55 protein-coding genes and 1 riboswitch are annotated in these 54,954 nt (G+C 67.8%); of the genes, 19 read left to right on the top strand and 36 right to left on the bottom strand.

The window, feature by feature from the left end; all coding sequences use genetic code 11:
• Positions 1-56 precede the first annotated feature (56 nt).
• Positions 57-944, bottom strand: a complete 888-nt coding sequence (locus IM708_RS05760) for an IS1 family transposase (RefSeq protein ID WP_209425380.1) — start codon at positions 942-944, stop codon at positions 57-59.
• 307 nt (positions 945-1,251) lie between these two features.
• On the opposite strand from IM708_RS05760, the gene IM708_RS05755 reads away from it, so the two are divergent.
• Positions 1,252-1,770 carry a winged helix-turn-helix domain-containing protein gene (locus IM708_RS05755; protein ID WP_209425379.1) on the top strand — a complete coding sequence of 173 codons (519 nt, stop codon included), beginning with the start codon at positions 1,252-1,254 and terminating at the stop codon, positions 1,768-1,770.
• Between the two features lie 449 nt (positions 1,771-2,219).
• Entirely contained in the window at positions 2,220-2,810 is a 591-nt protein-coding gene (locus tag IM708_RS05750) for a TetR/AcrR family transcriptional regulator (protein ID WP_209425378.1), read from the top strand.
• Between the two features lie 41 nt (positions 2,811-2,851).
• On the opposite strand, the gene IM708_RS05745 is transcribed toward IM708_RS05750, so the two are convergent.
• Both IM708_RS05745 and IM708_RS05740 read right to left on the bottom strand, forming a co-directional pair.
• Positions 2,852-3,451, bottom strand: a complete 600-nt coding sequence (locus tag IM708_RS05745) for a glutathione S-transferase family protein (RefSeq protein ID WP_209425377.1) — start codon at positions 3,449-3,451, stop codon at positions 2,852-2,854.
• Between the two features lie 137 nt (positions 3,452-3,588).
• Entirely contained in the window at positions 3,589-4,035 is a 447-nt protein-coding gene (locus IM708_RS05740; RefSeq protein WP_209425376.1) for a GNAT family N-acetyltransferase, read from the bottom strand.
• Between the two features lie 202 nt (positions 4,036-4,237).
• Here IM708_RS05740 and IM708_RS05735 point away from each other — a divergent pair, with 202 nt between their 5' ends.
• Both IM708_RS05735 and IM708_RS05730 read left to right on the top strand, forming a co-directional pair.
• Positions 4,238-5,665 carry a Glu/Leu/Phe/Val dehydrogenase gene (locus IM708_RS05735; RefSeq protein ID WP_209425466.1) on the top strand — a complete coding sequence of 476 codons (1,428 nt, stop codon included), beginning with the start codon at positions 4,238-4,240 and terminating at the stop codon, positions 5,663-5,665.
• Positions 5,666-5,875: 210 nt separating this feature from the next.
• The gene (locus IM708_RS05730) at positions 5,876-7,918 is read left to right on the top strand and encodes an FAD-dependent oxidoreductase (RefSeq protein ID WP_209425375.1); all 2,043 of its coding nucleotides are present in this window, start codon (positions 5,876-5,878) and stop codon (positions 7,916-7,918) included.
• A 48-nt stretch (positions 7,919-7,966) separates the two neighbouring features.
• Here IM708_RS05730 and IM708_RS05725 read toward each other — a convergent pair whose 3' ends face one another.
• From IM708_RS05725 to miaB, 14 genes are all read right to left on the bottom strand, one after another.
• Positions 7,967-8,161 (bottom strand): hypothetical protein, encoded by a 195-nt coding sequence (locus IM708_RS05725; RefSeq protein ID WP_209425374.1) that lies wholly within the window; start codon positions 8,159-8,161, stop codon positions 7,967-7,969.
• A 106-nt stretch (positions 8,162-8,267) separates the two neighbouring features.
• Positions 8,268-8,897 carry a glycerol-3-phosphate 1-O-acyltransferase PlsY gene (plsY, locus tag IM708_RS05720; RefSeq protein WP_209425373.1) on the bottom strand — a complete coding sequence of 210 codons (630 nt, stop codon included), beginning with the start codon at positions 8,895-8,897 and terminating at the stop codon, positions 8,268-8,270.
• Positions 8,897-10,174, bottom strand: coding sequence for a dihydroorotase (pyrC, locus tag IM708_RS05715; RefSeq protein WP_209425372.1), 1,278 nt, complete (start codon positions 10,172-10,174; stop codon positions 8,897-8,899). Before pyrC ends, plsY begins: the two co-directional genes overlap by 1 nt.
• 270 nt (positions 10,175-10,444) lie before the next feature.
• The gene (locus IM708_RS05710) at positions 10,445-12,124 is read right to left on the bottom strand and encodes a hypothetical protein (protein WP_209425371.1); all 1,680 of its coding nucleotides are present in this window, start codon (positions 12,122-12,124) and stop codon (positions 10,445-10,447) included.
• The gene (locus IM708_RS05705; RefSeq protein ID WP_209425370.1) at positions 12,121-12,720 is read right to left on the bottom strand and encodes a superoxide dismutase; all 600 of its coding nucleotides are present in this window, start codon (positions 12,718-12,720) and stop codon (positions 12,121-12,123) included. Before IM708_RS05705 ends, IM708_RS05710 begins: the two co-directional genes overlap by 4 nt.
• A 103-nt stretch (positions 12,721-12,823) precedes the next feature.
• Positions 12,824-13,651 carry a CDP-diacylglycerol--serine O-phosphatidyltransferase gene (gene pssA / locus IM708_RS05700; protein WP_209425369.1) on the bottom strand — a complete coding sequence of 276 codons (828 nt, stop codon included), beginning with the start codon at positions 13,649-13,651 and terminating at the stop codon, positions 12,824-12,826.
• Positions 13,652-13,655: 4 nt separating this feature from the next.
• Positions 13,656-14,354: a phosphatidylserine decarboxylase gene (locus tag IM708_RS05695; protein ID WP_209425368.1), complete on the bottom strand. Its 699-nt coding sequence runs from the start codon at positions 14,352-14,354 to the stop codon at positions 13,656-13,658.
• A 63-nt stretch (positions 14,355-14,417) separates the two neighbouring features.
• A complete protein-coding gene (locus tag IM708_RS05690) occupies positions 14,418-15,101 on the bottom strand; it encodes a tRNA (guanine(46)-N(7))-methyltransferase TrmB (protein WP_245243027.1) in 684 nt (227 codons plus the stop codon).
• 107 nt (positions 15,102-15,208) lie between these two features.
• Positions 15,209-16,393, bottom strand: a complete 1,185-nt coding sequence (metK, locus tag IM708_RS05685; RefSeq protein WP_209425366.1) for a methionine adenosyltransferase — start codon at positions 16,391-16,393, stop codon at positions 15,209-15,211.
• Positions 16,394-16,400: 7 nt separating this feature from the next.
• A riboswitch (SAM-SAH riboswitch) is annotated at positions 16,401-16,448 on the bottom strand.
• A 30-nt stretch (positions 16,449-16,478) separates the two neighbouring features.
• Positions 16,479-18,044, bottom strand: coding sequence for an apolipoprotein N-acyltransferase (gene lnt, locus IM708_RS05680; RefSeq protein ID WP_348524944.1), 1,566 nt, complete (start codon positions 18,042-18,044; stop codon positions 16,479-16,481).
• A 4-nt stretch (positions 18,045-18,048) separates the two neighbouring features.
• Positions 18,049-18,957, bottom strand: coding sequence for a hemolysin family protein (locus IM708_RS05675; protein WP_209425365.1), 909 nt, complete (start codon positions 18,955-18,957; stop codon positions 18,049-18,051).
• Positions 18,958-18,978: 21 nt separating this feature from the next.
• Positions 18,979-19,512, bottom strand: a complete 534-nt coding sequence (gene ybeY / locus IM708_RS05670; protein WP_209425464.1) for an rRNA maturation RNase YbeY — start codon at positions 19,510-19,512, stop codon at positions 18,979-18,981.
• On the bottom strand, positions 19,509-20,525 hold the full coding sequence (locus tag IM708_RS05665) for a PhoH family protein (RefSeq protein WP_209425364.1): 1,017 nt from the start codon (positions 20,523-20,525) through the stop codon (positions 19,509-19,511). Before IM708_RS05665 ends, ybeY begins: the two co-directional genes overlap by 4 nt.
• A gap of 283 nt (positions 20,526-20,808) precedes the next feature.
• Entirely contained in the window at positions 20,809-22,125 is a 1,317-nt protein-coding gene (gene miaB, locus IM708_RS05660; protein WP_209425363.1) for a tRNA (N6-isopentenyl adenosine(37)-C2)-methylthiotransferase MiaB, read from the bottom strand.
• Positions 22,126-22,373: 248 nt separating this feature from the next.
• Between miaB and IM708_RS05655 the strand changes: the two genes are divergently transcribed.
• Positions 22,374-24,002, top strand: a complete 1,629-nt coding sequence (locus IM708_RS05655; protein ID WP_209425362.1) for a thiamine pyrophosphate-binding protein — start codon at positions 22,374-22,376, stop codon at positions 24,000-24,002.
• 200 nt (positions 24,003-24,202) lie between these two features.
• Here IM708_RS05655 and IM708_RS05650 read toward each other — a convergent pair whose 3' ends face one another.
• The gene (locus IM708_RS05650) at positions 24,203-24,919 is read right to left on the bottom strand and encodes a ribonuclease activity regulator RraA (RefSeq protein ID WP_209425361.1); all 717 of its coding nucleotides are present in this window, start codon (positions 24,917-24,919) and stop codon (positions 24,203-24,205) included.
• 221 nt (positions 24,920-25,140) lie between these two features.
• Between IM708_RS05650 and IM708_RS05645 the strand changes: the two genes are divergently transcribed.
• Positions 25,141-26,793 (top strand): Ppx/GppA family phosphatase, encoded by a 1,653-nt coding sequence (locus IM708_RS05645; protein WP_209425360.1) that lies wholly within the window; start codon positions 25,141-25,143, stop codon positions 26,791-26,793.
• Here IM708_RS05645 and IM708_RS05640 read toward each other — a convergent pair.
• The 5 genes from IM708_RS05640 to scpA form a co-directional block, all read right to left on the bottom strand.
• Positions 26,730-27,080, bottom strand: a complete 351-nt coding sequence (locus IM708_RS05640) for a hypothetical protein (protein WP_209425359.1) — start codon at positions 27,078-27,080, stop codon at positions 26,730-26,732. The genes IM708_RS05645 and IM708_RS05640 overlap by 64 nt on opposite strands.
• Positions 27,081-27,126: 46 nt before the next feature.
• Positions 27,127-27,810, bottom strand: a complete 684-nt coding sequence (locus tag IM708_RS05635) for a TerB family tellurite resistance protein (RefSeq protein WP_209425358.1) — start codon at positions 27,808-27,810, stop codon at positions 27,127-27,129.
• 4 nt (positions 27,811-27,814) lie between these two features.
• The gene (locus IM708_RS05630) at positions 27,815-28,339 is read right to left on the bottom strand and encodes a GNAT family N-acetyltransferase (protein WP_209425357.1); all 525 of its coding nucleotides are present in this window, start codon (positions 28,337-28,339) and stop codon (positions 27,815-27,817) included.
• Complete coding sequence (locus IM708_RS05625) at positions 28,336-28,953, bottom strand: VOC family protein (RefSeq protein ID WP_209425356.1); 618 nt, start codon at positions 28,951-28,953, stop codon at positions 28,336-28,338. Before IM708_RS05625 ends, IM708_RS05630 begins: the two co-directional genes overlap by 4 nt.
• Before the next feature lie 184 nt (positions 28,954-29,137).
• Positions 29,138-31,288: a methylmalonyl-CoA mutase gene (scpA, locus tag IM708_RS05620; protein ID WP_209425355.1), complete on the bottom strand. Its 2,151-nt coding sequence runs from the start codon at positions 31,286-31,288 to the stop codon at positions 29,138-29,140.
• A 111-nt stretch (positions 31,289-31,399) separates the two neighbouring features.
• Between scpA and IM708_RS05615 the strand changes: the two genes are divergently transcribed.
• Complete coding sequence (locus tag IM708_RS05615) at positions 31,400-31,909, top strand: DUF4174 domain-containing protein (protein ID WP_209425354.1); 510 nt, start codon at positions 31,400-31,402, stop codon at positions 31,907-31,909.
• Positions 31,910-31,934: 25 nt separating this feature from the next.
• Here IM708_RS05615 and IM708_RS05610 read toward each other — a convergent pair whose 3' ends face one another.
• From IM708_RS05610 to IM708_RS05600, 4 genes are all read right to left on the bottom strand, one after another.
• Positions 31,935-33,938, bottom strand: coding sequence for an acetyl/propionyl/methylcrotonyl-CoA carboxylase subunit alpha (locus tag IM708_RS05610; protein ID WP_209425353.1), 2,004 nt, complete (start codon positions 33,936-33,938; stop codon positions 31,935-31,937).
• Between the two features lie 439 nt (positions 33,939-34,377).
• Entirely contained in the window at positions 34,378-34,764 is a 387-nt protein-coding gene (locus IM708_RS05605; protein ID WP_209425352.1) for a hypothetical protein, read from the bottom strand.
• A gap of 81 nt (positions 34,765-34,845) precedes the next feature.
• Positions 34,846-34,980: a hypothetical protein gene (locus IM708_RS21555; protein WP_280859779.1), complete on the bottom strand. Its 135-nt coding sequence runs from the start codon at positions 34,978-34,980 to the stop codon at positions 34,846-34,848.
• A gap of 190 nt (positions 34,981-35,170) precedes the next feature.
• Positions 35,171-36,703: an acyl-CoA carboxylase subunit beta gene (locus IM708_RS05600; RefSeq protein ID WP_209425351.1), complete on the bottom strand. Its 1,533-nt coding sequence runs from the start codon at positions 36,701-36,703 to the stop codon at positions 35,171-35,173.
• 301 nt (positions 36,704-37,004) lie between these two features.
• On the opposite strand from IM708_RS05600, the gene IM708_RS05595 reads away from it, so the two are divergent.
• Entirely contained in the window at positions 37,005-38,219 is a 1,215-nt protein-coding gene (locus IM708_RS05595; protein ID WP_209425350.1) for a multidrug effflux MFS transporter, read from the top strand.
• 74 nt (positions 38,220-38,293) lie between these two features.
• Positions 38,294-39,700, top strand: a complete 1,407-nt coding sequence (locus tag IM708_RS05590; protein ID WP_209425349.1) for a helix-turn-helix transcriptional regulator — start codon at positions 38,294-38,296, stop codon at positions 39,698-39,700.
• A gap of 407 nt (positions 39,701-40,107) precedes the next feature.
• On the opposite strand, the gene lexA is transcribed toward IM708_RS05590, so the two are convergent.
• The 5 genes from lexA to dut all read right to left on the bottom strand — a co-directional run bounded on the left by lexA (position 40,108) and on the right by dut (position 43,953).
• Positions 40,108-40,800, bottom strand: a complete 693-nt coding sequence (lexA, locus tag IM708_RS05585; RefSeq protein ID WP_209425348.1) for a transcriptional repressor LexA — start codon at positions 40,798-40,800, stop codon at positions 40,108-40,110.
• An 86-nt stretch (positions 40,801-40,886) separates the two neighbouring features.
• A complete protein-coding gene (gene glp, locus IM708_RS05580; protein ID WP_209425347.1) occupies positions 40,887-42,059 on the bottom strand; it encodes a gephyrin-like molybdotransferase Glp in 1,173 nt (390 codons plus the stop codon).
• The gene (gene moaC, locus IM708_RS05575; RefSeq protein WP_209425346.1) at positions 42,056-42,541 is read right to left on the bottom strand and encodes a cyclic pyranopterin monophosphate synthase MoaC; all 486 of its coding nucleotides are present in this window, start codon (positions 42,539-42,541) and stop codon (positions 42,056-42,058) included. Before moaC ends, glp begins: the two co-directional genes overlap by 4 nt.
• 3 nt (positions 42,542-42,544) lie before the next feature.
• A complete protein-coding gene (gene trpC, locus IM708_RS05570; RefSeq protein WP_209425345.1) occupies positions 42,545-43,354 on the bottom strand; it encodes an indole-3-glycerol phosphate synthase TrpC in 810 nt (269 codons plus the stop codon).
• A 149-nt stretch (positions 43,355-43,503) separates the two neighbouring features.
• Positions 43,504-43,953, bottom strand: coding sequence for a dUTP diphosphatase (dut, locus tag IM708_RS05565; RefSeq protein WP_209425344.1), 450 nt, complete (start codon positions 43,951-43,953; stop codon positions 43,504-43,506).
• 137 nt (positions 43,954-44,090) lie between these two features.
• Here dut and IM708_RS05560 point away from each other — a divergent pair, with 137 nt between their 5' ends.
• The 4 genes from IM708_RS05560 to IM708_RS05545 all read left to right on the top strand — a co-directional run bounded on the left by IM708_RS05560 (position 44,091) and on the right by IM708_RS05545 (position 46,915).
• On the top strand, positions 44,091-44,555 hold the full coding sequence (locus IM708_RS05560; protein WP_209425343.1) for a RidA family protein: 465 nt from the start codon (positions 44,091-44,093) through the stop codon (positions 44,553-44,555).
• Positions 44,555-45,361 (top strand): glycerophosphodiester phosphodiesterase family protein, encoded by an 807-nt coding sequence (locus IM708_RS05555; protein WP_209425342.1) that lies wholly within the window; start codon positions 44,555-44,557, stop codon positions 45,359-45,361. Before IM708_RS05560 ends, IM708_RS05555 begins: the two co-directional genes overlap by 1 nt.
• A 68-nt stretch (positions 45,362-45,429) precedes the next feature.
• A complete protein-coding gene (locus tag IM708_RS05550) occupies positions 45,430-46,599 on the top strand; it encodes a GNAT family N-acetyltransferase (protein ID WP_209425341.1) in 1,170 nt (389 codons plus the stop codon).
• Between the two features lie 16 nt (positions 46,600-46,615).
• Positions 46,616-46,915 carry a 4a-hydroxytetrahydrobiopterin dehydratase gene (locus IM708_RS05545; protein WP_209425340.1) on the top strand — a complete coding sequence of 100 codons (300 nt, stop codon included), beginning with the start codon at positions 46,616-46,618 and terminating at the stop codon, positions 46,913-46,915.
• A gap of 335 nt (positions 46,916-47,250) precedes the next feature.
• Here IM708_RS05545 and IM708_RS05540 read toward each other — a convergent pair whose 3' ends face one another.
• Positions 47,251-48,096: an isocitrate lyase/PEP mutase family protein gene (locus IM708_RS05540; protein ID WP_209425339.1), complete on the bottom strand. Its 846-nt coding sequence runs from the start codon at positions 48,094-48,096 to the stop codon at positions 47,251-47,253.
• A gap of 163 nt (positions 48,097-48,259) precedes the next feature.
• Here IM708_RS05540 and IM708_RS05535 point away from each other — a divergent pair, with 163 nt between their 5' ends.
• Genes IM708_RS05535 through IM708_RS05520 form a run of 4 tightly spaced genes read left to right on the top strand, consistent with a single transcriptional unit; the run spans position 48,260 to position 51,601 of the window.
• Positions 48,260-49,252: a TRAP transporter substrate-binding protein gene (locus IM708_RS05535; RefSeq protein ID WP_209425338.1), complete on the top strand. Its 993-nt coding sequence runs from the start codon at positions 48,260-48,262 to the stop codon at positions 49,250-49,252.
• A gap of 49 nt (positions 49,253-49,301) precedes the next feature.
• Entirely contained in the window at positions 49,302-49,817 is a 516-nt protein-coding gene (locus tag IM708_RS05530) for a TRAP transporter small permease (RefSeq protein WP_209425337.1), read from the top strand.
• On the top strand, positions 49,787-51,076 hold the full coding sequence (locus IM708_RS05525; RefSeq protein WP_209425336.1) for a TRAP transporter large permease: 1,290 nt from the start codon (positions 49,787-49,789) through the stop codon (positions 51,074-51,076). The genes IM708_RS05530 and IM708_RS05525 overlap by 31 nt, the downstream gene beginning before the upstream one ends.
• Before the next feature lie 12 nt (positions 51,077-51,088).
• Positions 51,089-51,601, top strand: coding sequence for a YetF domain-containing protein (locus IM708_RS05520; protein ID WP_209425335.1), 513 nt, complete (start codon positions 51,089-51,091; stop codon positions 51,599-51,601).
• A 16-nt stretch (positions 51,602-51,617) separates the two neighbouring features.
• On the opposite strand, the gene IM708_RS05515 is transcribed toward IM708_RS05520, so the two are convergent.
• Positions 51,618-52,115, bottom strand: coding sequence for a peroxiredoxin (locus IM708_RS05515; RefSeq protein WP_209425334.1), 498 nt, complete (start codon positions 52,113-52,115; stop codon positions 51,618-51,620).
• A gap of 87 nt (positions 52,116-52,202) precedes the next feature.
• The gene (locus IM708_RS05510; protein WP_209425333.1) at positions 52,203-52,688 is read right to left on the bottom strand and encodes a peroxiredoxin; all 486 of its coding nucleotides are present in this window, start codon (positions 52,686-52,688) and stop codon (positions 52,203-52,205) included.
• An 82-nt stretch (positions 52,689-52,770) separates the two neighbouring features.
• Between IM708_RS05510 and IM708_RS05505 the strand changes: the two genes are divergently transcribed.
• Together IM708_RS05505 and rsmD are read left to right on the top strand one after the other, a co-directional pair.
• The gene (locus tag IM708_RS05505) at positions 52,771-53,973 is read left to right on the top strand and encodes an FAD-dependent oxidoreductase (RefSeq protein ID WP_209425332.1); all 1,203 of its coding nucleotides are present in this window, start codon (positions 52,771-52,773) and stop codon (positions 53,971-53,973) included.
• A gap of 1 nt (position 53,974) precedes the next feature.
• Entirely contained in the window at positions 53,975-54,547 is a 573-nt protein-coding gene (gene rsmD / locus IM708_RS05500) for a 16S rRNA (guanine(966)-N(2))-methyltransferase RsmD (protein WP_209425331.1), read from the top strand.
• An 8-nt stretch (positions 54,548-54,555) separates the two neighbouring features.
• Here rsmD and IM708_RS05495 read toward each other — a convergent pair whose 3' ends face one another.
• Positions 54,556-54,855 (bottom strand): hypothetical protein, encoded by a 300-nt coding sequence (locus IM708_RS05495; protein ID WP_209425330.1) that lies wholly within the window; start codon positions 54,853-54,855, stop codon positions 54,556-54,558.
• Positions 54,856-54,954 lie beyond the last annotated feature (99 nt).

Raw genomic sequence — 54,954 nt, 5'->3', positions numbered from 1 at the left:
ATCGCTCCCTTCCCTGCATCTGACACCAGATCGGCATAAACAGAGATGACATAAAGTCAAGCAGGCAGCCGCTTCTTGTACGGCCCGCGCTTAGCCGGGGAAGGCTCGGCAGCTTCGACCAGCGCCACCAGATCAGCGATATCCCAAAGCCGATCAGTCAGCCCGGAAGCCATAGCAGGCGTGACGCGTAGCGTTTGGTGGATGCGACAGAAGTTGTAGAACATGAAGTGAAGCGCCACGGCGTGCGCGTGGTTTTCAACCTTCTTGGAAAAGGCGTTAGTCAACCTGGTGAAGCGGCGCATGTGCATCCGCATCGTCAGGTTTTGCCGCTCGACATGCGACGTGCTGACCAGTTCCTTGACCGGCTGGCCTTCGATCAGACGCTTTTTAGTTCCGGTGCATTCCGAAGGCGAATACTTGCGCTCGTGCCCCTTCTGGCCTGTGGGTTCGCCGTACAATTTCACCAACTGCGCATAGTCCACGTCAGCACCGAACGCGCCCTCGACGGCTTCGAGGTATGCCTTGTGCCCGTCTGTGGTCAACTGGACGCGGTTCGCAAGACGGTCACGCAGATCGTCCATGAAGGCCGTCGCGTACTCGCTGTCACGGCCGCCGACCAGATATGACACGATCAGCTTGCTTTCGCTGTCCAGCGCGGTCCAGGTCCAAGTATCGCCAGCATCCTCGGGCGCGGCCTTCGCCTTAGCCACGTTCTTTTCCTTGGCGTAAGTGAACGACCAAATCTCATCGCACTGAACCAGCGAAGCGCGAACGTTACGAACGTTAGCGTCGTGATAGTCCGCACACGCCTTACCCGCGTCGATCAGCAGCTTGTTTACGGTGTTCTTGCTTACATCAGCGATTCGCGAAGTGGCTCGGATGCTGTTCCCCTCGCAAAGCAAGCGCAAGATCAATGTGCGGGTTTTGTTATCTAGCTTGTTCATGACCCAACATTAGCCTACGCATTCGGTCAGTTTCAAGAGAAAAATGCGCCAATAACGCAGAATATTTGCAGAACCTGCTTGCTTTGTAGTTTTTCTGCTTGAACGCGGCGAGGGGATCAGGCAACAAGAGACCCGCAGCGCTAGGAACGCTGCGGGTTGAAATGCCTTACCGGGCCAGATCGCGAGAGGTTTAGAAAGATGGGTCCGCCAAGAAAGTGAACCGCTCCAAAACCTAAGCGATTGGGGCATGTCGCATGCGGGCTGCATAAGCGTCCGCATGCGGCTCTTATACTTGAGGAGGGCCACCATGACAAGCCAAATCGATGAAAATCACTACGCTGCGGTCATCGCCGACCTAGAGGCCAAGCGGGATGAGCTGGATAGGACAATCCGAAACCTTCGGCACATGGCGGGGCTTTCCGTCGCCAACGAAGCTCAGGATCGCGAACCTCAGCCCCGTCGCGACGCGCACGAGCCGAACGGGGAAAACCCTTTTCTCGGCATGAAGGTTCACGACGCTGCAAAGATTATCCTCGCAAACAAGCGCAAGCCCATGTCACCTGCTGATCTAGTCGAGGCTATGGAAGCCGGGGGGCTGCTGCTGACGGGAAACAAAACAAACAGCGTAGGGTCAATTCTCAACCGCCGACAAAAGCAAGTGGGGGATATCGTAAGCCTTCAGCGCGGCAAGTGGGCGCTCAGGGAGTGGTATCCGGGGCGCAGTTTCGGAAAAAAGCAGGATGAAAAAGATGCGGCTATCGAGACCAGCGAGATTGAGCAGCCCGGCGTGACGCCTCTGATCTTTCCTCAGCGGTCATGCGACTAGCCCGCGCTTTCCCGCCCTTTGATCCGCCTTTAAGACCCCTTTCGACAGCGGAGGGGTCTTTTTCTTTTTCTGGCAGCACATCCCCTGTCGCCAGGTCCACAATGTGCTTGGCCAACTGGTTCGCGTCGCGGGGTCTCTTGGGCTTGTCTGTCATGCCCTCAATATGGGGCCTGGCGGGGCGCAGCGCAAACGGAACCTTACAATGCACTGTAACCGTCACATTTCAAACTGACCCACTACCCAAACGTATGGCACTTTGGCCCGAAAACGACGTTTGGCGGGCCTTGGCCGCACCCTTCGCCCGCCCGCGCGCGGGGCGGTTGCGGGGGGCATGTGGCAGGATTGGGGAATATGCTTAAGCATAATATTGCCCGAAAGCGCCCGCTCGCGGGGTGGACTCGGGCCTGACGCGGGGTTGAATTGAACGCCCGTTCAGTCGAAACTGCGGCATGGCCCGCAAACCCGGTTCCCGTGCCGAGATCACCGGCCCGCGCCTGCGCGCGGCGGCGCTGCGGCTGTTCGCGCGTCACGGCTATGCGGCGGTGTCGATGCGCCAGATCGCCGCCGAGGTGGGCGTGCAGGCCGGCGCGCTTTACCAGTACATCAGCGACAAGCAGGGGCTGCTGTTCGAGCTGATGCGCGGCCATATGGAGGACCTGCTGACCGCCTGGGCCGAAAGCCGCCCGCCGGCCGGCGACGCGCTGTCGCGGCTGGAGCATTTCGCGCGCTTCCACATCCGCTTTCACGCCGCGCGCGCCGACGCGGTCTTCGTATCCTACATGGAGTTGCGCAACCTCACCCCCGGCAACTTCGCCGCGCTGGAAGCCCTGCGCCGCCGCTACGAGGGCGAATTGGAGGCGATCCTGCGCCAGGGCCAGGCCGAGGGCGCGATGCGCCTGCCCGACACGCGGCTGGCGACGATGGCCCTGATCGCGATGCTGACCGGCGTCAACACCTGGTTCCGCGAGGGCGGACGCCTGAGCCGCGATCAGGTCGAGGACATCTATGTCGACATGGTCCGCAAGGCGGTGGGGGCCTGAGCGGACCGCCTGAAGCGGCCCGCCGGCGCCGGGTCGCGGGCCTAGGCCGCGCCCTGCTTCTCGCGTGCGATGATCCGTTGCTGCGACGGCCGCTCGCTGCAGCGCTTCACCCAGTCCTTCAGAAGCGGGTTGTCGGGCAGCAGATCCGGAAACCACAGGAACGGGCTGGTGCAGAGCAGGTCCGCCGCGCTGAACCGCTCACCCAGCAGATACGGCCCCCGTTGCAGCGCCTCGGTCAGCTGCGCGATCATCGTGTCGAAATCGCGCAGCGTCGCGGTCAGCGCCGGGTGGCTGATCTCTGCCCAGTGCAGGATGATCACCGGCTCCATCACCGACTGGTAGTAGAAAAGCCACGACAGGTAGGCGCCGCGACCCGGTTCGCCGGGCAGCGGGCCGAGCCTTGCGTCGGGATACCTGTCCGTCAGGTAGAGGATGATCGCGCCCCGCTCGCGGATATGTTCGTCGCCGTCGACAAGGTAGGGGACCTTCTTTTCGGGATGCGGATTGCGCGGGTCGGGACCGCCCGAGCCGTCCTGGCGCGGGATCGTCACCTCGCGGATCTCGATATCGGCGGCCAGTTCTTCGACGAGGGCCGCCAGCGTGGACGAACGCGACTGCGGCGCGTGGTAGAGGATGGGCATCGGATCTCTCCTTCTTGTCTCGGTACGGGCTGTAAGGCTGGGACTGCTGACAGAAGAGGGCAGTAACCTTCATCGCGCGCGCGGCAAAGCCCCCCGACCGGCTGACCCCACGGGTCTGCGACCCGGCGCGGCGGGGTTCACAGCGTCAGCTTCAGCCCCTCGTGGCTGGCGGTGAAGCCCAGTGCGGCGTAGAAGGCGTGCGCCTCGGCGCGGGACTTGTCGGTGGTCAGCTGCACCAGCCCGCAGCGGCGCGCGCGGCAGGCGGCGATCGCCCAGTCGAAGATCTTGCGCCCCAGCCCGCGCCCGCGGTGCGATCGCGCGACGCGCACGCTTTCGATCTGCCCGCGCCACATGCCCTGCCGCGACAGGCCCGGGATGAAGGTCAGTTGCAGGCAGCCGACGATCAGGCCGTCCTCCTCGACCACGGCGAGCAACTGGTTGGAGTCGCGGTCGATCGCCTCGAACGCCGCGAGATAGGCGGGCGGCACCGGGTCGCGCGCATCCTCGCGCAGGCGGCCCAGCGGGTCGTCGGCCAGAAGCCGGATGATTGCCGCCAGATCGCCCCGTTCCGCCCGCCTGATCATCGCCGCCTGCCCCCCGCTGCCTGCCCGCGCAATAGCGCAGTTCGGCGCCGCGGTCATCCGCCCGCAAGCCGGAAGGCGAGCGCTTTTTTGAAACAAACCGCAGAAAAAAGAAGCGTTTTGAAAAGTGCGGCGGGACCGGCTAGGGTGAGGTGCGACATGCGGCCGCAGAGTCGGCCAGGAAACAGGGCGGGACGATACCATGCTGCAACAGAACGAACCGAGCTTCCGCGAGAGCGTCGACATCATGTTCAACCGCGCCGTGGCGCTGATGGACCTGTCGCCCGGCCTGGCCGAAAAGATCCGGGTCTGCAACGCCACCTACACGGTGCGCTTCGGCGTGCGGCTGCGCGGCCGGATCGAGACCTTCACCGGCTATCGTTCGGTTCATTCCGAACATATGGAACCGGTCAAGGGCGGCATCCGCTACGCCCCCGAGGTTCACCAGGACGAGGTCGAGGCGCTGGCGGCGCTGATGACCTACAAATGCGCGCTGGTCGAAACGCCGTTCGGCGGATCGAAGGGCGGCTTGCGGATCGACCCGCGCAAGTACGAGGAGCACGAGCTGGAGCAGATAACCCGCCGCTTCGCCTACGAGCTGGCCAAGCGCGACCTGATCCACCCCGCCCAGAACGTCCCCGCCCCCGACATGGGCACCGGCGAGCGCGAGATGGCCTGGATCGCCGACCAGTACGCGCGGATGAACACCACCGACATCAACGCCCGCGCCTGCGTCACCGGCAAGCCGCTGAATGCCGGCGGCATCAAGGGCCGGGTGGAGGCCACGGGCCGCGGCGTGCAATACGCGCTGCGCGAATTCTTCCGCCACCCCGACGACGTGAAGGTGGCGAAGCTGACGGGATCGCTGGACGGCAAGCGGGTCATCGTGCAGGGCCTGGGCAACGTCGGCTTCCACGCCGCCAAGTTCCTGTCCGAGGAGGACGGCTCGAAGATCATCGCGGTGATCGAGCGTGACGGCGCGGTGACCAACGACGACGGGCTGGATATCGAGGCCCTGCGCCAGCACATCGTGCAGACCGGCGGCGTGCGCGACTTCGCCGGCGCCAGCTATCACGAGGAGGGCGGTGCGCTGCTGGAGGCCGAGTGCGACATCCTGATCCCCGCCGCGCTGGAGGGCGTGATCCATCTGGGCAACGCCGCGCGCATCCAGGCGCCGCTGATCATCGAGGCCGCCAACGGTCCGATCACCGCCGGCGCCGACGAGATCCTGAAGGACAAGGGCGTGGTGATCATCCCCGACATGTACGCCAATGCCGGCGGCGTCACGGTCAGCTATTTCGAATGGGTCAAGAACCTGAGCCATATCCGCTTCGGCCGGATGCAGCGCCGCAACGAGGAAGCGCATGCGCTGGCGCTGATCGAGGAGTTGGAGCGGCTGTCGGCCGACAAGGGCCTAGGCTGGGAACTGGCCCCGGATTTCAAGAAGCGCTACCTGCAGGGCGCGGACGAGTTGGCGCTGGTGCGCTCGGGCCTCGATGACACGATGCGCACGGCCTACCAGTCGATGCGCGAGGTCTGGCATGGCCGCGACGACGTCCACGACCTGCGCACCGCCGCCTATATCGTGGCGATCGACAAGGTGGCGGCCAGCTACCGTGCCAAGGGCCTCTGACGCCGATCCGGGGTGGGCGGCTGGCCGGCGGCGCCCGCGGAAAGAGTTAAGATTGGATTTTCATCACGACTTTATTGGCGTGATTTCAGCGCATTGATCGATTGCGCGCATGCGCGCACCGGGCCCGAGGACGGGTCAGGGGCGGCTTGACACCGACCCGGCCGGTGCCGAGAATCGTCCGTCCCACCCCCCTGTTCCCGAGCCTGCCCCATGAGCCACGACCCGCTGCTGCAACCCTACCGGCTGAAGCACCTGGTGCTGAAGAATCGGGTGATGTCGACCGCGCACGAGCCCGCCTATGCCGAGGACGGGCTGGCCGGCGAGCGCTACCGGCTCTACCACCGCGAGAAGGCGCGCGGCGGGATGGCGCTGACCATGACCGCCGGCTCGGCGCTGGTCGCGCCCGACAGTCCCGCCGCCTTCGGCAACCTGCAGGCCTACCGGGACGAGATCGTGCCCGGGCTGGCGCGGCTGGCCGAGGATTGCCACGCCGAAGGCTGCGCGGTGATGATCCAGCTGACGCATCTGGGCCGACGAACGGGCTGGAACCGGGGCGACTGGCTGCCGGTCCTGTCGGCGAGCCCGGTGCGCGAACCCGCCCACCGCGCCTTCCCCAAGGAGGCCGAGGATTGGGACATCGCGCGGATCGTCGCGGATTATGCCGCGGCCGCGCAACGCATGCAGGAAGCCGGCCTCGACGGGATCGAGTTCGAGGCCTACGGGCACCTGATGGACAGCTTCTGGTCGCCCGCGACCAACCACCGCGACGATAACTGGGGCGGCAGCCTGGAGAACCGCCTGCGCTTCACCTGGGCGGTGATCGACGCGGTGCGCGCGGCGGTGGGGCCGGATTTCATCGTCGGCATCCGCATGGTCGCGGACGAGGACTGGGAGAAGGGCCTGAGCCGCGAGGAGGGGGTGGAGATCGCGCGGCGCATCGCCGCCAGCGGCAAGTTCGACTTCATCAACCTGATCCGCGGGCATATCGAGACCGACGCGGCGCTGGCGCAGGTGATTCCGATCCACGGCATGCCCTCGGCCCCGCATCTGGATTTCGCGGGCGAGGTGCGCGCGGCGACGAAGTTCCCGGTCTTTCACGCCGCCCGGATCAGCGACGTCGCCACCGCCCGCCACGCCATCGCCGCGGGCAAGCTGGACATGGTCGGCATGACCCGCGCGCATCTGGCGGACCCGCATATCGTGGCGCAGGTCGCCCGTGGGGCCGAGCACCGCATCCGCCCCTGCGTCGGCGCGACATATTGCCTGGACCGCATCTACGAAGGGGGCGAGGCGCTCTGCATCCACAACGCCGCAACCGGCCGCGAGGCGACGATCCCGCATGTCATCCCGAAAGCCGCCAAGCCGTGCCGCGTGGTCGTCGTGGGGGCCGGGCCGGCGGGGCTGGAGGCCGCGCGCGTCGCCGCCGAGCGCGGACACGAAGTGCAGGTGTTGGAGGCGGGAGCGCAGGCCGGCGGGCAGATCAACCTGCTGGTCAAGAACCCGCGCCGGCGCGAATTGAGCGGGATCGTCGACTGGCGGCTGGCCGAACTGGACCGTCTGGGCGTGGCGATCCGCTACGACATCTGGGCCGAGGAAGCGGAGGTTCTGGACCTGGACCCCGAGGTGGTCATCATCGCCACCGGCGGGCTGCCGCAGAACCCGCCGCTGGAGGCCGGCGACGATCTGGCGACGTCAAGCTGGGACGTGCTGTCCGGCGGCGTGCGGCCGGGGGCCGAGGTGCTGGTCTACGACGACGGCGGCGGGCATGCGGGCATGAGCGCGGCCGAGGTGCTGGCGCGCGGCGGCGCAAGGGTGGAACTGGTCAGCCCCGAGCGCTTCTTCGCGCCCGATATCGGCGGGCTGAACCACGCGCCCTACATGGCGGCGTTCCAGGCCCACGGCGTGCGCGTGACGATCAACACCCGCGTCGTGGCGCTGGAACGGGCGGGCAACCGGATCCGCGCGCGCCTGGGATCGGACTTCCTGCCCGGCTGGAACGAAACGCGCGAGGTCGACCAGGTCGTCACCGAACACGGGACGGCGCCGAACGACACGCTCTACTTCGCGCTGAAGACGCAATCGCGCAATCTGGGCCAGGTCGATTACGCCGCGCTGATCCGCACCGAGGGACCGATCCTGCCCGAAGTGAATGCCGAGGGTAGGTTCATGCTCTACCGGATCGGCGACGCGGTGGCGTCACGCAATGTCCATGCCGGGATCTACGACGCGCTGCGCATGGGACTGCGCTGGTAGGGTTTCACGCTGTCGGATTTACGGGGTCGGCAGGAAAGGCAGCGCGGCTCAGGACGGCTTTGCCGTCGCGCCCTCGGCGCGTGCGCGGCAGAGGGCGATCGCGGTGCCCGCCAGCAGGCAGCCCAGCATGCCTCCCAGCGGGTAGGCGATGACCGTCAGCAGCAGCGACGCGGTGACCAGCCAGGCCACGACCGCCAGGGTCACACCCGCGCCAAAACCAAGCATCACGATAGCCGCTGCCATGTCCGCTCCTTACCGAATCGACGGAGCCGCAGAGAGACTGGGCGCCGTCCGACCCGAGCGTGCTGCCCGACCGTTAATTTCAGGTTAACGCATTGCGTGTGGCTTTTCAACTCTTGCGTGTATCGGGCTTGCGCGCACCGATGCGTGGCTCGGTCCCGGCGCGCAGGCGGGCGATATTCTCGCCGTGGCGAACGAATACCAGCGCGGCCAGTGCCACGCAGAGCGCCACGGCCTCGGCCCGGTCGAGGAGGAGGAGCCAGAGCGGTGTGGCGGCGGCGGCGACCAGTGCCGAGAGCGACGAGATCCGGCTGATCGCGGCCACCGCCGCCCAGGTCGCGCAGGCCAGAAGGCCAACCGGCCAGGCCAGCGCCAGAAGCGTGCCGAGGAAGGTCGCAACCCCCTTGCCGCCGCGAAAGCCCAGCCAGACCGGGAAGAGGTGACCAAGGAACGACGCCAGCGCGGCCAGTTGCGCCGCATCCTCGCCCGCCACGGCGCGCGCGATCAGGACCGCGATGCCGCCCTTGCCGGCATCGAGCAACAAGGTCGCCAGCGCCGCGCCCTTGTTGCCGGTGCGCAGGACGTTCGTGGCGCCGATGTTGCCCGATCCGATCGCCCGCAGGTCGCCCAGCCCCAGCATACGGGTGATGACCACGCCAAATGGGACCGACCCGAGCAGGTAGGCGGCGACCGCGATCAGCATCAGGATCAGCGGCGCGGTTTCCAGCGCGGGGAGCATCAGGCATCCTCCCGCGCGTGGATGGGTTGGCCGGCGACCCAGGTGCCCAGCACCCGCCCCTCCATCCGCGCGCCGTCGAATGGGGTGTTGCGGGACTTCGAGCGCAGCGTGAAGCGGTCGAGGATGAAGGGCGCGTCAGGGTCGAAGAGCACGAGGTCGGCGGGCGCGCCGGGGGCGAGGCGCCCGCAGTCCAGCCCCAGCCGCTGCGCGGGGTTCAGCGACATGGCGCGCCAGAGTTGCGGCAGGCTGAGCGCGTCGGCGTGGTAGAGCCGCATCGCCGCGGGCAGGAGCGTCTGCAGGCCGACGGCGCCGGGGGCGGCTTCCTCGAACGGCAGGCGCTTCGATTCCTCGTCCTGCGGGGTGTGGAAGGAGGCGATGACGTCGATCACCCCGTCGGCCACCGCCTGCACCACGGCCAGGCGGTCATCCTCGGACCGCAGGGGCGGGGTCAACTTGAAGAAGGTGCGGTAGTCGCCGACGTCGAATTCGTTCAGCGTCAGGTGGTGGATCGAGACGCCGGCGGTGACGTCGAAGCCGTTGGCCTTGGCGCGTTCCAGCGCCGGCAGGGTGCGCGCGCAGGTGATCTGGTCGGCGTGGTAGCGCGCACCGGTCATCTCGACCAAGCCGATGTCGCGGTCGAAGCCCATGCGCTCGGCCATGGGCGAGACGCCGGGCAGGCCGCGGAGGCTGGCGAACTTGCCCGAGGTGGCGGCCGACCCGGCGCTGAGGCCCGGGTCCTGCGGGTGGCCGACGACCAGCGCGCCGAGGCCGCGGGCATAGGTCAGGCAGCGCGACAGGACGCGGGTGTCGCGCACGACGCGGTCGCCATCGGTGAAGGCCAGCGCGCAGGCGTCGAGCAGGAAGCCCAGCTCGACCATCTCGCGTCCCTCGCGGGCGCGGGTCAGGGTGGCCATGTGGCGGATGTTGACGGGGGTTTCGGCGGCGGCGCGGCGGCGGACGAATTCCAGCACCTCGGGCGTGTCGATGGCGGGGGTGGTGTCGGGGCGGGCGATCAGCGTGGTGACGCCGCCGGCGGCCGCCGCCCGCCCGGCCGAGCGGAAGCTTTCCTTGTGGCGCGCGCCGGGCTCGCCGACCTGCACGCCCCAGTCGACGAGGCCGGGGGCCAGGCACTTGCCGGCGCAGTCGATGACCTCGGCCCCGTCGGGCGGCGCGGTGTCGCGGGCCATGATGCGGCACTTTTCGACCGTCAGGGTGCCGGGGGCGTCGGTCTGCGCCTCGGGGTCGATCAGCCTTGCGTTCACGAAATGAAGCGTCATGCAGGTCCCGCCGCTTGTCCGTTGCCGGCGGGTTATAGCGGGCGGTGGGGGCGCGCGCCACTCCCCAAGCGGGCCGGATTTTGCGTGGGGACAACCGGGGCGGAAGGCGCCGGAAGGGCGGAACGGGGCGGCTGCGCAAATTGCGCAGAGGGGTCAAGTGGCTGAATCGGAACGGCTTCGTATTTTTTGTTAACCTGATTTAAACCACCTTCGCGGGCGCGCCGGAGCTGTATGCGGATGCGCGGGGTGTCCTGTCGCCAGCGGAAGGGATCAGTCGAGAAGGCCGTGCAACTCGGCGCGCTGCGCGTCGAGCGCGGCTTCGATCTCCGCGCGGAACCCGGCGCGGTTGCGGCGCTCCTCGGCCATAAGCAGGGCCTGGTCGGCGCCGATCGCCGCCGCGGCACCGGCCAGCGGGACCGTGGCGAGCAGGCCGCGCGCGGCGAGGCGGAGCGCCCCGCGCGCGGCCAGACGGCGCATGATGCGGTGGGTGATCCAGCCCGCGACGGCGCCGGTCGCCGCGCTGGCCCCAAGGCGGGTCTGCAGCGTCGTGCTGAGCCCGTCCGAGGGGAGAGCCGGGCGCGGCGGGAAATCGGCATGCGCGCCCTCGATCCGCAGAAGGCCGGGATTGACGCCGGAGAGGCGGCGCGCGTCGATCAGCGCCGCCACCTGCCGGTCGCTTTCGGCCATCTGGTGCCCAAGAAGGACGACGCTGTCCAGGACCGGGGCCAGATGGGTGTCGGCGTCGAGCGCCGAGATCAGGCGCGCGTCGAGGCGGCGTTGCAACCGCTCTGCCCCCTGTCCCGAGGCCCAGCCGAGGCCCAGATCGACGAGGCGCAGGTATTCGGCGGGCAGGCTGTAATAGGCATCGAGAAAGGTATCGACATTGCCGTGCATCGCATCGAAGCCGGCGTCAATCTGCGCAGCGATCCGCGCCCGGCCCGAGGCATCGAGGGCGCGCGTGCGATCCCGGGCCGCGACGACCTCGGCGTAGGTTCCGGGGACGAAGGCCCGATCCCCGATGATCTCGGCGGCGGTCTGCAGGCGCGAGACGGGGCGATCCGGGACAGGCAGCGCGCCGAGGCGCGACTCGGCCCAATGGGCGCCTGCGACGACCGCGATGGCCAGCAGCGCCGCGGCGCCGAGGGCCGCGCGCGACGCGGCTGGCGGCGCCGGGGCATCCGACGCCGTTGCAAGGGCGCGGAGGCGGTCGTCCGGGGGCAGGCGTACGGCAAGGGTCAGCGCCGCCGCCGCCCAGCCGGTCGCGCCGGTCGCCGCGGCGGCAAGGCCGGCGGCCAGCCAGGGCGGCAGCAGACCCAGCGCCGCGGCCTCGGACCAGAGCCAGGCCTCGACCCCCGCCCAGAGGCGATGCAGGGCGAAAAGTTGCTGGATCAGGGCGCTGTCGGCGGTCGGCGCTGTGGGATCGGACAGCCCCTGTCCCATGCCGAGGAGTATCGACAGGACCAGGACCACGACGGACGCCACGAGTTGCGCCACATGGCGCTGCGTTGCGCCGCGATGCACGCCCGCCATTTCGCGCGCGGCGATCGCCTGCAGCGCGGCCATCGGCAGAAGTGCCGCGGGCACCGCGGCCAGCGTCGTCAGCCACACCCACGGCCCGCCCGCAGCCAGCCGCACGAGGAGCAGGGCAGCCAGCCCGGTTCCCAGAGCGCTGGGCCAGAGCACGCGCCAGACGCCCCCTTGGCGAAGCCGGCGCAGCAGGCTTGCATCGGTGTAACGCCGCAGGTCATGGCCGCGCCGGACCGCCGCGTCCGCCGCACCGGGCAGCGCCATGAGGAAACCCAGGGCGAGGCAGAGCAGCGCCGCCGCAGGGGCCGGGAGGAAACGAAAAACGGCGGCCGCCAGAGCGACCGCCGCAATGAGTGCAGGTAGCGAAGTCCAGACCGGCGCGGCGCCCTGGCCCCGCGCCACGATGTCCGGCGTCGTCGTCACAGACGCGCGGCGACGGCTTCCCAGTTGACCAGCTTGTCGAGGAAATTCGACAGATACGCCGGCCGCTTGTTACGGAAGTCGATGTAGTAGCTGTGCTCCCACACGTCGCAGCCCAGAAGTGCTGTCTGGCCGAAGCAGAGCGGGTTGACGCCGTTCTCGGTCTTGGTGACCTTCAGGCTGCCGTCGGTATCCTTGACCAGCCACGCCCAGCCCGAGCCGAACTGGCCGGCGCCGGCGGCGGAAAACTCTTCCTTGAACTTGTCGACCGACCCGAACGCCTCGGTCAGGGCCTTTTCCAGCGCGCCGGGCATCGCCTTGTCGCCGGGGGCCATCCATTGCCAGAACTGGCTGTGGTTCCAGTGCTGGCTGGCGTTGTTGAAGATCCCCGACTGCGCCACGGCGCCGGCCTTGTAGGTCCCCTTGACGATCTCCTCGACCGACTTGCCGTCCCACTCGGTCCCGGAAATCGCCTTGTTGCCGTTGTCGACATAGGCCTTGTGGTGGATGTCGTGGTGGTATTCCAGCGTCTCGCGGCTCATGCCGAGGTCGGCGAGTGCATCGTGCGCATAGGGCAGGTCAGGAAGCGTGAAAGACATGGTTTCCCCCGTTGTTGGTTTCGCTTTCAGTGAAAGATAAGGGGTCGCCGGGCGCAAAGGTCAAGGGCGGGGGCCGGTTTCTGCCGGGCCGGCGGCGCCGCGGTCAGGCCAGGCGGCGGCGGTGGACCCAGGCGGCCTGCGCGATCACCGCCAGATAGGCAAGGTCGGCCAGCGCCAGAAGCGCCCAGGGCCGCACCACCGCGAAGCCGGCGAAGACCGCGACGCCCAGCATGACGAAGACCGCACGGTTGCGCGGCACCCGCAACCCCTTGAGCGCGAGCGTCGGCAGGCGCGAGATCATCAGCAGCCCGACGATGGCCAGGTAGACGGCAATCGGCGCCGAAAAGGCGCGCAGGTCGACCCAGCCGGCCAGCGTCATGTAGACCGGCAGAAGCGCCAGCATCGCCCCGGCCGGCGCCGGGACGCCGACGAAATGCGCCCGGCCCGGCGGTGGCGGCGCGTTGCGCATCACGTTGAACCGGGCCAGCCGCAGGCAGGCGCAGAGGATGTAGAGCAGCACCGCCAGCCAGCCCATGCCCGGCAGGTCGGTCAGCGCGAAATGGTAGATGAAGACCCCCGGCGCCACCCCGAAGCAGACGAAATCCGAGAGCGAATCAAGCTCGGCCCCGAAGTGGCTGGCGGCATTGAGCCGCCGAGCCACCAGCCCGTCCATCCCGTCCATGATGGCGGCCAGCACGATCAGGCCCGCCGCGATCTCGTATCGTCCGTCGAGGACATAGCGGATCGAGGTCAGCCCGGCGCAGAGGCCCAGCAGCGTGACGAGGTTGGGCAGAAGATGCAGAAGCGGCAGGCTGCGCCGGTCCGCCGCGGCCTCGCCCGTATCGTCCGGGGGCGGGTCGGCGGGCCCGGCTGCCGGCGTCGCGGTCGTCCGCGGGTCGCTGGTGTCGTCGTCGGGGCCGGAACCGGACATCGCGTCAGCGTACCACGCCCAGGCGTGGATCCTCGGACGCGGAGAGATCGGCGAGAACGGTCTCGCCCGCGATCGTCCCCTGGCCGGCGGCGACCAGCGGCGCGATCCCGTCGGGCAGGTAGACATCGACGCGCGAGCCGAAGCGGATCATGCCGAAGCGCTGGCCGGTCTCCATCTCGTCGCCCGGCTGCACGTCGCACAGGATGCGGCGCGCGACCAGACCCGCGATCTGCACCACGGCGATCCGGCGGCCATCGGGCAGTTCCACCGCCAGTGCGTTGCGCTCGTTGTCCTCGCTCGCCTTGTCGAGCGAGGCGTTGAGAAACTTGCCCGGCCGATAGGCGACCGCCAGGATCGTCCCGCCGATCGGCAGGCGGTTCACATGGCAGTCGAAGACGTTCATGAAGACGCTGATGCGCGTCAGCGGGACGGGGTCGAGGCCCAGTTCGGCCGGCGGCAGCGCCGGTTCGATGGCCGAGACGATGCCGTCGGCGGGGCTGACGAACAGCCCGTCGCGGATCGGGGTCACGCGATCGGGGTCGCGGAAGAAGTAGTAGCACCAGACCGTCAGGCCCAGCCCGATCCAGCCCAGCGGCTGCCAGATCAGGAACAGCACCAGCGTCGCCGCGGCGAAGATCGCCAGGAACTTGTATCCCTCGCGATGCAGCGGCTTGATCACGGTCGAGGCAAGATCGGCGGCCATTTCCAGGCTCCAGCAGGATGCGTGCGCCCGTATAACGGGTTTCGCTGCAAAGGCAAAGCCGCCTCAACCGGTGCGGCGAAAGGTCAGGTAATGCGGCGTGCGGTCTTCGCGCAGGGCCTTGGCCTCGTAGCGGGTGGTGATCCAGTCGTCCCAGCCGCGCGGCTCCTGCGCCACCAGGTCGAACCCGGCGCGCAGGACCTCTTCCAGCGCCTGGCGGACATAGTCGGGAATGTCGGTCGCCAGGCGGAACTCGGCGCCCGCTGCGCAGGCGCGGGCCAGCGGGCGCAGATGTTCGGGCGTCACGAACCGGCGGCGGTGATGGCGCGCCTTGGGCCAGGGGTCGGGATAGAGCAGGAAGACCTTGTGGAGGCAACCCGCGGGCAGCACGTCCAGCAGATCGCGCACGTCGCCGGGATGGATCGCGACATTCGGCGCCGGGGCCCGGTGCAGCCGCCCGAGGCACATGGCCACACCGTTGACGAAGGGCTCGCAGCCGATCAGCCGCACGCCGGGGTTCTGCTGCGCCATGTGCACCAGATGCTCGCCGCCGCCGAAGCCCACCTCCAGCCAGATCGGGCCGGACCCGGGCAGCGCCGCCAGATCGAGTTCCGTCCGCTCCGGGTTCTCGTCGATCGTGACGTGGTTCAGCCGGTAGCGTGGCAGGTCCTCGGCAAGGTAGCGCTTCTGGCTCGGGCGCAGCGTCTTGCCATGGGTGCGGCCATAGAAGTTGCGCGGCGCGCGTCCCAAGGGATCGGCCGCCGCACCTCCACCCTCGCGGTCGGTCCCCTCCGGCGCGGCCGGGCGCGACAAGGCCGCCGAGCGGGGGCTCGATGCCCCCCGAGGCGGCCCCCCTGTCACAGGTCCTTCGCCAGCGTATCGGCGAGGTCGGTCTTTTCCCAGGCGAAACCGCCGTCGGCTTCGGGTGCGCGGCCGAAATGGCCATAGGCGGCGGTGCGCGCATAGATCGGCCGGTTCAGCTCCAGCTTCTCGCGAATGCCGCGCGGCGTCAGGTCCATCGCGCGGGCCACCGCGCGCTCGATCTCGGCGTCGGGCGCCTTGCCGGTACCATGCGTGTCGACATAGATCGACAGCGGACGCGCCACCCCGATCGCATAGCTCAGCTGCAGCGTGCAGCGTTGCGCCAGTCCGGCGGCGACGACGTTCTTGGCCAGGTAGCGCGCCGCATAGGCCGCCGAACGGTCGACCTTGGTCGGGTCCTTGCCGGAAAACGCCCCGCCACCATGCGGCGCGGCGCCGCCATAGGTGTCGACGATGATCTTGCGCCCGGTTAGTCCGGCGTCGCCATCCGGTCCCCCGATCAGGAACTTGCCGGTCGGGTTGATGTGCCACTCGGTGCCGCCGTTGATCCAGCCGGCGGGCACGACCTCCTCGACATAGGGTTTCACGATCGCCTTGACGTCGTCGCTGGACAGATGCGGATCCAGATGCTGGTGCGAGACGACAAGCTGCGTCACCTCGACCGGCCGGCCGTCCACGTAGCGGATCGAGAGCTGGCTTTTGGCATCCGGTCCCAGCATGGCCAGGTCGCCCGCCTTGCGCGCCTCTGCCAGCCGCTTCAGGATCGCGTGCGCATAGAGGATCGGCGCCGGCATCAGATCGGGCGTCTCGTCGACGGCGTAGCCGAACATGATCCCTTGGTCGCCGGCGCCTTCGCGCTCGACCCCCTGGGCGATGTCGACGGACTGCTCGTGCAGGAAGTTCAGCACGTGGCAGGTGTTCCAGTGGAACTTCTCCTGCTCGTAGCCGATTTCCTTGATGCAGTCGCGCGCAATCTGCGGGATGCGCCCCATCACGTCCTTCAGACGTTCGGAGCCGGGCCGGTCGCCGCTGGCCGGCAGGCCGATTTCGCCCCCGATCACGACCAGTCCCGAGGTGGCGAAAGCCTCGCAGGCGACGCGCGCATTGGCGTCGATGCCCAAAAGGTAGTCGAGTACGGCATCCGAGATTCGGTCGCAGACCTTGTCCGGGTGCCCCTCGGAAACCGATTCCGAGGTGAAGATGTAGTCCTGTCGGCTCATGCGAGGGTGCTCCACTGAATACATCCGTCACGCCAGGAAGCCGTTGTGACGGGTCGACAGCGCCTAGCCCCTTCACCGGGCGGCGTCAATGGCCGCGTCGCCGCAGCCTCGATCCGCCCGCCGCCAGCACAATCAGGGCGAGCGCGGCATGCCATGGCGCGTCGCCGATACGCGCATAGGTGGTTTCGGGCAGCGCGCCCGGCAGGTCGGCGTCGACCGTTCCCGCCCGGCCCATGCCGAGGCTGGCGACGATCCGGCCGCGCGCGTCGATCACCGCGCTGACCCCGGTGTTGGCCGCGCGCACCAGCGGCAACCCCTGTTCGATCGCCCTGAGCCGCGCCTGCGCCAGGTGCTGGAACGGGCCGACCCGCGCGCCGAACCAGGCGTCGTTGGTGATCTGCACGATCCAGTCGGGGCGGTCGGTGCCACGCAGGTTGGCCGGAAAGATCGCCTCGTAGCAGATCAGCGGCAGCACCCGGCCCGCCGCGCCTAGGTCCAGCAGCACCGGCCCGGGCCCCGCCGAATAGCCCAGCAGCACCTGCGACGCGAGGCCCGAGAGCCAGCCCATGCCCGGCCGGTCAGCGAAGCGGCCAAGCACCGGGACATACTCGCCGAAGGGCACCAGGTGGTGCTTGTTGTAGACGGCGACCGGCTGGCCCTCGGCATCGAGGACGGCCAGGCTGTTGAAATAGTCGACGCCACCGCCCGCCGAGACTTCGCTGCGCTGGATGCCCAGCAGCAGCGGCGCGCCGCCGGCGGCCTCGGCCGCCATCAGCAGGCCATCACCGGGTCGATCCAGAAGAAACGGCACCGCGGTTTCGGACCAGAGTACCAGGTCGGGCGCGCGGCCATCGTCGGCGGGCGCCGCGGTCAGGTCGAGATGGCGAAAGAAGAAGCGGCGCGCGTGCTCGGCATCCCATTTCAGATCCTGCGCGGCATTGGGCTGCACCAGCCGCAGGCGCAGGTCGCGCGGTTCGGGCGCGGGACCGGCCAGTCGCGCGGCCCCGACGCTCCAGGCGCCGGCCAGCAGCGCCGTGGCCAGCAGCGCCGCAAGGGCGGCCAGGCCCGGTCGGGTGGTGGCCTTGCGACCGGCGAGCGCCAGAAGCGCGGCCAGCGACAGGGTCAGCAGCCCCAGCCCCAGCGCGCCCGTCCAGGCCGCGATCTGCCCGGCGGGCGTGTCGATCCAGACATGCCCCAGCATCGCCCAGGGAAAGCCGGTCAGGACATGGCCGCGCAACGCCTCGCCGGCCAGAAGCGCGGGCACGAGCAGCGCCAGACGCGCCGTCCAGCCCTGCGCCGCCCAGGCCGCGAAGGCCGCCGCAGCGCCCCAGAAAAGCGCCAGCCCACCGGGCAAAAGCACCAGCGCGAAGGGCGCCAGCCAGCCATGCGTCCAGGGGTCGATCAGGAAGGGCTCGACGATCCAAGCCATCGCGGCCATGAAACTCGCCGCCCCGGCGAGCCAGCCGCGCAGGAAGGCGCCGCGCGCGTGCGGGGCCCCCGCCAGCAGTGCCAGCACCGCCGCGAGCGCCGGCACGCTCAGCCACCACCAGCCCCAGGGCGCCTGTCCCAGCGCGCAGGCCGCCCCGGCGATGGCCGCCGCGGCCAGCGGTGCGCGCGGATGGCTGCGCAGGCGGTCGGTCAGCGCGGGCACTGGCTCAAAGCGCGGCCTTGGCGGTCAGCGGTCCGGCCGCGCCCGACGCGGAAAGTCGCAGCCGCTTGATGCGTCGCGGGTCCGCGTCCAGCACCTCGATGTCCAGACCGGCCGGATGGGGGATCACCTCGCCGCGTACCGGCACCCGGCCCAGCAGTACAAAGACCAGCCCGCCCAGCGTGTCGACATCCTCGTCATCGACGCCTTCGGCCAGGTTGAACCCGGTCTCGGACGCCACATCCTCGAGCTGCGCGCGGGCCTGGACGAGCCACACACCGGGCTTTTCCTCCAGGCAGAGCACCTCGTCCTCGGTGTCGTGTTCGTCGTCGATCTCGCCCACGACCTGTTCCAGGATATCCTCGATGGTCACCAGGCCGTCGACGCCGCCGTATTCGTCGATCATCAGCGCCATGTGGGTGCGTTCGGTCTGCATCTTCTGCAGCAAGACGAGGAGCGGCATCGACGGCGGCACGAACAGAAGCGGCCGCAGAAGATCCTCGAGCGCCATGTCCTCGCCCTGAAGCTCGAACCCCTGTCGCAGGACCAGATCCTTGAGCAGCAGCAAGCCGACGGGCTTGTCGAGTGTTTCGGCATAGACCGGCATGCGCGAGAAACCGCTTTCGCGAAAGACGGCGACCAGTTCGTCGCGCGAGATGTCCAGCGGCACGGCGACGATCTCGGCCTTGGGGACGGAGACATCCTCGACCCGCAGGCGGCGCAGGTTGGCCAGCCCCGGCAGAACCTGCCGAAGGCTCCGCGCCAGGCTGCCGTTGCTGTCGGAGTTGGAATCGGAGACGGCGAGCGCATCGATCAGGCGACTGAACAGCCCCCGTTGGCCATTCCCGTCGGGCGAAGAGTCCGGCTCGTCCGGCGCGCTTCGCGCCGCGTCAGAGCCGGCATTGGAATCGGTCATCGGTCCTTTCCGAAATCATTATCAAGGTTCGGTGCCGTCAATCGGCCCGTCCAGTCCCGCATATGGGTCTGCAATCCCCATCTGTGCAAGTATCAAGGTTTCGGTTTCCTCCATCAAGTGGGCATCGGCAGGTCGTTCGTGATCGTAGCCCAGAAGATGCAGCACCGAGTGGACGACCAGATGCGTGGCGTGATCCTTCAGCCGCTTGCCCTGCTCGGCGGCTTCGCGCGCGCAAGTCTCGTGCGCAAGGGCGATATCGCCCAACTCGACCGGGTCGTCGGGCGCGCCGGGGTCGGGCGGTGCGGGGTTTGCGCCGTCGATGTCCGACGACAGATCCTCGGCCGGCCAGGAAAGGACGTTCGTCGCCTTGTCCTGCCCGCGGAAGCGCGCGTTCAGCGCCCGGATGCGCGTGTCGTCGCAGGCCAGCACGCTGACTGCGAACCCCGTCGGGTCGTGGCCGAGGTGGCGCAGGGTCGCGTCGACGGCGGCGTCCGCCAGCGGCACCAGGTCCCCCCAGCGCGTGTCTTCGACATTCAGCTCGACGGGCACTGTCAGCGATGCTCGTCTCGCTCGTAGGCCTCGATGATCCGCGCAACCAGCGGGTGGCGGACGACGTCGGCAGAGGTGAAATAGCTGAACCCCACGCCCTTGACGTCTTTGAGGATACGCTCGGCCGCGGCCAGCCCGCTGGGCATGCCGCGCGGCAGATCGACCTGGCTGCGGTCGCCGGTGACGACCATGTTCGATCCCTCGCCCAGACGCGTGAGGAACATCTTCATCTGCATCTCGGTCGCGTTCTGCGCCTCGTCCAGCACGACGAAGGCGTTGGCCAGCGTGCGCCCGCGCATGAAGGCCAGCGGCGCGATCTCGATCCGCCGCTCCTCCATCAGCTTGGCGAGTTGCCGGCCGGGCAGGAAGTCGTTGAGCGCGTCGTAGAGCGGCTGCATGTAGGGGTCGATCTTCTCGCGCATGTCTCCGGGCAGGAAGCCCAGCCGCTCGCCGGCCTCGACCGCGGGGCGCGACAGGATGATCCGGTCGACATGACCCTCGGCGAACATGTGCACGGCGGCGGCCACGGCGATGTAGGTCTTGCCGGTGCCCGCCGGCCCGATGCCGAAGTTCAGCGGATGCTCGAACAGCGCGCGCGTGTAGTCCTGCTGCGCCTTGGTGCGCGGGATCACGTTCTTCTTGCGGGTTCGGATCTCGATGGTGCCGGTGCGGAACATCTCCAGCTGCGTCTCGCGCCCGACCGGATCGGCGCCCAGGCGAATCGCCCCGTCGATGTCGCCCGCCTCCAGCGAGCGCCCCTCGGCCAGACGGGAATAGAGCGCCTGCAGCGTCTCGACCGCGCGCTCGCGCGCCGCCGCTTCGCCCATGATCTGAAGATGGTTGCCGCGTCGCAGGATCTGCACCCCCAGCTCACTCTCGAGCCGCGCAAGGTTGCGGTCGTGTTCGCCGCAAAGATCGATCAGCAAGCGGTTGTCGGCGAATTCAAGCTCTGTGCGCAAGGGGTCGCCGGTGTTGAGCGGGGGGGTCAGCGCGCTGATGCCCAAACAGATCTCCTGCATAGATTGGGTGCCGGCATGGCATGGATTCAGCCTGCCAAGGCGGAGGCGGTCTGGCAAGCGTGGATTCGTCGATTTCGCCAGATCGTTACAAAATCGGCGGCTCTGAGGGCGATTCAACCGCAAGATGCTGCGCCCGGGTCACACCTGACGGTTACGCCCACGTGCTGGACCGAGCGCGCCGCCCGCCAGGCTTGTGCGCGAGGGCATCACCTGGCGGAAAACGGGGGTGATCCGGCCTTTCCAGCAGTGGCCATGGTGTGATTCGCTGCTGCGCGCCACGCGCTCAGACCAACTCACCGGCCAGTGAATTCGCGGCGCTTGCGGTGATGCGCACGCGGCGGATATCGCCCGCCGCCTGGTCGGGGGCGGTGACATGCACGGCGTGCAGGTGGTCGGACTTGCCGACCATCTGGCCCGGCATCCGGCCCGGCTTCTCGAACAGAACCCCCACTTCCCGCCCCACCATCGCTTCCTGCGCGGCGCGCTGCTGGTCGGAAAGCAGCGCCTGCAGGCGCTGGAGACGGTCGTCCAGCACCTCGGTCGGCAGTTGCGGGCGCTCGGCGGCGGGGGTGCCGGGGCGGGCGGAGTATTTGAAAGAATAGGCCTGACCATAATTCACCGCGCGAACCAGCGCCATCGTCGCCTGGAAATCCGCCTCGGTCTCGACCGGGAAGCCGACGATGAAATCGCCCGACAGCAGCAGGTCGGGGCGGGCGCGGCGCAGACGCTCGATCAGGCGCAGGTAGCTGTCGGCGGTGTGCTTGCGGTTCATCGCCTTCAGGATGCGATCCGAGCCGGACTGCACCGGCAGGTGCAGATATGGCATGAGTTTCGCCTCCTCGCCATGCGCGGCGATCAGGTCGTCGGACATGTCGTTGGGATGCGAGGTCGTGTAGCGAATGCGCTCCAACCCGTCGATCCGCGCCAGTTCGCGGACCAGCCGCGCCAGCGACCAGTCGCCATCGGGGCCGGCACCGTGATAGGCGTTAACGTTCTGCCCCAGAAGGGTTATTTCGCGCACGCCGCGCTCCACCAGGTCGCGCGCCTCGCCCAGAAGGCGGTCGGCGGGGCGGCTGACCTCGGCGCCGCGGGTATAGGGGACGACGCAGAAGGCGCAGAACTTGTCGCAGCCTTCCTGCACGGTCAGAAAGGCGGTGGGGCCGCGCTTCGGGCGGGTACGGGGCAGGTGGTCGAACTTGTCCTCGGCCGGGAAATCGGTGTCGAGGGCGCGTTTGCCCTTGCGGATCTCGGCCTCCATCGCCGGCAGGCGGTGGTAGGTCTGGGGGCCGACGACAAGGTCGACGACGGGCGCGCGGCGCAGGATCTCGGCGCCCTCGGCCTGGGCGACGCAGCCGGCGACGCCGATCTTCAGGTCCGGGTTCGCGGCCTTCAGGGGCTTCAGGCGGCCCAGTTCCGAAAACACCTTCTCCGACGCCTTTTCCCTGATATGGCAGGTGTTCAGCAGGATCATGTCGGCGTCTTCGGCGCGTTCGGTGGTGACGTAGCCCGACGCGCCCAGGGCCTCGGCCATGCGCTCGCTGTCGTAGACGTTCATCTGACAGCCATAGGTCTTGATGAAGAGTTTTCGCGGCGCGGACATGGTGGTTTCCCGTTGGGTTCCGGGCGCGATCTAGCGGAAATCCGGCGCTGCCGCAACGCCGCTGGCGAGCGTCGCGGGGAACTTCGGGATCACGTCATGACGTTGCGCGCGATGCGGCAACGAAGTATCGGCGGGCAGCAAGGCCGGGGGCCAGGCCAGACGGCTTGACCCGCGCCGGCTTCCGGCCCGAACATGGACCTGGGCGAACGCCGCGCCCGCCGGCGGCACCAGCAACGGGAGGCAGCGACATGTCCGAGGCGAAAACCCATGTCTACCAGTCCATCGCGCAAAGCGTGCTGGACCACGACATCGAGACGATGTTCGGCCTGATGGGCGATGCCAACCTCTTCATGGTCGATCACTACGTGCGCGCCGGCGGCGGCACCTTCGTGCCCGCCGCGTTCGAGGGCAGCTCGGTCCTGATGGCGCTGGCCTGGACGCATGTCACGGGCAAGGTGGGCGCGGCGACGGTCACCCACGGGCCGGGGCTGACCAACTGCGTCACGGCGCTGGCCGAGGGCGCGCGCGGGCATATCCCGATGGTGCTGCTGGCCGGCGACACGCCGGTGATCAACCCGCAGAATCTGCAGAACATTGACCAGCGCGAGGTGGTGACGGTGACCGGCGCCGGGTTCGAGCAGATGCGCACCCCGCAGACCGCGGCGGAGGATGTCGCCCATGCCTTCTACCGCGCGCGGGTCGAGCGGCGGCCCATCGTGCTGAACATGCCGGCGGATTTCATGTGGCAGGAAGTGACGCATCGCAAGGTCGTGCATCCGGTCTTCACCACCCCGGCCTATGTGCCCGAGGGCGACGACCTGGACCAGGCCATCGGCATGATCGCCTCGGCCCGGCGACCGGTGATCCTGGCCGGGGGCGGCGCGACCGGGGCGCGCGAGCAGCTGATACGGCTGGCCGACCGGCTGGAGGCGCCGCTGGCCACCACGCTGAAGGCCAAGGGGCTGTTCAACGACCACGCCTACAACATGGACATCTTCGGTACGCTGAGCACGCCGGCGGCCTATGACGCCATCGCCAAGGCCGATTGCGTCATCGCCTTTGGCGCCAGCCTGCATTCCTTCACCACCGACCGCGGCAAGCTGATGAAGGGCAAGCGCATCGTGCAGGTCAACGACGACCCCGCCGCCATCGGGCGCAACCTGCACCCCGACGCCGCGCTGGTCGCCGATGCCGCGCTGACTGCCGACAACATCGTCCACTGGCTGGACGAGGCCGAGATCGCGCCCAGCGGCTTCACCGCCGAACTGGACAGCGCCGCGCTGACCGCCCATCCGACAGAGGCCGCCGGCAAGGCGGGCACGGGGCATGTCAACTACGTCCACGTGCTGGACCGGCTGGAGGAGGTGCTGCCCAAGGATCGCATCCTGACCACCGATGGCGGGCGGTTCATGACCGAGGTCTGGTGCCGCATCTCGGCCCCGCATCCGAAGCGGTTTCTGGTGACGGCGAATTTCGGCTCGATCGGACTGGGCTTGCAGGAGGCGATCGGCGCCGGCATCGCCTGCCCCGGCGTGCCCGTGGTGCATTTCACCGGCGATGGCGGCTTCATGATGGGCGGGGTGAACGAGTTCAACACCGCCGTCCGGCTGGGGCTGGACATGATCGTCATCGTCGCCAATGACAGCGCCTATGGGGCCGAGCATATCCAGTTTCTGGATCGCGGCATGGACCCCGGACTGGCGCAGTTCGAATGGCCCTCCTTCGCCGATGTCGCCACCGCGCTGGGCGGACAGGGGATGTGCGTGCAATCGACCGAGGATCTGGACGCCGCGCTGGCCGCGATCGAAAGCCGCAGCCGCCCGCTGCTGATCGAATTGCGGCTGGACCCGCACGACGTGCCACGCATGCGGCTCTGACCGGCACGCTGAAAGGGCGCGTTGGCCAGTACTCGCGGTTTGCGCCCCCGACCAAAGGTTTCGCTACGGTTAACGGCGCCTGTTCGTGTAATGATTCCAGGTATTTGCCAAGGCGCACAATTTTGTGCGCCTTGGCGCTTGCATCCCCTCGGGCCTGGCGGCGATCCGCGGCCAGGTCGCCGCGGGGTCGCCGCGCGGTGTCACTTGCCGGCCTTGAACGCCTCGTACCGGGCCTTGTTCTCGGCATTGGCAGGATAGAGGCCGGGCAGCGGTACGCCGGCCTCGACCTGGGACATGATCCAGCCTTCCAGGCGTTCCTGTTCCACCGCTTCCTCGGCCACCGCGGCGACCAGGTCGGCGGGGATCAGCACGGCGCCATCCTCGTCGATCACGACCATGTCGCCGGGAAAGACCGCGACGCCGCCGCAGCCGACGGGTTCCTGCCAGTTCACGAAGGTCAGGCCGGCGACCGAGGGGGGCGCGGCGACGCCGCTGCACCAGACCGGCAAGCCGGTGCCGCGCACGCCCTCGGCATCGCGCACCACCCCGTCGGTGACCAGCGCGGCGACGCTGCGCTTCACCATCCGGGCGCAGAGGATGTCACCGAATATCCCCGCATCGGTCACGCCCATCGCGTCGGCCACGCAGACGCAGCCCGCCGGCATCGCCTCGATCGCGGCGCGGGTCGAGATCGGCGAGGACCAGCTCGCCGGGGTCGCCAGATCCTCGCGCGCCGGGACGAAGCGCAGGGTGAAGGCGCGTCCGACGATCCGCGGCTGGCCGGGGGTCAGCGGGACGGTGCCGCGCATCCAGACGTTGCGCAGCCCCTTCTTCAGCAGAACCGTGGTCAGCGTTGCGGTGGTCACGCCGCGCAGCGTGTCCGTCAGGCTCTGTTCGGTGTCGGTCTCCGGGGTCATCGTGGTCCTCTGATCTGTGTCGGCCGCGGGGGTTTCGGTCGCCGCGGGCGGTGAAGGCGATGATCCGGGCTTCGCCGGGGCGACGGCGGCGGTCAAGCGGATTCGACGCGACGGCACGAACGGCGGGCGGCGGGAACATCGGTTGCGACCGATTGGCGCGATTGACGCTTTCGCCGCGCGGCGCTTAGAGTGCCCCGCGACGGCCACGGGGGATTCGCAGCATGGACGGCGACGGCGACACCGCAACCGCCGCACAGGTCGGCACCCCGTTCCGTGGCTTTTTCGGACGACCGCTGTTTCAGGACCCTTCAGCACGGGCGCTGGAACGAGTCGGCGTGATTGATGTCGGTTCGAACTCGGTCCGGATGGTGGTCTTCGACGGTGCCGCCCGCTCGCCCGCGTACTTCTTCAACGAAAAGATCATGTGCGGCCTGGGGCGCGGCATGTCGCAATCGGGCATGCTGAACACCGAGGGCCGGGCCCGCGCGCTCGCCTCGATCAAGCGCTTCGCGCTCTTGGCGCGCGAGATGCACCTGACCAGCCTGACCATGGTGGCCACCGCCGCGGTGCGCGAGGCCGCGGACGGACCCGAGTTCAAGGCCGAGGTCGAGGCCGCGACCGGGATCGAGATGCTGGTGATCGACGGCACCGAGGAGGCCCGGCTGTCGGCGCAGGGGGTGCTGCTGGGCTGGCCCGGCGCGCGCGGGCTGGTCTGCGACCTGGGCGGCTCGTCGATGGAACTGGCCGAGATCGGCGACAACACGGTCGGCCGGCGCGTGACCTCGGCACTGGGGCCGTTCCGCCTGCAGATGGTGCCGGGCGGCAAGAAGGGGCTGAAGGCGCATATCGCCGAGACGCTGAAGGAGTTGAAGCAGGAATTCGACGGCACCAGCTACCAGGCGCTCTATCTGGTCGGCGGGTCATGGCGGGCGCTGGCGCGGCTGGACATGGAGCGTCGCGGGTATCCGCTGACGGTGCTGCACGAATACGAGATGACGCCGAAATCGATCCGCAAGACGATCGACTGGCTGGCCGATCAGGACCTGAAGAAACTGCGCACCGCGACCGGCACCTCGCCCGAGCGTTTGTCGCTGGTGCCGCTGGCGACGGTCGTGCTGCGGCAACTCCTGAGCGTGTTCCGCCCGAAGACGATCTACGTGTCGAGCTACGGCATCCGCGAGGGGATCCTGTTCGAGCAGATGCCCGACGCGCTGCGCAGCCGCGACCCGCTGATCGAGGCTTGCCGGTTCAACGAGGCGGCGAACGCCCGCTTGCCCGGCTTCGGGCGCAAGCTCTATCAATTCCTGATGCCGCTCTATCGCAATGCCAGCCCGGAACGGCTGCGGCTGGTCCGGGCGGCCTGCCTGCTGCACGATGTCAATTGGCGCGCGCATCCCGATTACCGGGCCGAAAGTTGCTTCGACACCGCCACGCGCGCCAATCTGGGGGGGCTGGACCACAAGGGCCGGGTCTATCTGGGGCTGGCGCTGATGAACCGCTACAAGAACGCCGGCGCCGACAGCCGCCTGACCCCGCTGCTGACGCTGCTCGACGAGGACGAGATCCGGCATTCGATCATGCTGGGCCGGGCGATGCGTTTCGGGGCGATGCTGTCAATCGGCGGGCCGGAATCGGCGGGCGAGCTGCGTTTCTATCCCAAGAAGAAGGTGCTGGAACTGGTCCTGCGGCACGAATTGCAAGCGCTTTTCGGCGAGGTCGCGCAGCAGCGCTTCGCCGCGCTGGCAAAGACCCTTGGCGTGGCGCCCAAGGTGCGAATCGCCCGCGCCATGAGCGCGGCTCAGAATGGGGTTCACAGTTCCAGCGGGTCGGTGACCGGCGGATCGTCTTCGGTGGGCGGCGGCTCGGGCGGCTGATCGCGGCGGCGGATCAGGATGTCGCCGTTGGGCAGGATCTCGGGCGCGTGCCAGCCGCTCAGATCGCCGAGCATATCGCCCAGGGATTCGAAACCGGGTTCCAACCGGCCCATCAGGCGGTCGATCAGTTCCTCGAACCGTTGTTGCGCGGTCGGCGGGTCCCCTTGCTGATCCTGTTCCTGGGCCAGGGCGGGTGAGGTCACGGCCAGAGAGAGGCCGAGCAGTAGCGGCAGCGCGCGTAAGACGGGGGTTCGGGGCGCGGGGGAACGGGCGGAAAAGCAGGTCATCGAGCGAATCCTCCTGCATCAGATCTGGGGCGCAGGCGCGCCCGCTTCAAGCCGCGTGCCGGGCCTGGACGGCCTCCCACGCGGAGTTGAGCGCCTTCAGGCGCGACTCGGCGACGCGCACTGCTTCTTCGGGCAGGCCGCGCGCGCGTAGCGCGTCGGGATGGGATTCGCGCACCATGCGGCGGAAAGCGCTGCGCGCGTCGTCGAGGCTGGCGGTGGGCGGCAATTCGAGCACCGCCATCGGGTCGGGGTCCGTCCCCGGCACGACACGGGCCTTGAGCGCGCGGAAACAGGCATCGGTCAGGCCGAAGATGCGCGCGACCTCGTGCAGGAATTCCTCCTCCGCCGGGTGAAAGTCACCGTCGGCGATGGCCACGTGGAAAAGCCCCTCCAGCAGGTCGCGCAGCACCGGGTCGCCGGCCGGGAACATCGCCGCAATCTTGCGGGCATAGGCGTCGAAGCCGGCCACGTCCTGACGGGCAAGGTTGAAGACGCGCGCCGCGTTCGCTTCCTCGCTGGGCGGGATGGTGAAGATTGCGCGAAACATGGCGACCTCGCCCCGGGTCACTGTCCCGTCGGCCTTGGCCAGCTTCGCCCCCAACGCGATCACGCCGATGGTGAAGGCGACGGATCGCTCAGGCGGGGCGCGCAGGCGGTCGAAGACGGCGCTCAGCGGCTCACCGTCGCGCAGGGCGGCCAGCGCGGCCGAGATGCGTGTCCAGATCGACATCACGTCAGTCTAGCGCAGCCTGTTGGCCTTGCCCATCCGGCGGATCGAGCAATTTCTGCATGAACACAAGATCGTGGTAGCGTCCGAACTTCCACCCGGCCTGTGCGATCCGGCCCACTTCGGCAAAGCCGAGCCGGCAATGAAAATCCAAGCTGGCAAGGTTTGTCGCGGTGATGGCGCCGATCAGCGTGCGGCGGGAGCGGGCGATCGCGTGATCCTCCAGCGCGCGCATCAGTGCGCGGCCCAGCCCCTTGCCGCGTGCGCCGGGCACAAGGTTCACCGAATGCTCCATCGTGCGTGCGTAGCCCTGGCCGCCGCGGAACTGGGCATAGCCGGCAAAGCCGAGAATCTCGCAGTCCTGCTCGGCCACCAGGAAGGCGAGATCGGCGGTATGGCGTTCGGCGATGAGCGCGGCGACTTCGAGGGGCGTCTTCTCGACCGGATTGAAGGTGATGTCGGTGTCGCGGATGATAGGATTCCAGAGCCCTGCAATCGCGTCCGCGTCCTCACGCCGGGCCGGGCGTATCATGCCAGGACCCGCGTGCCGTGCGGCGTGTCGAAATCCGCCGCCAGATGGGGCCGGGCCCCGAGCGTGATGGTCAGGCGGGATTCGTCGATCAGGGGCGCGACTGCGGCGCGCAGGGCGGGACCGTCGGGGTGGCTGAGGACCAGCCGCCGCAAGCGGACGCCGCGATCGGGCAGCACGTCGGCGGGATGCGCCGTGCCCTTCCAGGAGATCAGCGCCGGAAAGAGCCCATGGAAGGGCAGAAGGCCGGTCTCGGGGATCGCCATCTCCCAACGGAAATCGCCGCGGGCCAGCGGATGCACGACGCCGGCGCCTGACGGCGACAAGGCCAATGCCGATGCGAGGTCGTCTCCGCGCGCGACCCAGGCGCAGGGCCGTGGCGCACCGCGAAAGTCGTCGAGCCCGAACCAGCGGGGGCGGCCGGGCCGGGCGGCCTCGGGGTCGATGGCGATGACCTCAAGGTATTCGCCGGGCCCTAGCGCGAGCAGGCGATTATGCGTGCCCATGCTGGGGTGCATCCCCCCCGGGGCGAGAGGCACCCCCAGCGCGTCCTCGACCGAGGCGACGCCGTCGGAAAGGGACTCGGCGGCGATCGCCAGATGATCGAACTGGAGCATCGTGGCCTCCTGCAAGCTTTCGCGTATCATGGCGCGGAACGCGCTGCGCGCCAAGGGATCGGGGTCGGGTACGGCGCCGGGTCAGCATCATGACGCCTGGCAGGGGCCGGCCCTTCTCCGGTATCGTAGAGAACGCCGTGCGGGCCGAAGATTTCACCTGTAAGGACCGAATACGCGCTGCGCCCTACGCCGTGTGGCCCGCGCGCGTGTCGCGGATGAGATGCAGGATGTTGCGGGCGGCATCGGGGATGTTGGTGCCGGGACCGAATATCGCCTTGACGCCCTGATCGCGCAGGAAGGCATAATCCTGCTGCGGGATGACACCGCCGCAGATGACAAGGATGTCGCCGGCGCCCTGTTCCTTCAGCGCCTGTATCAGCTTCGGCGCCAGCGTCCTGTGCCCGGCCGCCTGGCTGGAGATGCCGACGACATGCACGTCGTTGTCAATGGCGTCCTGCGCCGCTTCCTCGGGCGTCTGGAAGAGCGGGCCGACATCGACATCGAAGCCGATGTCGGCGAAGGCGGTCGCAATGACCTTGGCGCCGCGGTCGTGCCCGTCCTGACCCATCTTGACGACCAGCATGCGGGGCCTGCGTCCCTCGGCTTCGGCGAAATCGGCTACTTCCTGCTGAATGGCGGCGAAATCCTCGTCGCCCGCGTAGGCCGCGCCGTAGACGCCGGCCAAGGTCTTCACTTCGGCCCGGTGGCGGCCGAAGACCGTTTCCATCGCCATGCTGATCTCCCCCACGCTGACGCGGACGCGCGCGGCTTCGACCGCGGCCTCGAGCAGATTGCCGCCCTCGCGCGCGCGGCGTTCGACCTCGGCCAGCGCGGCGTCGCAGGCGGCCTGATCGCGGCTGGCCCGCATCCTTTCCAGCCGCGCGATCTGCGACTCGCGCACCTTGGCGTTGTCGATGTCGAGGATGTCGATCGGGTCTTCCTTGTCCTTGCGGTACTTGTTGACCCCGACGATAACGTCCTCGCCGCGGTCGATCAGGGCCTGACGGCGCGCGGCGGTCTCCTCGATCCTGAGCTTCGGCATACCGGTGGCGACCGCCTTTGTCATGCCTCCAAGTTCCTCGACTTCCTCGATCAGTTCCCAGGCCTTTTCAGCCAGGTCGGCTGTCAGTTTTTCGACATAGTAGCTGCCGGCCAGCGGATCGACGACATGGGTTATGCCGGTTTCTTCCTGCAGGATCAGCTGGGTGTTGCGGGCGATCCGGGCCGAGAAGTCGGTGGGCAGGGCGATGGCTTCGTCGAGCGCGTTGGTGTGTAGTGACTGGGTCCCGCCCAGCACGGCCGAGAGCGCCTCGTACGCGGTGCGGACCACGTTGTTGTAGGGATCCTGTTCGGCGAGGCTGACGCCCGATGTCTGGCAGTGCGTCCGCAGCATCAGGCTTTGCGGCCTTTTCGGTTCGAATTCAGACATGATCCGGTGCCAGAGAAGCCGTGCGGCGCGCAGCTTTGCGGCTTCCATGAAGAAGTTCATGCCGATCGCGAAAAAGAAGCTCAGCCTGCCGGCGAAGGCATCCACATCCATGCCACGATGGATCGCGGCGCGGACGTATTCGCGCCCGTCGGCGAGGGTGAAGGCAAGCTCCTGCACGAGGTTCGCGCCTGCCTCCTGCATGTGGTAGCCGGAGATCGAGATTGAATTGAAGCGCGGCATCTCGTTCGCGGTGTATTCGATGATGTCGGCCACGATCCGCATCGAGGCCTCGGGCGGAAAGATGTAGGTGTTGCGGACCATGAATTCCTTCAGGATGTCGTTCTGGATGGTCCCTGAAAGCTGCTTGCGATCGACGCCCTGTTCTTCGCCTGTGACGATGAAATTCGCAAGGATCGGAATGACCGCGCCGTTCATCGTCATCGACACGCTGACCTGGTCCAGCGGAATGCCGTCAAAGAGGATCTTCATGTCTTCGACCGAGTCTATGGCGACGCCGGCCTTGCCGACGTCACCTTCGACCCGCGGATGGTCGCTGTCGTAGCCACGATGCGTGGCAAGGTCGAAAGCGACCGACACGCCCTGCTGTCCGGCAGCCAGCGCCTTCCGGTAGAACGCGTTCGATTCCTCGGCGGTTGAAAAACCCGCATACTGGCGGATCGTCCAGGGCCGCCCGGCGTACATCGTGGCCCGCACTCCGCGGGTAAAGGGGGCAATCCCCGGCACAGTGTCCAGATGGTCCAGTCCTTCCAGGTCGGCCTCGGTGTAGAGCGGCTTGACGGGGATGCCCTCAAGTGTCTGCCAGGTCAGGCTTTCGGGGTCGCGCCCCTTGAGGTCCTTCTGGGCCAGCGCCCGCCAGTCGGCCAATCCGTTCTTGCGTTCGCTCATGCCTGCGCCCTCGTTTCGGTTGCGCCGCGCCGCCGTGACGCGGCAAAGTCATCGCTCAAGTCTGGTGTTTTTCGCCCGCAAGCGCCTATATCTGGGTCGATAGGAGACGACATGACCCTTCCCAAAAGAACATTGCGTGTCAGTGCGGTGGCGCTTGCCAGCCTGCTGGTGCTGTTGGCGCTCCCGGCTACGGCCACGACCGACCAGTTGGACGACCCGGCGACCGAGGTGCTCGAGTCCGAAATCGAAGGTCTGCGCATCCTCGAGGCAAGCGAGATCGACCCGGAAGAGTTGCTCTGGGAGTGGCGGATCCTCGCAGTCATGGCCGACACGCCTAACGACCCCTCCTTCCTGCGGCAAATGCGCGACATCGAGGCGCGCGCGGACGAGCTCTTCGAGCGCGACGTGGTGGTCCTGTACGACAGTAGCCGCGATTCGGGCAGCGCGCTGCGCCAGCGGCTTCGGCCACGGGGCTTCATGTTCGCGATCATCGGCAAGGACGGCGAGGTCAAGCAGCGCCGCCCGGCGCCACGCGATGTGCGCGAGATCACTGCGTCGATCGACAAGTTTCCCCTCCGCCGCGAGGAGATGCTGGACCGCCTGCCATCCGGCCGCAACTGACATCGACTGACCTCGCGCGCGGTCCTCATTCGAACTCCATTATGATGTCGTCGACGGAAAGGCTGCCGCCGACCTCGGCATTGATCTTGCGGACCACGCTCTGGCGCTCGGCGCGCAGGATGTTTTCCATCTTCATCGCCTCGACCGTGCACAGGGCCTGGCCCTCATAGACCTCGTCACCTTCGCTGACGTTCAACTTCACCATCAGTCCCGGCATCGGGCAGAGCAGCATCCTGGACGTATCGGGCGGCAGCTTCGTCGGCATCAGCGCGGCGAGTTCCGCCTGCCGTGGCGTGCGAACATGCACCTTCAGGTCGGCGCCACGCAGCCGCACGCGGTACCCGCCCGTCGTCCTGGCGACCTTGATCACCAGCGGTTCGCCATCGATCAGCAGGCGCGCCAGCGATTGGCCGGGCACCCAGTCGGATTCGACGCGGACCGATCCGCCGTCGGCAAACTCGACAGTGGCGCCGGCACGATCGGCGCGGATCTTCAGCGCGATGCTTTCGCCTTGCGCATCGACGACCCAATCGTCGCCGACCTTGCGCTCGTGGTTGTCCATCCGGCCGGAAACGCGCGTTCGGCGGATCTCGGCGACCCTGTTCATCGCCGCCGCAGCCGCGGCCACTCGGCGGAGAGCCGTCGCCGGCAGCGCCACACCCTTGAAGCCGTCGGGAAATTCTTCGGCGATGAAGGCGGTCGTCATGTCGCCGGCAGCGAATTTCGGGTGATCCATCACCGCCGAGCAGAAGGGCAGGTTGTGCCCGATCCCTTCGACCTCGAAAGTGTCGAGCGCGAGGCGCATTTCCTCGATCGCCTGGGCCCGGTCCCGGCCCCAGGTGCACAGCTTGGCGATCATCGGGTCATAATACATGCTGATTTCGCCGCCCTCGAAAACGCCGGTATCGTTGCGCACGACGCCCCCGGTCGGCGTGGTGCCTTCGACCGGCGGCCGGTAGCGCACGAGCCGTCCGATGGAGGGCAGGAAGTTACGGTAGGGGTCCTCGGCGTAAAGGCGGCTTTCCATCGCCCAGCCGTTGATCGTCAGGTCTTCCTGGCGGAAGGGCAGTTTCTCGCCCGCAGCGACTCGGATCATCTGTTCGACAAGGTCGACACCGGTGATGAGCTCGGTCACCGGATGCTCGACCTGGAGCCGGGTGTTCATTTCTAGGAAATAGAAGTTCCGCTCGCCATCCACGATGAATTCGACCGTGCCGGCACTTGTGTAGCCCACCGCCTGGGCCAGCGCGACGGCCTGGTCGCCCATCGCCTTGCGCGTGGCGTCGTCCAGAAACGGCGACGGTGCTTCCTCGATGACCTTCTGGTTGCGTCGCTGGATCGAACACTCACGCTCGAATAGGTAGACGCAGTTCCCATGCTGGTCGGCCAGCACCTGGATCTCGATGTGGCGCGGTTGCGTCACGAACTTCTCGATGAAGATGCGATCGTCGCCGAAGCTGCTCGCCGCCTCGTTCTTGGAAGACTGGAAGCCTTCGCGCGCTTCGTCGTCGGTCCAGGCGATGCGCATGCCTTTCCCGCCGCCGCCGGCGCTGGCCTTGATCATCACCGGGTAGCCGACCTGGCCGCTGATCTTGACCGCATCCTCCGCATCCGAGATGAGGCCCATGTAACCGGGAACCGTGCTGACGCCGGCTTCTGATGCAATCTTCTTCGAGGTGATCTTGTCGCCCATCGCCTCGATCGCCTTTGAGGGCGGTCCAATGAACGCGACTCCCTCGGCCTCGAGGGCCTCGGCAAATCGCATGTTTTCGGAGAGAAACCCGTAACCAGGATGAACGGCCTGCGCGCCGGTCCTTCGAACCGCATCCATCACCTTGTCGATCACGATGTAGGACTGGTTGGCCGGGGCCGGGCCGATGTGCACCGCTTCGTCCGCCATTCGGACATGCAGCGCATGCCTGTCGGCGTCGGAATAGATCGCCACTGTCTTGATGCCCATCTGCCGGGCAGACTTGATGACCCGGCAGGCGATCTCGCCCCGGTTCGCGATCAGGATCTTGTTGAACATTCGCTGCCTTCGTGTCGCGCAGGAGGTCTGTAGGACAATGAAAACGCCGCCCGCGGCGCGAAGACCACGGGCGGCGTAATGCGTAACGCCACAACCTTGTCGGGGGTGTCGTCAGCAGCGACCTGGGTTGGTCTGACAGTATAGGATGTTGCCCCCGGCCCCAATCGCTGCACCGGTGAGTGGATCGCCGCCCAATGCAGCGGAGCCGAGCGCGCCGGCGCCGCCGCCATAGAGCGCCTGCTCGCCAAGTGTCCTACCACAGCCGGCCAGAGCGACCAAGACGGCACACGCAAGTACAAATGTTTTCGACATGAATTCCAGACCTCCTGTAGGAATGAGTATTGGTCACGAAACGCACCAAACGCCCTGCAGTTCCACCCGGTTACTACGGTGCGCCGCGCGTTGGCGGATTGCCGCCGATCTGTCGCGCATACGGGGGTCACTGTTCGTCCTCTTCCGGTCGGGTGACCTCGGGATCAGGTGCGTCGAAGACATGCGGAAAGGACCGGCGGGCTACGCTCAGGTCAATCCGCAGGATGGCTTCATAGTCGCAAGGATCGAAGGGGTCCTCGGCCGGGATGACCTCGCGGCCGAACAACCAGGATAGGCGCCCGGCGTCCAGATTGCCGCGCTCGAAGGGGTCCTCGCCGAAATGTTCCCAAAGCGCAGCAAGAAAGGCGCTGTCGGCGCGGCGGTCCGCCGGCCGGCGGTCGGCAAATCGCTTTCGCGCGATCAGGGGTGTTGCGCCATCCTTGTTCGCGCGTCGGATAACGAACTGAAAGTCCGTGCTCGGCAGGCGCCCCGGGAAGCCGCGATGCTTCAGCATGGGGACCACCTGAGGACCGGAGCAACAGAAAGGGGCAGGGCGCTCAGACGCCCCGCCCCGCTCATGTCGGGCGTGAGAGGATCAGCCCGTCTTTCCGCGCACCGGCTCCATGTAGATCGGCTGGACCGGCTCGGGCTGAGGCGCCGGCTGCTGGCAGCCAGCAAGGAAAGTGAGGCCGAGGACGGCAATGACGCCGGTGAGGGTGAGTTTCGACATGTTTCGCTCCTGCTCGTGTCGTTTTTCTGGCGGGAAGGGTGCCACGCGCCCCGCCGATGACCTTTGTGCGCGCCCTCGGGCGGCACAGCGCTGCACGGGACAATAGCCGATTCTATGACGCGTTGCCAGATTCCGCGCGTCTTTGCGCCACTGTCTTTGCGTTCTGTGCCTATCCGGTCGCGTCGCTGGGTCATAGAGGGATGTTGTCGTGTTTTTTCCATGGGTTGCTCAACTTCTTCATGCGCAGCGAAGCGAACGCGCGGCAGATGCGGCGCCGGGTCGAATGCGGCATGATCACTTCGTCGATGAAACCTTTCTCGGCGGCGACGAAAGGATTGGCGAAGCGATCTTCATAATCCTTCACGCGGGCGGCGATTTTCTCAGAGTCACCCAGCTCGCTGCGGTAGAGGATCTCGACCGCGCCTTTCGCGCCCATCACGGCGACTTCGGCTGTGGGCCATGCATAGTTGAAATCGCCTCGCAGGTGCTTGGAGGACATCACATCATAGGCTCCGCCGTAGGCCTTGCGGATGATCACCGTGACCTTGGGCACTGTCGCCTCTCCATAGGCGAAGAGAAGCTTTGCGCCGTGCTTGATGATGCCGCCGTATTCCTGTCCGGTCCCGGGGAGAAAGCCGGGCACATCGACGAAGGTCAGGATCGGGATCTCGAAGGCATCGCAGAAGCGAACGAAGCGCGCGGCCTTGCGGCTCGAGTCGATGTCGAGGCAGCCGGCGAGCACCATCGGCTGGTTGGCCACCACACCCACGGTCTGACCCTCCAGTCGGATGAAGCCGGTGATGATGTTCTTGGCGAACTCCGATTGAATCTCGTAAAAATCGCTTTCGTCCGCGACCTTCAGGATCAGCTCCTTCATGTCGTAGGGCTGGTTCGGGTTATCGGGCACCAGTGTGTCAAGACTGTCCTCGACCCGCCTTGGCGTGTCGAAGAAGGGCCGCGTCGGCGGTTTTTCACGATTCGAAAGCGGCAGGAAATCCACGAGGCGACGCACCTCGATCAATGCCTCGACATCATTCTCGAATGCGCCATCAGCGACAGAGGATTTTCGCGTGTGGGTGGAAGCGCCGCCAAGTTCCTCGGCCGTGACGACCTCGTTCGTGACGGTCTTTACGACGTCTGGTCCGGTCACGAACATGTAGGAGGTATCGCGCACCATGAAGATGAAATCGGTCATCGCGGGTGAATAGACCGCGCCGCCAGCGCAGGGCCCCATGATGACGCTGATCTGCGGGATCACGCCCGAGGCCAGGATATTTCGCTGAAAGACATCGGCATAGCCTGCCAGCGAGGCCACCCCTTCCTGAATGCGGGCACCGCCTGAGTCGTTGAGACCGATCACTGGCGCACCGTTCTGGATTGCCATGTCCATGATCTTGCAGATCTTCTGCGCGTGGGTTTCGGAAAGCGAGCCGCCGAAGACCGTGAAGTCCTGGCTGAAGACATAGACTTGACGGCCGTTGATCGTGCCCCATCCGGTAACCACCCCGTCACCATAGGGCCGGTCCTGCTCCATCCTGAAATCGGTGCAGCGATGGGCGACGAAGGTATCGAACTCCTCGAACGATCCTTCGTCGAGCAGCAACTCGACCCGCTCGCGCGCCGTGAGCTTGCCTTTGGCGTGCTGCGCAGCAATCCGGCGCTCGCCGCCGCCGAGCCTAGCCGACTGTCGGCGCGACTCGAGCTCGCTGAGAATGTCCTTCATGGCGCCCTCCTCCGTTGGCGTGCGAAACTAGGAGGTGAGGACGACCAAGGGAAGCAGAATTCGGAAAATTTGCAAATGTGATTGCGGAGCCGGAATGCAAATAGAAAACCTGCAAATTTCAGGATCAGACAGGAGGGACCAAAAGCATCATGCGCGCAGCTGCAGTGCAGAAGGAACTGCCCTGTACCCGCGCTTTTCGGATTCTGGATTTCCCTTTCTCCCTCGTGACTCCAATTTCCTCTCGCATCGCTATAAACGGGTGCCACTGGACTCCGCCTCGGCGTGATCCTACACAGGTGAAATGACGATGGCGCCCGCTACGCGGTATCTGGACCGCAGAACCCCACCGCATCTTTCGACATTGATCCTGATCGCAGGACTCTCGGCGTTGTCGATGAACATCTTCCTGCCGTCGCTGCCCAACATGGCGGCCTACTTCCAGGTGGATTACGCGGTGATGCAGCTTTCGGTCTCGCTGTATCTGGGGGCGAGTGCCCTGTTGCAGGTCATCGTGGGGCCGCTGTCGGATCGCTATGGCCGGCGGCGGCTTCTGCTGGTGTCGATGGCACTCTTCGCAATCGCCAGCCTCGGCACGCTTCTTGCGACAAGCGCCGAGGTCTTCCTGCTGTGCCGGACGGCGCAATCCGTGATCGCCACCGGCATGGTACTCAGCCGCGCGATCGCCCGCGACATGGTGGACGAGGCGCGCGCCGCGTCCATGATCGGATATCTGACGATGGGGATGTCGATCGTGCCGATGCTGGGTCCGTTCGTGGGCGGGATGCTGGACGAGGCGTTTGGCTGGAAGGCGAACTTCGCGCTGCTGATGGTGGCAGGCCTGCTGGTGATGGCGCTGACCTGGGTCGATCTCGGTGAGACCTCGGTCAGTCGGCATGCAAGTTTCCGGGATCAGTTTCGGGACTATCCAGCGCTTTTCGCGTCTCCGCGGTTCTGGGGATATGTCCTCTCCGCAAGTCTGTCCTCCGGTGTGTTCTTTGCCTACCTGGGCGGCGCCCCCTTCGTCGGGTCCGAGATCTATGGCTTGAGCCCGACTTGGCTGGGGGTTTATTTCGGCGTGACCGCTGTCGGCTATGCGTTGGGGAACTTCTGCTCGGGGCGCTATTCGGTTCGCATCGGCGTAAACCGGATGGTGCTGTTCGGGACGCTCGCGACGACAAGCGGCCTGGTGATGATGGCGGTGCTGCTGGCGGCAGGGCTCGCGACTGCCGAGGTTTTCTTCGGCTTCTTTTTCTTCGTCGGGTTCGGAAACGGCATGGCGCTTCCCAATGCGACCGCCGGGATGCTGTCGGTGCGTCCCCATCTTGCCGGGACCGCGTCGGGGTTGGGCGGCGCAATCATGATAGGGGGGGGCGCTGTCCTCTCGGGTTTGGCGGGGGCAATGTTGACGCCCGGTTCGACGCCTTGGCCGCTCGTGCTGATCATGCTCAGTTGCAGCATAGCGTCGGTCATTGCGATCCTCTACGTGATCCGGCGCGCGCAACAGATCGGCGCCTGAAGATACAAGGTCGTGGACTTGGCGGGTCGGGTTTGCAAAGCTGGCGGGCCAGCGTGCAAACCGAGAGGCCAACCATGCCCGTCCAGAAGCTCTATGCCGGGGCGAAGCTGCGCGAGATACGCGCCCGACTGCAGTTGACCCAGAAAGAGTTCGCTGGCCGGATGGGGGTGTCGCTGCCCTATTTGAACCAGATGGAGAACAACAACCGCCCGGTCTCGACCACAGTATTGCTGGCCTTGGCGCGTGAGTTCGGCACGGATGTCACCGAACTTTCTTCCGGCGACAGCGAGCGAATGGTCTCGGACATGCGCGAGGCGCTGGCCGATCCGGTTTTCCCGACTCCCGCGCCGGGACTGGCCGATCTTCGCTTGGTTGCGGCAAACGCGCCGGGGGTCGCGCGGGCGTTGCTGGCATTGCATCACGCCTACCGGCAGGTCCACGAACGTCTCGCGTCGCTCGATGAAGCGCTGGGGCGCGAAGATCGTGTTCTGCAGGCGTCGCCCTGGGACGAGGTCCGCGACTTCTTTCATTACTGCGACAACTATATCGACGCGGTCGATCGGGCCGGCGAGCATTTCGCATTGTCGTCCGGAAGTGTCGATCGCCATGCGCTGCGCGTGCTCGAGCAGCACAAGATAACCATGGTCGAGACGGAGTCGGACACGCTCCGCGCGTTTGACCCGCAGTCCCGGGTTCTGGGTCTTTCCCGGACGGCATCAGTGGCGACGCGTCGGTTCCAGATGCTGCATCAGATCGCCCTGCTGACGCAGAACGAACTGCTGGAGGCGACGCTCGATCTGGCGCGGTTTCGCACGGATGCCGCGCGGGACATCGCCAAGATCGGACTGGCCAACTATTTTGCCGGGGCCGCGATCATGCCTTACCGGGCGTTCCTGGCCGCGGCGAAAGAGACGCGCCATGATCTGGAAATGCTGGCCGACAGGTTCGGTGCGTCGATCGAACAGGTGGCGCACCGGTTGTCGACGTTGCAGCGGCCTGGGGCGAAGGGGGTGCCTTTCTTCTTCGTGCGCGTCGACCAGGCCGGGACGATCACCAAGCGCCACTCCTCGACGCTGTTGCAGTTCGCGCGCTACGGGGGGGCCTGTCCGCTGTGGAACGTTCATCGGGCGTTCGAGACGCCGGGTCGGTTTTTGCGGCAACTGGCCGAGACGCCGGATGGGGTGCGATACTTCTGTCTGGCGCGCGACGTTTCCAAGCCAGGAGGATCATTCCGGGCGCCCGTACGGCGCTATGCGATCGGGCTGGGATGCGAGATTCGGCATGCGGACGCGTTGGTCTATGCCGATGACATGGATCTGGGGAATCCCAAGGCGTTCGAGCCGATCGGCATTTCCTGCCGGATCTGTGCGCGGCCTGAGTGTCATCAGCGGTCGGTGCCGCCGTTGGAGTTGGAGTTGCTTGTCGATCCGGATCGGCGGGGTGTGCTGCCGTATTCGATTCAGGCGCCGTCGCGGGTCTGAGGGGGGAGGGTCCAAGGTTGGACCTTCGCGCAAGTATCAGATAAGAGGCGAGAAAATTTCAAAATTAACCGCAATGAAAGCTTTGGATCAGGGGTGCGAAGAAGGGCGCCGGTGGCGTGGTTTCGCCCGCTGCGCGACGCTTCGGGGGTGCTGGCAAACGTATGGCAGGCGTATGGCAAACGTATGGCAGATGGCTGGCAGATTGCCGCTGCGGACCGGTATGGGGCGGGCGGTTCGGAACACGGGGCGGGCTTGGACGAGACCTTCATCCCGCGCGGGCAAGCGGGCGCCCGGCGGGAAGGTCGCTGAGAGGAGATTGCGACCTGCGCGGTCCACGATAGCACCGGGCGCTCGCACGAGCGGCTTGCACAAGACGCTGGCATTGGGCGCGCGGCGCGCCGGTCGGGTCAGTAGCTGCGGATCAGTCCGACCAGCCGGCCCTGGACCTGCACCTGGTCATCGCGCAGGATGCGGGTCTCGTAAGCCGCGTTGGCGGCTTCCAGGGCGATCATCCCACGCATCCGGCGAAAGCGCTTGAGCGTCGCTTCCTGCCCGTCGACGAGGGCGACGACGATATCGCCATTGTCGGCGTTCGACTGTTCGCGGATGACCACGATGTCGCCGTCGTTGATCCCGGCTTCGATCATCGAATCGCCACGCACCTCGAGCGCGTAGTGCTGGCCCTGCCCGGAAAGCATCGAGCCCGGCACCGCGATATGATGCGAGACTTCCGAGATCGCCTCGATCGGCGTGCCGGCGGCGATCCGGCCCATGACCGGCAGTTCCATTGAATGCGCGGCCTCGACCGGCATCGCGCCGCGCGGCGGTGCGCCGATGCTGCGGCCGCCGCCTTCGATCACCCGGGGGGCGAAGCGGCGGTCGGTGGTTTCCGGCATGCGAATGACCTCGATCGCGCGGGCGCGATGCGGCAAGCGGCGGATGAAGCCACGCTCTTCCAAAGCGGTGATCAGCCGGTGAATCCCGGATTTGGACCGCAGTTGCAGCGCCTCCTTCATCTCGTCGAAGGAGGGGGGCACGCCATCGCGCTTCATGCGCGTATCGATGAATTCCAGCAGCTCCAGCTGCTTGCGGGTCAGCATGGGGTAAATCCCTTCGGTGACGATGCGGCGAGAGACCTTAAACGTTCCGCTAAGGTTCTACCCTTGTTCCCGTCAAAAGTCAACCATCAGAGCGGAATGTACCGGACGGGGTGGCCCTCGGGGCGGGCGGGGTCGCGTATCGGGCGGATGAGCAGGGCGTCGGCCTCGCCCAGGACGGTCATCAACGAGGAATCCTGCCGCGCGAAGGGCCGGATCCGCGACCCCGGTTCGAGCCTGGCGCGCATGTAATGCGCGCGGGGGCCGTTTTCGGGCACCGCCTCGGCGAGCGCGGCCTCCTGCGTCGGGGCGGGCCAGGCGCCCAGGCCCAGCATGGCGCGCAGCGCCGGCAGCAGGAAGAGATGCGCGCAGACGATGGAGGACACCGGGTTGCCCGGCAGCCCCAGCATCAGGGCCTCGAACAGCCGGCCCGCCATCAGGGGTTTGCCCGGCCGCATGGCGATCCGCCAGAAGGCGGGTTCGGCGCCAAGCTCGCGGGTCACCGGGGCGACGAGGTCGTGATCGCCGACCGAGGCGCCGCCGGTGGTCACGATGGCATCCGCGCCGCGCGCCAGATCCAGCACCGCGCGCAGATGCGCGGCGTCGTCGCGGGCGATGGGCAGGATGCGCCCCTCGGCGCCCTCGGCCTCCACCAGCGCCTTCAGCGCGAAGCTGTTGGATGCGACGATCTGGTCGGGGCGCGGGTCTTCGCCCGGCATGACCAGCTCGTCGCCGGTGGCGATGATGGCGACGACAGGGCGGCGGGTGACGGTGACGCGGTCGACGTTCATCGCCGCCAGCTGCGCCAGATCGACCGGGCGCAGGCGCCGCGGGGCCGAAAGCGCGTCGCCGGCGCGGAAATCGCCACCGGCGGGACGGATGTGCGTGGCGGCGTCGAGCCCGGCCTTCAAGGTGATCCAGTCGCCGTCGCGGTCCACGTCCTCCTGGATGACCACGCGGGTTGCGCCGGGGGGCACCGGCGCGCCGGTGAAGATGCGCACCGCCTCGCCCGCGGCGAGCGGGTTGTCGAAGCTGCGCCCGGCGGGGGCTTCGCCGATGACCCGCAGGCGCTGGCTGGGGCCGGTATCCCCGGCGACCGCGTAGCCGTCCATCGCCGCGGCGGCAAAGGGCGGCTGGTCGCGCTGCGCCCGTTCCGGCTGGGCAAGGACGCGGCCTGCGGCCTGCGCCAGCGGCACCGACTCGGTCGCCAGCGGGTGGCACAGCGCGAAGACCCGCGCCAGCGCCTCCTCGACCGGGATCACGGCGCACCCTCGCGCGTGTAGGGGCCGGACTTTCCGCCCTCTTTCCGGTCGACGGCGATGGCGCCGATCTCCATCGTCTTCTCGACCGCCTTGAGCATGTCGTAGACGGTGAGCGCCGCGACCGAGACGGCGGTCAGTGCCTCCATCTCGACCCCGGTGCGGCCGGTGGTGCGCACCTCGGCGGTGATGCGGATTCCGGGCAGGGCGGCGTCCGGGGTCAGGTCGACGGCGACATGGCTGAGCGGCAGCGGATGGCAGAGCGGGATCAGGTCGGCGCAGCGCTTGGCGGCCATGATCCCGGCCAGCCGCGCCACGCCCAGCACATCGCCCTTCTTCGCCGTGCCGGTGGTGACATGGGCGAGCGTTTCAGGCCGCATCCGGACATGGCCCGAGGCGACCGCGGTGCGCGCGGTGACCTCCTTGCCGCCGACGTCGACCATATGGGCGCGGCCTTCGGCGTCAAAATGGGTCAGTTCCGGCATGGCTCAGGCGCCGTCGGCGGTCAGCGGATTGGCCAGAAGGGCGCGCGTCGCCGCGGCCACATCGGCCTGCCGCATGAGGCTTTCGCCGATCAGGAAGCAGCGCGCACCGTAGATCGCGAGATCGGCGAGGTCCTGCGGCGTGTGCAGGCCGCTTTCGCTGACGATGATCCGGTCGTCGGGGACCAGCCGGGCGAGGCGGCGGGTGGTATCGAGCGTGACCTCGAAGGTCTTCAGGTCGCGGTTGTTGATACCGAGGAGGGGCGATTTCAGCCGCGCGGCGCGTTCAAGCTCGGCCTCGTTGTGCACCTCGATCAGGACGTCCATGTTCCAGGCGGTGGCAGCGGCCTCCAGTTCGCCCGCCTGGGTGTCGTCGACCGCGGCCATGATGATCAGGATGCAGTCCGCCCCGAGCGCGCGCGCCTGCACCACCTGCCAGGGGTCGTGCAGGAAATCCTTGCGCAGGACCGGCAGGTCGACGGCGGCGCGGGCCTGCACCAGATGGTCGTCCGCGCCCTGGAAGCTGGGCCCGTCGGTCAGCACCGAGAGGCACGTGGCGCCGCCTTCGGCATAGGCGCGGGCCAAGGTTGCGGGGTCGAAATCGGCGCGGATCAGCCCCTTGGAGGGGCTGGCCTTCTTGATCTCGGCGATCAGGCCGTAGCCGTTGACGGCGGCGTGGTGCAGCGCCGCGCGAAAGCCGCGCGGGGCGCCGGCGGCGCGGGCGCGGGTCTCCATCGCGTCGAGCGGGGTCTCGGCCTTGCCGGCGGCGACCTCCTCGCGCTTGTAGGCGATGATCTTGTCAAGAACGGTGGACATGGGCGCGTCTCCTTCGCCTCTGACTATCGCGGTGCGATGACGAAGGGAAGCGGGCGCGCGGCCGGAAGTAAGGATCGCGCAAGACAAGCATGCGCGTTTCGTCTCTCACGCGATCGGCGGCTGAGCCTGCCCGGTTCGCGCCAACGGGTTCAGGACAGCCCGGTGGACCCGAAGCCGCCGCTGCCGCGCGCGGTGTCGGTCAGGGTTTCGGCCTCGACGACCGCATAGCGGCGCAGATCCGCGATCACCGCCTGGGCGATGCGGTCGCCGTGCGCGATGGTGAACCGGTCCTTGCCCAGATACATCAGGCCCACCATGACCTCGCCGCGATAGTCGGCGTCGACCGTGCCGGGGCTGTTGGGCAGGATGAAGCCATGCTTCAGCGCCAGTCCGGACCGTGGGCGGATCTGCATTTCCGTTCCCGGCGGCAGTTCGACGCAAAAGCCGGTGGGGATCAGGTGAAAATCGCCCGGCGCGAAGTCCACCGCCCCCCCGGGCAGGAAGGCGCGCAGATCCAGCCCCGCCGCGCCTTCGGTCGCGTAGGCGGGCAGCGGCAGATCGGCGTTGCCGTCGACGCGCTTGAACCGGACCTCGGCCATTTCCATCCCTCCGCCTGTGGCGGCCAAGGCGGCACGAGGCGGGCGGGAATGTCAAGCGGTGGGAGCGCGCAGCCGGATTGCCGTGCGGCTTTCGCTGTGATTACTGTCGCACCGACAGACAACCAGAGGAACGCGCCATGACCCATCCGATCGACACCCGCCTTGCCGAGCTTGGCCTGACCCTGCCCGACGCGCCCGCCCCCGCGGCGAATTACGTCCCCTTCGTTCTGGCCGGCGGCATGGTCTATGTCTCGGGGCAGATCAGCCAGGGCCCGTCGGGTCTGATCAAGGGCAAGCTGGGCGAGTCGCTGAGCACCGAGGAGGGCGCCGCCGCCGCGCGGACCTGTGCGCTGTCGCTGCTGGCGCAGGCGCGCGCGGCCTGCGGCAGCGATTTCTCGCGGCTCAAGCGGGTGGTGAAGCTGACCGGCTTCGTCAACTGCACGCCCGACTTCACCGAGCAGCCGAAGGTGGTCAACGGGGCCTCGGACCTGCTGGTCGAGATCATGGGCGAGGCGGGGCGCCATGCGCGCTCGGCCGTGGGGACGGTCTCGTTGCCGCTGGGCGTCGCGGTCGAGATCGAGGCGATCTTCGAGCTGGCCTGATGCCGCCCGCCTTGCCCCGCGACTTCCTGCACCTGCCGATTGCCCATCGCGCGCTGCACGGACCCGGCCGCCCCGAGAATTCGACCGCGGCCATCGCCGCCGCGGTCGCGGCGGGCTACGGGATCGAGATCGATTTGCAGGGGTCGGCCGATGGGGTCGCCATGGTCTTTCACGATGACACGCTGGATCGGCTGACGGCGGAGGCCGGTCCGGTACGGGGCCGTGCCGCCGCCGACCTGGCGCAGATCGCGCTGAACGGGGCCGATGGCGGGGGCATCCCGACCCTTGCCGATGTGCTGGCGCTGGTGGCGGGGCGCGTGCCGCTGCTGGTCGAGATCAAGGATCAGTCGGGCGGGATGGGTCCGGTGGACGAAGCCCTGGAAAAGGCGGCTGCGGCGGCGTTGCGGGGCTATGGCGGGCCAGTCGCGGTGATGTCGTTCAACCCGCATTCGATGGCGGCGATGGCGCGCCACGCGCCGGACGTGCCGCGGGGGCTGACAACCTATGCCTTCCCGAAGAAGGATGCCCCCTCGGCCGACGCGGACCCGGCGATCGAGGCGGGACGCAAGGCGCTGGCCCGGATCGTGTCTTTCGACGACGTGGGCGCCAGCTTCATCTCGCACGACTGGCACGATCTGGCGCGGCCGCGCGTGGCGGAACTGAAGGCGCGCGGCGTGCCGGTGCTGAGCTGGACGATCCGTTCGCCCGAGGAGGAGGCGGTGGCACGTCGCGTCGCCGACAACATCACCTTCGAGGGGTACCTGCCGCCCCTGCCCGCGACCGGCACAGCAGACGACGGGGAATGATCGACCGCCGCGCGGCGCGGGCTTGACACGCGGCGTGCGGCACACAGCTTCACCGTCATACCGAAGGGGTGAGCGTGCAAGTCAGCGTGATCGACAGTCTGGGGGCCATTCCGGCGGCGGAATGGGATGCGCTTGTGCCGACGGCCGGGGATCGACCGGTCGATCCCTTCACCACCCATCGCTTCCTGCGCGCGCTGGAAAGCTCGGGCTCGGTCGGGCGGGGGACCGGATGGCAGCCGCAGCACCTGCTGGCGCGGGATGCCGAGGGGCAGCTGGTCGGCGCCGCGCCCCTTTACGTCAAGTCGCACAGCCAGGGCGAATACATCTTCGACCACGCCTTTGCCGATGCCTGGACGCGGGCGGGGGGGCGCTATTATCCGAAGCTGCAGTCGGCGGTGCCCTTCACCCCGGCGACCGGGCGGCGCTTTCTGGGGGCAGAAGTGGCGCGCGGCCCCTTGATGCAGGCGCTGCGCGACGCGGCGGCGCAGAACGGGCTGTCATCGGCGCATGTCACCTTCTGCACCGAGGCCGAGGCGCAGGCGGGCGTGGCCGCGGGATTTCTGCACCGGGTCACGCAGCAGTATCATTGGCAGGACGCGAGTTTCGGAGATTTCGAGGGTTTCCTGGCCTCCCTCTCGTCCCGGAAGCGCAAGACGATCCGCAAGGAACGGGCGGTCGCGCAGGGGTTCGGGGGCACGATCCGCGCGCTGACGGGCGACGGGATCCGGCCCGCGCACTGGGACGCGTTCTGGGCGTTCTACCAGGACACCGGGTCGCGCAAGTGGGGGCGGCCGTACCTGACGCGGGAATTCTTCGAGGCGGCGCACGAGACGATGCGCGACGACGTGCTGCTGGTGCTGGCCGAGCGGGACGGAAGGGCGGTGGCGGGTGCGCTGAATTTCATCGGTGCGACAACGCTTTACGGGCGCTACTGGGGCTGCCTGGAAGACCACCCCTGCCTGCATTTCGAATTGTGCTATTATCAGGCGATCGACTGGGCGCTGGCCCATGGGTTGAACCGGGTCGAGGCCGGGGCGCAGGGCGAACACAAGCTCGCGCGGGGGTATCTGCCGGAAAAGGTCCACTCACTGCACTGGTTCGCGGACGAAAGGTTCGGGCAGGCGGTGGCCGATTACCTGCGCGAGGAAGGCGCGGCGTTGCGCAGCGAGATGCGCCTTCTGGAGAGCTTCGCGCCGTTCCGGCGCGGCGAGGCGCCGGCGCGAGGCGCAAGATTCTGAACGGATGGAGGATAGCATGGCTGTCGAGAAACTGGCGGGGACGGCGCGGACCGAGGCACTGTCGGACCTGGGCGGGCGCGGCTGGTCGCATGACGGCGACCGTGACGCGATAGGAAAGACTTTCAAGTTCAAGGATTTCGTCGAGGCGTTCGGCTTCATGGCGCGCGCCGCGCTCTGGGCCGAGAAGCTGAACCACCACCCGGAATGGAGCAATGTCTACAACCGGGTGGAGGTGACGCTGACCACCCATGATGCCGGCGGACTGACTGAACTGGACCTGAAGCTCGCCGGCAAGTTCGACGCGCTGGCGGGCTGAGGCGGTCGGGCATCGGTTGACGAAAGCTTGACGCGGCGCGCGGCCGGGCTGGCCGCATACCGGGAAAATGCGGGCCTGGGCCTTGTTTTATTGGGATTCCGGCTGCCAGAAAGTGTATGGCAAGCGTATGGCAAACGTATGGCAAGCGTATGGCAGTTTGCGGCCATCTTGCCCCTTCGAGGGTCTTCCGGCGCCTTCCGGCCGGTGCGCCGGGCGAGTCGGCAGAAACGCGCGGTGGGGTTACCGGCGACCTCGTGCCTCCCGCCATCGCGCGGGTGTCGGCTTGGGGCCTTGGCGAGAGCCCGGTCCGGACTTGCCTGTTCGGGGATAATCCTTCAGGCCGGATCGGTTCGGAAGCCGGTGATGTCCAGCAGCGCGGCGTGCGACTTGCGCGCCGGGCCGTCGGGCGTGCCGAGCGCGGCGAGGGTGTCCTCCATCGCCTGCGCAGCCGCGCCCAGCAGGTCGAGCGGGTAGGCGGCCATCGCGAAGCCCAGTTCCTGCAGACGCTCGGGCGACAGGCGCGGGGTCAGCCCGCCCTCCAGCATGTTCGCCAGGCACGGCAGCGGCGTGGCGGCGGTGAAGGCGCGCATCTCGGCCTCGGTCTCGGGCGCTTCGAGGAACAGCATGTCGGCGCCGGCCTCGGCGAAGGCGCGGATGCGCGACAGCGCCTCGTCCATTCCGTGGATCGCGCGGGCGTCGGTGCGCGCCAGGATCAGGATGGCATCGCCGGTTTCCTGCCGGGCGCGGACGGCGGCGCGGATGCGGGCCACGGCCTCGTCGCGGGGGACGACGGACTTGCCGGCGATATGGCCGCAGCGCTTGGGCCAGGTCTGATCCTCGATCATCACCGCCGCCGCGCCGGCCTGCGCGAGGTCGAGGACGGTGCGGCGGATGTTGGCGTCGCCCCCGTAGCCGGTGTCGCCGTCGCAGAGGACCGGCAGGTCCGAGGCGCGGATGATGGCGCGCGCGGTCTCCAGCATCTCGGTCGGCGTGACGAGGCCGATGTCGGGCCAGCCGAAGCGTCCGGCGGCGACGGCGTAGCCGCCCATGAAGGCCGCGCGGAACCCCGCGCGGGCGACCAGCCGCGCCGACAGCCCGTCATAGGGGCAGGGCAGCAGAAGCAGGCCCTCCTGCGCCAGCGCCGCGCGCAGACGGCTGGCGGGGGTCGGGGGCGGGGTCATGGCGGCTCTCTCCGGTTCCGGGTCGGCGGCAGGCTAGACCGCGGGGCGCGTGGCGGCAAGGCGGCGCGCCATTACGGGTTGCGCCGGGCGCCGCCGCCGACCAAGATGCAGCCGCGCGAGGGCCGGCAACCGGCACCCGCGAGGGAGACGACGGGAGGAACACATGCTTGCAAGATACGCACCCGGAATTGCCGGGACCCTGCTTGCCGCCGCGATGACGCTGGGCGACGCCACGGCGCAGACGATCGAGATTCACAACACCATGAGCCCCGGCGGCTCGGAAGAAGCGGCGCTGCAGCGCTTTGCCGAGATCGTCGCCGAACGGTCGGGCGGCGAGATGGAGGTCAATGTCATCCTCGGCGGGCAGTTGGGGTCGGAAACCGACGTGCTGCAACTGCTGAACCTGGGCCAGACGCAGATGGCGCTGACCGGCGGGCTGTTCATGTCGGAATACGCCCCCGAATACGACGCGGTTTCCGTGCCGTTCGTGTTCCCGACCTTCGAGGCGGCTGAGCATTACCTGATGCAGACCGACTCGGGGCAGGCGATGCAGGACCAGGCGCGCGAGCGCGGCAGCGTCGTCTATTTCGGGCCGCAGATGCGCGGCTTCCGGCACATGACCTCGTCGCGCGAGATCAACACGCCGGAGGACCTGCAGGGGCTGCGCATGCGGCTGCCGCAGATCCCGCTCTGGGTCGATGTGTGGGAGACGCTGGGCGTGCAGGCGGTGGTGATCCCGGCGCCGGACATTTACCTCGCGATGCGCACCGGCCAGGTCGAGGCGCATGAGAACAGCCTGGCCGGCCCCTACACACGCCAGATGTGGGAGGTGCAGGACTACATCATCACCACCGGGCATTTGTCGTTCCCGTGGCACTGGATCGCCTCGGCCGGCTGGTGGGACGGGCTGAGCGAGGACCAGCAGACGATGATCCGCGAGGCCGTCGAAGAGGCGCGCCAGCACGGCATCGAGGTCGAGCTGGAGGCAGAGGATTACTATCGCAACGCGCTGATCGAGAACGGCATGACCTTTATCGATGTCGATCAGGCCCCGTTCCGCGAGGCCGCGGCCCCGGCCGTCGACCGCGCCATGGCCGAGATGGCCGAGGGCGTGGCCGAGGATATCGAGGCGGCGATCGCGGCCACCTCGAACTGAGGCCCTTGCCGGGGCGCGCATGCGCGCCCCGGCCTTTCGGGATATGCCGATGATCGACCGGATCGAAACGGCGCTGGCGCGCGCGATGGAACTGGCCGCCATGGCGATGATGGCGGCGCTGATCGGCGTGATCGCCTGGTCGGTGCTGGCGCGCCAAGTGCTGCGCATCTCGGTCGCCTGGTCCGAGGAGGTGGGATCGGGCCTTCTGATGTGGATGGCACTGCTCGGCGCGGCGGCGGTCTGGGCGCGGCGCGGGCATATCGTCATCGACGTGCTGCCCCGGCGCCTGCCGCCGCGTCCGCGCTGGGTGCTGGCGATCGGCGTCGAACTGGCGGCGCTGCTGCTCTTTGCGGTCATTGTCTGGGGTGCGGCGTCGATGATGCAGGTCAGCGCCAACAACCACACCACCGCGCTCGGGATCAGCCTGAGCTGGCTGTACCTGGCGCTGGTCGTCGGCGTCGGCGCGATGGCGATGTTCAGCGTGCTGCACATTGTCCGACTGCTGATGCGCGGCCCGGCCATGCTGGAGGACGGATGGAATACCTCGTCATCTTCCTCGGACTGATGGTCCTTCTGTTCGCGCTGGGCGTGCCGGTCGCGGTGTCGATCGGGCTGACCTGCCTCGCGGTCCTGGTCATGCAGGGCGGGCTGCAGGCGATCCCGGCAGAGCTGTTCGCGCTGCAGATGGCGCGAGGCTTGAACAACTTTCCGATCCTGGCGATCCCGTTCTTCATATTCGCCGCGTCGATGATGAACGCGGGCTCCGTCACCGGGCGGATCTTCGATTTCGCCAGCGCGCTCGTGGGCTTCATCCGCGGCGGGCTGGGCCATGTGAACGTGGTCGCCAGCATGATATTCGCCGGCATGTCGGCGACGGCGGTGGCCGATGTCGCGGGCATCGGCCAGTTGGAGATCAAGGCGATGCGCGAGCGTGGCTATCCGATGCGCTTTGCCGCGGGAATCACCGGCGCGGCCTCGATCATCTCGCCGATCATTCCGCCGTCGATCGCGTTGGTCATCTATGGCTGGCTGTCGGGCGTGTCGATTGCGGCGCTGTTCGTCGCCGGCATCCTGCCCGGGGTGATCCTCGGCGCGGCGCTGATGGTGACCTGCTTCATTGCGTCCTTCTGGATCGACATGCCGCGCACGCCGCGGCCCGGGCTGCGGGAACTGGCGCGGCTTTTCTGGCGCGCGCTGCCGCCTCTGCTGACACCGCTGATCATCGTCGGCGGCATCTGGACGGGCCTTTTCACCCCGACCGAGGCCGGGGCGATGGCCTGCCTCTATGCGCTGGTGTTGGGGCTGGTGATCTACCGCGATGTCGGCTGGGGCGACCTGCTGGACGTCTTCGCGCGGACCGTGCGGTTTACCGCGATCATCATGTTCATCATCGCCATCGCCACCTTCTACGGCTGGCTGCTGGTGCGGCTGCGCATCCCGCAGGAACTGGCGATGCTGCTTGCCGGGGCGGACCTCTCGCCGACGGGCGTGCTGTTTGCGATGGCGCTGTTCTTCCTGGTCATCGGCTGTTTCATGTCGGTGGTCGAGGCGGTGCTGATCTTCACCCCGATCTTCATGCTGACGGTGCAGATGCTGGGGATTGATCCGCTCTTCTTCGGCGTGCTGATGGTCGTCACGCTGTCGGTCGGGGTCATCACGCCACCCTTCGGCAATGTGCTGTTCGTGCTGGTGGAAATCACCGGGATGCGGTTCGAGCAGGTGGTGGTCGCGGTGCTGCCGTTCCTGATCCCGATCCTGGCGGTGATCTGCCTGCTGATCCTGTTCCCGCCGCTGGTGACCTGGCTGCCGTCCGTCGTACGCTGAGGGGGATTGCCGATGACCGAGCCGATCTTTTTCGACAGCTGGTTCGGACTGGCCCGCGTGGTCGTGGTCGGCGTCGCGGCCTATGCCGTGCTGATCGTCATGCTGCGCAGCTCCGGTAAGCGTACGCTGAGCAAGATGAACGCCTTCGACCTGATCGTGACCGTCGCGCTGGGGTCGACCCTGGCCACGGTGCTGCTGACCGACAGCGTGCCGCTGGCGGAAGGCGTCGTCGCGTTCGCGCTGCTGATCTGCCTGCAATACGCGATCACCTGGCTGTCGGTGCGGTGGCCGTGGTTCCAGCACATGATCAAGGCCGAGCCGACGCTGCTGGTCCACGACGGCCGCTACCTGGAGGCGGCGCTTCGCCATCAGCGCGTCACGCGGGAGGAAGTCGACGCGGCGCTGCGCGCAAGCGGCAAGTCGGATCTGAGCGAGGTCCATTCGGTCGTGCTGGAAACCGACGGGTCGATGACCGTTATCCCGCGCGCGGCGGGGTCTCCGTCCGGCTTTGCCGACACGACCTGACCGTCGCCGCGCGGGCTCAGAGCGCGTCGAGCAAGGTCTCGCCGCCCGATATCTCGCAGACGCCGCGCTTTTCCTCGATGTGCAGGATGCGGACCACGCCATCCTCGACCAGCATCGCGTAGCGTCTGGAGCGGTCGTACATCCCCGCGGCGGGGGCGGAGAAATCCATACCGACGGCGCGGGTGAACTCGGCCGCGGGATCGGCGGCCATGGTGATGCCGGCGGCAGTGGCGCCCGAGACCTCGCCCCAATATCGCATCACATGCACGTCGTTGACCGATAGGCAGATGATCTCGTCCACGCCCTTCGCGCGCAGGGCGTCGGCGGTGCGGATGAAGCTGGGCAGATGCGCCGAATCGCAGGTCGGCGTGAAGGCGCCGGGAACCGCAAAAAGGACGACGCGCCGGCCCTGCAGCCTGTCGCGCAGTTGGATCTCTTGCGGCCCCTCCGGTCCGAAGGTCAACAGCGTCGCGTCCGGCAGGGTCGCCCCGACCGAGAGGGTGGGTTTCAGCATCGGGGGATCCTTCGTTGATGCGCGATCACGCCAGAGCGGGCGGGTGCGGGCGGACCGACTCCGGGTCAGCCGCCCGCGACGGCCGGCTCAGATCTTTTCGAGCAGCGCCTCGCCGGACGAGATCTCGAAGACGCCGGGCTTGTCGACATTGGCTTCCTGGATTACGCCGTCATCGAGCAGCAGCGCATAACGGTTCGACCGGCCGACCAGGCCCAGATGCGGGGCGGTGAAATCCATGCCCAGACCCTTGGTGAAGGACCCGTCGGCATCGCCCAGAAAGCTGATCCCCGCCTTGTCGGCGCCAGTGTCCTTGGCCCAGGCCTTCTGCGTGAAGGGGTCGTTGACCGACAGGCAGACGATCTCGTCCACGCCCTTGGCGCGGAAATCCTCGGCGGTGCGGATGAAGCTGGGCAGATGCGCGTTGCTGCACGGCCCGGTGAACGCGCCGGGCAGGGCGAACAGGACCACCTTGCGGCCCTTCAGAACCTCGGAAAGCTGGACCTGTTCGGGGCCATCGTCCCCCATGCGGACCAGCGTGGCGTCGGGCAGGCGGTCGCCTTTTGAAAGCGTCATGTCTTCTCCCTCGTGCGTTGCGTTCGACTCTGACCGCGATATAGGGTCGCCGCGGCAGAACGACCAGAGGGATGCGCGGCGGATGGCTGGAATCGTGGTAATCGGGGCGGGCCAGGCGGGCGCGTCGCTGGTGGCGAAACTGCGCACGCTGGGGTTCGACGGGCCGCTGACGCTGATCGGCGACGAGCCGGCGCCGCCCTACCAGCGCCCGCCCCTGTCAAAGAAATACCTGCTGGGCGAGCTGGCGCTGGAGCGGCTCTTTCTGCGCCCCGAGAGTTTCTACGCCGAGCACGGGATCGACCTGCGCCTCGGCCAGCCGGTGACGCGCATCGACCCGGCCACGAAACAGGTCTGGCTGGGCGACCAGGCGCTGCCCTACGACCAGCTGGCGCTGACCACGGGGGCCGAGCCGCGGCAGCTTCCGGCGGCGATGGGGGGCGGGCTGGACGGTGTCTATCCGGTGCGGCGGCTGGCCGATATCGACCGGATGGCCAGGGAATTCGTCCACGGGCGGCACGTGCTGATCGTCGGCGGCGGCTACATCGGGCTGGAGGCGGCGGCAGTCGCGCGCCTGCGCGGGCTGGAGGTGACGCTGATCGAGGCGGCGCCGCGCATCCTGCAGCGCGTCGCCGCGCCCGAGACATCGAACGCAATGCGCGACCTGCATCTGCGTCACGGCGTGCGTCTGCTGGAGGGCGTGGGACTGGCGCGGCTGACCGGCACGGGGCGCGTCGACGGGGCCGACCTGGCCGATGGGCAGCGGCTGGCGGTCGATTTCGTCATCACCGGCATCGGCATCGCCCCCGCCGTCGGGCTGGCGCAGACGGCGGGGCTGCGGATCGACAACGGCATCGCGGTCGATGCGCTGGGGCAAACCTCGGCTCCGGGGATCTGGGCGGCGGGCGACTGCGCCTCGTTCGCGTTTCGCGGCGCGCGGATACGTCTGGAAAGCGTGCAGAACGCCATCGACCAGGCCGAGGCGGTGGCGGCGAACATGCTGGGCGCGGACGCGCCCTACGCGCCGGTGCCGTGGTTCTGGTCCGACCAGTACGACACCAAGCTGCAGATCGCCGGTCTGAACACCGGCTATGACCGGGTGATCGTGCGGGCGACCGACGGGGGGCGCAGCCACTGGTATTTCGTCGGCGACAGGTTCCTGGCCGTGGACGCCATCGACGACCCGCGCGCCTACATGCTGGGCAAGCGCCTGCTGGAGGCCGGGCGCACCCCCGACCCGGCGGCGGTGGCCGATCCGGGCGTCGACCTGAAGACGCTTCTGCGCTGAGATGCGGATCATCGGCGGCACCCATCGCGGGCTGAAACTGGCCGATGTCGGGGCGGGCGATGCGGGCGCGCATCTGCGCCCGTCCTCGGACCGGCTGCGTGAGGCGCTGTTCAACCTGTTGACCCAGGGCCGTCAGGGCGACCGGGTGCGCGGGGCGCGGGTGCTGGACCTCTTCGCCGGGACCGGCGCGCTGGGGCTGGAGGCGCTGTCGCGCGGGGCCGCGCAGGTGTCCTTCGTCGAGACCGGCGCCCCGGCGCGGGCGCTGATCCGCGCGAATGTCGAGAAGATGCGCGCGATGGGCGCGACGCGGCTCTATCGGCGCGACGCGACCGATCTGGGGGAAAACCGCGGGCCGGGGTTCGACCTCGTGTTCCTGGACCCGCCGTACGGGCAGGGCCTGGGCGCCGCGGCGCTGGCGTCGGCACGGGCGGGCGGCTGGCTGGCCCCCGGTGCGTTGATCGTCTGGGAGGAGGCCACGCCGCAACTGCCGCCCGAAGGGTTCACCCTGCTCGACCGCCGCAGGTACGGCGCGGCGCACCTGACGCTGATCAACGCCGGGGCGGCGGAGGGCTGAATTCCGTCTCAGGCTTTCGGACGCACCACAGGCGTGATCTCTTCCGGATCCGGCCCCGGTGCTTCACGCGCCTGCGCGATCTTGAGTTCGGCGGCCGTCTCGCCGCGCGAGGCGGCGACGGTCCGCTCGACCAGCGGCGCGGCGAAGACGGTGATGAATGGCACCGTCAGCGCCGTCGAAATCCCGATCTCGGCCCACAGCGCAACATTGATGCCGAGCCAATCGAACGCCGAGGTCACGAGCAGCACCCCCGGGTAGACGAAGATCCATATCAGAAAGGAAAGAAGGGCTTTGTCGCGCCAACGCATTGTTTCTGGCGGTGTCTGCCTTGCGTGTTGAACGTTGTCTAACCTTGTGTGAACATTTAGCGAACACGCAGGTCGGAGGGATGCATATGGATAGCGGAG

Origin of the sequence: Pararhodobacter sp. SW119 (genome assembly GCF_017811755.1) — a bacterium.
Lineage (GTDB): Bacteria > Pseudomonadota > Alphaproteobacteria > Rhodobacterales > Rhodobacteraceae > Pararhodobacter.
This window is presented reverse-complemented; position numbering and strand designations above follow the sequence as displayed.

Bases quoted from the DNA above. Each gene is read 5' to 3' on its own strand.
- IM708_RS05520 (WP_209425335.1), top strand. From the start codon at position 51,089: ATGACCGAGCCGATCTTTTTCGACAGCTGGTTCGGACTGGCCCGCGTG.
- IM708_RS05695 (WP_209425368.1), bottom strand. From the start codon at position 14,354: ATGGCCGCCGATCTTGCCTCGACCGTGATCAAGCCGCTGCATCGCGAG.
- IM708_RS05590 (WP_209425349.1), top strand. From the start codon at position 38,294: ATGCCCGTCCAGAAGCTCTATGCCGGGGCGAAGCTGCGCGAGATACGC.
- IM708_RS05675 (WP_209425365.1), bottom strand. From the start codon at position 18,957: ATGACCGATTCCAATGCCGGCTCTGACGCGGCGCGAAGCGCGCCGGAC.
- lexA (WP_209425348.1), bottom strand. From the start codon at position 40,800: ATGCTGACCCGCAAGCAGCTGGAGCTGCTGGAATTCATCGATACGCGC.
- IM708_RS05495 (WP_209425330.1), bottom strand. From the start codon at position 54,855: ATGCGTTGGCGCGACAAAGCCCTTCTTTCCTTTCTGATATGGATCTTC.
- IM708_RS05655 (WP_209425362.1), top strand. From the start codon at position 22,374: ATGTCCGAGGCGAAAACCCATGTCTACCAGTCCATCGCGCAAAGCGTG.
- IM708_RS05645 (WP_209425360.1), top strand. From the start codon at position 25,141: ATGGACGGCGACGGCGACACCGCAACCGCCGCACAGGTCGGCACCCCG.
- IM708_RS05505 (WP_209425332.1), top strand. From the start codon at position 52,771: ATGGCTGGAATCGTGGTAATCGGGGCGGGCCAGGCGGGCGCGTCGCTG.
- IM708_RS05555 (WP_209425342.1), top strand. From the start codon at position 44,555: ATGCCGCCCGCCTTGCCCCGCGACTTCCTGCACCTGCCGATTGCCCAT.
- IM708_RS05515 (WP_209425334.1), bottom strand. From the start codon at position 52,115: ATGCTGAAACCCACCCTCTCGGTCGGGGCGACCCTGCCGGACGCGACG.
- IM708_RS05630 (WP_209425357.1), bottom strand. From the start codon at position 28,339: ATGATACGCCCGGCCCGGCGTGAGGACGCGGACGCGATTGCAGGGCTC.
- IM708_RS05615 (WP_209425354.1), top strand. From the start codon at position 31,400: ATGACCCTTCCCAAAAGAACATTGCGTGTCAGTGCGGTGGCGCTTGCC.
- IM708_RS05545 (WP_209425340.1), top strand. From the start codon at position 46,616: ATGGCTGTCGAGAAACTGGCGGGGACGGCGCGGACCGAGGCACTGTCG.
- trpC (WP_209425345.1), bottom strand. From the start codon at position 43,354: ATGTCCACCGTTCTTGACAAGATCATCGCCTACAAGCGCGAGGAGGTC.
- miaB (WP_209425363.1), bottom strand. From the start codon at position 22,125: ATGTCCGCGCCGCGAAAACTCTTCATCAAGACCTATGGCTGTCAGATG.
- IM708_RS05750 (WP_209425378.1), top strand. From the start codon at position 2,220: ATGGCCCGCAAACCCGGTTCCCGTGCCGAGATCACCGGCCCGCGCCTG.
- IM708_RS05525 (WP_209425336.1), top strand. From the start codon at position 49,787: ATGGAATACCTCGTCATCTTCCTCGGACTGATGGTCCTTCTGTTCGCG.
- IM708_RS05595 (WP_209425350.1), top strand. From the start codon at position 37,005: ATGACGATGGCGCCCGCTACGCGGTATCTGGACCGCAGAACCCCACCG.
- IM708_RS05640 (WP_209425359.1), bottom strand. From the start codon at position 27,080: ATGACCTGCTTTTCCGCCCGTTCCCCCGCGCCCCGAACCCCCGTCTTA.
- metK (WP_209425366.1), bottom strand. From the start codon at position 16,393: ATGAGCCGACAGGACTACATCTTCACCTCGGAATCGGTTTCCGAGGGG.
- IM708_RS05635 (WP_209425358.1), bottom strand. From the start codon at position 27,810: ATGTCGATCTGGACACGCATCTCGGCCGCGCTGGCCGCCCTGCGCGAC.
- IM708_RS05725 (WP_209425374.1), bottom strand. From the start codon at position 8,161: ATGGCAGCGGCTATCGTGATGCTTGGTTTTGGCGCGGGTGTGACCCTG.
- IM708_RS05510 (WP_209425333.1), bottom strand. From the start codon at position 52,688: ATGACGCTTTCAAAAGGCGACCGCCTGCCCGACGCCACGCTGGTCCGC.
- IM708_RS05610 (WP_209425353.1), bottom strand. From the start codon at position 33,938: ATGTTCAACAAGATCCTGATCGCGAACCGGGGCGAGATCGCCTGCCGG.
- IM708_RS05650 (WP_209425361.1), bottom strand. From the start codon at position 24,919: ATGACCCCGGAGACCGACACCGAACAGAGCCTGACGGACACGCTGCGC.
- IM708_RS05665 (WP_209425364.1), bottom strand. From the start codon at position 20,525: ATGCAGGAGATCTGTTTGGGCATCAGCGCGCTGACCCCCCCGCTCAAC.
- IM708_RS05740 (WP_209425376.1), bottom strand. From the start codon at position 4,035: ATGATCAGGCGGGCGGAACGGGGCGATCTGGCGGCAATCATCCGGCTT.
- scpA (WP_209425355.1), bottom strand. From the start codon at position 31,288: ATGAGCGAACGCAAGAACGGATTGGCCGACTGGCGGGCGCTGGCCCAG.
- IM708_RS05530 (WP_209425337.1), top strand. From the start codon at position 49,302: ATGATCGACCGGATCGAAACGGCGCTGGCGCGCGCGATGGAACTGGCC.
- IM708_RS05730 (WP_209425375.1), top strand. From the start codon at position 5,876: ATGAGCCACGACCCGCTGCTGCAACCCTACCGGCTGAAGCACCTGGTG.
- IM708_RS05540 (WP_209425339.1), bottom strand. From the start codon at position 48,096: ATGACCCCGCCCCCGACCCCCGCCAGCCGTCTGCGCGCGGCGCTGGCG.
- rsmD (WP_209425331.1), top strand. From the start codon at position 53,975: ATGCGGATCATCGGCGGCACCCATCGCGGGCTGAAACTGGCCGATGTC.
- moaC (WP_209425346.1), bottom strand. From the start codon at position 42,541: ATGCCGGAACTGACCCATTTTGACGCCGAAGGCCGCGCCCATATGGTC.
- IM708_RS21555 (WP_280859779.1), bottom strand. From the start codon at position 34,980: ATGTCGAAACTCACCCTCACCGGCGTCATTGCCGTCCTCGGCCTCACT.
- IM708_RS05760 (WP_209425380.1), bottom strand. From the start codon at position 944: ATGAACAAGCTAGATAACAAAACCCGCACATTGATCTTGCGCTTGCTT.
- pssA (WP_209425369.1), bottom strand. From the start codon at position 13,651: ATGTCCGGTTCCGGCCCCGACGACGACACCAGCGACCCGCGGACGACC.
- pyrC (WP_209425372.1), bottom strand. From the start codon at position 10,174: ATGACGCTTCATTTCGTGAACGCAAGGCTGATCGACCCCGAGGCGCAG.
- IM708_RS05600 (WP_209425351.1), bottom strand. From the start codon at position 36,703: ATGAAGGACATTCTCAGCGAGCTCGAGTCGCGCCGACAGTCGGCTAGG.
- IM708_RS05560 (WP_209425343.1), top strand. From the start codon at position 44,091: ATGACCCATCCGATCGACACCCGCCTTGCCGAGCTTGGCCTGACCCTG.
- IM708_RS05625 (WP_209425356.1), bottom strand. From the start codon at position 28,953: ATGCTCCAGTTCGATCATCTGGCGATCGCCGCCGAGTCCCTTTCCGAC.
- IM708_RS05755 (WP_209425379.1), top strand. From the start codon at position 1,252: ATGACAAGCCAAATCGATGAAAATCACTACGCTGCGGTCATCGCCGAC.
- IM708_RS05705 (WP_209425370.1), bottom strand. From the start codon at position 12,720: ATGTCTTTCACGCTTCCTGACCTGCCCTATGCGCACGATGCACTCGCC.
- IM708_RS05535 (WP_209425338.1), top strand. From the start codon at position 48,260: ATGCTTGCAAGATACGCACCCGGAATTGCCGGGACCCTGCTTGCCGCC.
- IM708_RS05745 (WP_209425377.1), bottom strand. From the start codon at position 3,451: ATGCCCATCCTCTACCACGCGCCGCAGTCGCGTTCGTCCACGCTGGCG.
- plsY (WP_209425373.1), bottom strand. From the start codon at position 8,897: ATGCTCCCCGCGCTGGAAACCGCGCCGCTGATCCTGATGCTGATCGCG.
- IM708_RS05605 (WP_209425352.1), bottom strand. From the start codon at position 34,764: ATGCTGAAGCATCGCGGCTTCCCGGGGCGCCTGCCGAGCACGGACTTT.
- dut (WP_209425344.1), bottom strand. From the start codon at position 43,953: ATGGCCGAGGTCCGGTTCAAGCGCGTCGACGGCAACGCCGATCTGCCG.